Raw genomic sequence first — 52,712 nt, forward strand, 5'->3', positions numbered from 1 at the left:
GATGAGCCGCATCGAGGACGTCATGGACGGCGTCGGCCGCGCCCTGTCAGCGGGCAAGCTGGTCTACTGGATCTGCCCGCTGGTCGAGGAGTCCGAGGCCGAAGGCACCGAGCATCTGACCAATGCCACCGAGCGTTTCGAGAGTTTGCAACAGCGGTTCGGCGATCGCGTCGGCCTGGTCCACGGCCAGATGAAGGGCACGGAAAAGGATCGCGTGATGGCGCAGTTCGCTGCGCACGAGATCGGGCTCCTGGTCGCGACGACCGTGGTCGAGGTCGGCGTCGACGTGCCGGCCGCGAGCATCATGGTGATCGAGAACGCCGAGCGTTTTGGCCTCGCGCAACTGCATCAGCTGCGCGGCCGCATCGGCCGTGGCTCGGAGGCCTCGACCTGTCTGTTGCTCTACAAGGAACCGCTCGGCGAGATGTCGAAGGCGCGGCTTAAGGTGATCCGCGAAACATCGGACGGCTTCCGGATCGCAGAGGAGGATCTGAAGCTGCGCGGCGAAGGCGACGTGCTCGGCATCCGGCAAAGCGGTCTGCCCGGCTACCGCATCGCGCGCTCCGACGTGCATGCCCAGCTCATCACCCAGGCCCGCGACGAGGCGCTGCGGATCATGAAGGACAATCCGAAGCTGAAAGGCGAACGCGGCGAAGCGCTGCGTTGCCTGCTCTATCTCTACGAACGCGACGAGGCCGTGCCGCTGATCGGCGCGGGCTAGACTCGCTGCACCATCACGCAATGCCTCCCCATCGTCATTGCGAGCGAAGCGAAGCAGTGACAGGGAAAGAGCGCCTCCTACCCCTCGACCTTCGCCGGCGTCGCGACCGGCGGCAGCGAGGCCTGGTTGGAGACGCGTGCGGCATTGGCCATGCCGGCGAGTGCAGCGATCTTCTTCTGCGGGTCGGCGCCGGGCTGCACCACGCCGGCCGACATGATCAGCGTCGCCGCGTCCTCGGTGCTCATCTCGATCTCGATGATCTTGCTTTTCGGTACGTAGAAGAAGAAGCCGGTGGTGGGGTTCGGCGCGCATGGCAGGAACACCGAGATATGCTCCTCCTCGCCCGGCAGGCTGGCGGCGAGTTCGGCGCTCGGCGCCTGCGAGATCAGCACGATCGACCACATCCCCGGCGAGGGAAACTCGACCAGGCCGACGCGGCGGAAGCTCGACCCGTTGCCGGAGAACAGCGTCTCGAACACCTGTTTGAGGCCGCGATAGATCGCGCGCACCGCCGGGATCCGCCCGAGCAGGCGTTCGCCGAGATCGACCAGGGTCCGGCCGATCAGGTTTGCGGTGAGGAAGCCCAGCAGCGTCAGCGCGATCACCGCGACGACGAGCCCTGAACCCGGCAGTCCGAACGGCAGATAGGTTTCCGGCCGGTAGGCGATCGGCACGAACGGCCGCACCAGATTGTCGACCCAGTTCACGAACCACCAGGTCAGGTACAGGGTGATGGCGACCGGGCCGGCGACAACGAGGCCGGTCAGGAAATAGTTGCGAAACCGCGCCACCAGCCCGCGCGGGGCATCCGGATGCGGTTCACCCGATGTGATGGGAGGCACTTGGTCGGAGGTCATTGCGGTTCCAGGGTCGTCGAAGCGGCCGTAGCCCAATCAACCAGCTAAGCCATCTCAGCAGGTTTTTGAAGGGCCTAGATCGCCGCCTACCTTGCGACTATTCGACCGTGACCGATTTGGCCAGATTCCGCGGCTGGTCGACGTCGGTGCCCATCACGACAGCAGTGTGATAGGCCAGCAATTGCACCGGGATGGCGTAAACCATCGGCGCGAAGGTCGCCCCCATGTCGGGCATGACGATCGTCACCAGGGACTGGATCGTCGCCTCCGCCGCCCCCTTGGCGTCGGTCATCAGGATGATCTTGCCGCCGCGGGCCGCGACCTCCTGCATGTTGGAAACGGTCTTCTCGAACACCTTGTCGTAGGGCGCGATCACCACGACCGGCATGTGCTCGTCGATCAGCGCGATCGGCCCGTGCTTCAGCTCGCCGGCGGCGTAGCCCTCGGCATGGATGTAGGAGATTTCCTTCAGCTTCAGCGCGCCCTCGAGCGCCAGCGGGTAGCTGGTGCCGCGGCCGAGATAGAGCACGTCACGCGATTTGGAGATCTCGCGCGCCAGCTTCTCGATCTGAATCTCGGCCGTGAGCGCCTCCGACATCAGACGCGGGATCTCGACGAGCGAGTGTACCAGGCTGGCCTCGTCGGCATCGGACAGCTCGCCGCGTGCCTTGCCGGCCGCAATCGCGAGCGAGGCCAGCACCATCAGCTGGCAGGTGAAGGCCTTGGTCGAGGCGACGCCGATCTCGGGACCGGCCAGCGTCTGCAGCACGGTCTCGCTTTCGCGCGCGATCGTCGAAGTCGGCACGTTGACGACCGAGAGCGTATGCGCGCCCTGCGCCTTGGCGTAGCGCAAGGCCGCCAGCGTGTCGGCGGTCTCGCCGGACTGCGAGATGAAGATCGCCAGGTCGCCCTTGCGCAGCGGCGCCTCGCGGTAGCGGAATTCGGAGGCGACATCGAGCTCGATCGGCAGCCGCGCCAGCCGCTCCAGCCAGTATTTTGCGACGAAGCCGGCATAGCTCGCGGTGCCACAGGCGGTGATCGAGACCCGCTGGATATCCTTGAAGTCGAACGGCAGCTTCACCGGCATGGTGACGCGCTCGGTCGCCATGTCGACATAGCGCGCCAGCGTGTGCCCGACCACCTCCGGCTGCTCGTGGATCTCCTTGGCCATGAAATGGCGGTAGTTCGCCTTGTCGACCAGAGCGGTCGCGGTGGTGTGCTTGATCGCCTCGCGATGGACGATGGCGTTGTCCTTGTCGAAGATGGTCGCGCCCTTGCGCGTCAGCACCACCCAGTCGCCATCCTCGAGATAGCTGATCGTGTCGGTGAAGGGACCGAGCGCGATCGCGTCCGAGCCCAGGTACATCTCGCCCTCGCCATGGCCGACCGCGAGCGGCGGGCCGTTGCGCGCGCCGATCATCAGGTCTTCCTCGCCGGCGAAGATGAAGCCGAGCGCGAATGCGCCGCGCAGCCGCGACAGCGCGGCCCTCACCGCCTCGACCGGCGCGACACCGCCCTTGAGCAGGCTGTCGACCAGATGGACCACGACCTCGGTGTCGGTCTCGGTCGAAAACACCGTCCCCTTGGCCTCGAGCTCCTCGCGCAACTCGCGGAAATTCTCGATGATGCCGTTATGAACCACCGCGACGCGCTCGGTCGCATGCGGATGCGCGTTGTGCTCGGTCGGCTTGCCGTGGGTCGCCCAGCGGGTATGGCCGATGCCGGTGTGGCCGCCGAGCGGCTTGGCACCGAGCCTGGCCTCGAGATTCTTCAGCTTGCCTTCGGCGCGACGCCGCGCCAGCCCGCCGTTCTCGAGCGTGGCCACGCCGGCCGAATCATAGCCGCGATACTCCAGCCGTTTGAGCGAATCCACCAGTTGCTCCGCGACAGGAGCGCGTCCAAGAATGCCGACGATGCCGCACATGCGGTTCACTATCCCCAAATCGCCGAAAATTTTCCAAGGCGGCGACACGGTCCCTTAACGGGAATCGCCGGGCGCAAGATACTCAATAATTATTGCGGATTGCGACAATCTTAAACGGCAAGGTTGATGCAGGAGGCTGGTTAATCCCCCGTCTCCGCTTTCATAAACTGTTAGTGAATCCACGCACACCCGATCCCCGCCGCTCCAGCCGTCAAACTGACGTTAACGCCTTTCGCCGAATGTGCCGCTGCCGGAGGTACCCGATGCACGCAACGCATGATCCTGAGGCGCGCCGCCTCGACGTTCTGGCTGAGCTCGACGTCCTCGACACGCCGCGCGAGCTCGCCTTCGACCGCCTGACCGCGCTGTGCCGGAAGATCTTTCGCGTGCCGATGTCGACGCTGACGCTGATCGACGGTCACAGGCAATGGTTCAAGGCCTCGGAGGGCATGGAGGACCGCGAGACTGCGCGGGGTCCTGCGCTCTGCAACTATGCAATCGGGCAAGGCGATCCACTCGTCGTCCCGGACACGCAGCTCGATCCCCGCTTCGCCGACAACGCCTTCGTCCGCGGCAAGCCATTCATCCGTTTCTATGCCGGCGCACAGCTCAAGATCTCTGGTGCAACCATCGGGACGCTGTGCGCGATGGACACGCAGCCGCGCGAGTTCGACAGCGAGCAGATCGGCATGCTGACCGATCTCGCCGCGATCGCGGTCGACGAACTGAAGCTGCGCAATCTCAGCATGCAGGACAGCCTGACCGGCTGTTCGTCGCGGCGCGCCTTCCGCAGCGAGGGCGAGCGGCTGAGCGGGCTGGCGGCGCGGCATGCGAGCTCTCTCGCCTGCGCCGTGCTCGACGTCGATCATTTCAAGTCAGTCAACGATCGCTACGGGCACGCGGTCGGCGACATGGTGCTGGCGGCGGTCGCGGATGCCGCGCACAATTCGCTGCGTGCCTCCGACGTCTTCGGCCGGATCGGCGGCGAGGAGTTCGGCATCCTGTTGCCGCACACCGACCTCGGGCAGGCGATGGTCGTGCTGGAGAAAGTGCGCGCGGCGGTCGCGGCGACGCCGATCGAGACGCCGGCCGGCACGATCCGGGTCACCTGCAGCCTGGGCGGATCGGAACTCGGCCCCGGCCATTGCTTCGACGACATGCTGCGCAACGCCGACCTTGCGATGTACGGAGCCAAGCAGGCGGGCCGCAACCGGACGCTGGCCTGGATCGACCGGGCACCGGCGCTCGCACCGGCCGCGCGGCGTGTGTTCAAGGCCGGCAAGATCAGTTTCAACGCCGGCCAGTCGGCGATCGACTGCACGGTGCGCGGACTGTCGCGCGAAGGCGCGACGATCGAGGTGATCTCGACATCGGACGTTCCCGAGCGCTTCAAGCTGGCCGTTGGCGCGGACGCCCTGTCGCGCGCCTGCCGGATCACCTCGCGCGCCGACAACCGCATCGACGTCGCCTTCACCTGACGGTCAAGGCGTTGTCGAGTGCCGTAGCGCAACCGCGTCCTCAGGCGTGCGCCACGTGGCTCGCCAGCGGAGCTGCCAGCGAATCCTGTCCCTGGACCAGCGATCCGCTTGCCGCGGGCGGCACGCTGCCCCCGAAGACCGACGGCGTAAAGGTCGACGCCATGTAGTTGCGGAACAGGGCGGCAGAATTGGCACTGCCGGCGACGTCATTGCTCGCGCTGAGGGCCCCTGCGGTATCGCCGGCCGCGGTGCCCGCAATCGTCTGGTGCGAGACGGGCGGCGCCGCGCCCTCGAAATTGGGCGGCGGCTCGACGCCGCTGCCGCTCAGCAGCGTTCCCGACGCGCTATATACGGCAAAGCCGGTTTCCTGTGCGCTGGCATTGAAGCCGACCTCGGTATATTGCGTCTCCGTGCCGGTGCCGTCGTAGGCGAAGTAGATCTTGACCGACGCGCCGCCCGTCAGGTCGACATCGGTCTCGGTTTTCGTGCCGGTCGCGTTGGGGCCACCATAGTTGATGACCTCTTCCGACACACCACTCGGCAATCCCGTGAACGCCTGATACTGCGACGTACCGTTCTGGAAATTGATCAGCGTCCCGGTATGGGTCCCGGTGCCGTTGGCGGCGGTGAAATATTCAACCTCGTTGGTGACGCCGCTCGGCAGGTAGGCAAGAAACTCGACGATCGAGTTGCCGGCCTGAAGATCGAGAATGGCTTCGGTGTTGGTGCCGCTGCCGTCAGCACCGCTGAAGTCCAGGATCTCCTCGGTGACACCGGTTGGCAGGTTGGCCAACAGGATCGCCTGCGAGCCGCCGGACTGGTAGTCGGAAATGATCTCGGTGAGGGTGCCGCTGGCGCTGGTGCCGCTGAAGTCTTCGATCTGCTTCGTGACGCCGCTTGGCAAGCCCGAGAACAACTGGTCCTGCGAGGTCCCATTCTGGAAATCGATCAACGTTTCGGTGTGGGTACCCGTGGCGTTGGCGCCGGTGAAATATTCGATCTCGGCGGTCACGCCGGTCGGCAGATAGGCAAGAAACTCGACCAGCGAGCCGCCGGCCTGCAGATTCTCAACGATTTCGGTATTGGTGCCAGTGCCATCGGCACCGCTGAAGTCCAGGATCTCTCCGGTGACACCGGTCGGCAGGTTGGTCAACAGGCTCACCTGCGAGTCGCCGGACTGGTAGTCGGAAATGATCTCGGTGAGGGTGCCGCTGGCGTTGGTGCCGCTGAAGTCTTCGATCTGCTTCGTGACGCCGCTCGGCAAGCCCGTGAACAACTGGTCTTGCGAGGTCCCATTCTGGAAATCGATCAAGGTTTCGGTGTGAGTGCCGAGGCCGCCGGGGCCACCATAGGTGCCGGTGTAATAGTAGACCTCCTCGGTGACGCCGGCCGGCAGATACGCAAAAATCTCGACCAGTGCGCCGCCGGCCTGCAGATTTTGTATGATCTCGGTGTTGGTGCCGGTGGCGTTGGGGCCGGTGAACTCTTCTATTTCCTCGGTTACGCCGGCCGGCAAGCCGGTCCAGAGCACCAGATTCGAGCCGCCGGACGGCAAGTTCTGGATTCCGCCGATCTTGACGCCGATGGTCTCGCTGACGGACGTCGGAGTGGCGTTGGGATCGGTCGTTGTCACCGTGATGGTGTCAGTACCGACGTTCGCGCTTTTGTAGGTCAGCGTGCCGAGCGCGGCATTGATCTGGCTGAGCGTGCCCCTGATCGTCAGGCTTGTGGTGCCTGAGTTGAATACGGTCGCTCCTCCGGCTCCCGATGCCGATACACCGCCTCCGCTGGTGGTGCTCACGACCGTGGTGAAGGTGTCAATGCCGCTGCCCGCATCGACCACCGTCACCGCGTTTCCGCCGGTGAAGGCGAACGATTGGCCGGCCGACGCAATGATCGAGGTTGGACCCGTTTCGGTGACCACATCGGGGTTGCTCACCGGCTCCCAGCCCAGGGCCTCCATGACCTCGATGTCGGTTTGCGACAAGGTATTGGTTTCGCCCGCGTCGCCTACTCCGAAAACATCCAGCTGGGTAAAATCGGCCGTATCGCCGTTGTTCACCTGAACGTTGCCGCTGTACTCGTTGTTGTATGTAAGACCGGACAGCGTGCCGGCGGCGCCGCCGTCATACGAGAAGTAGGTCGTGACCCCGTCCCGGCCATCGGTGTAATCGCGCACACCCGAGGAATTGAACCGGAACAGATCCATCGTGCTCCAGAAGCTGTTCTGGTCGCCGAGGCCGCCGACGCGTCCCATCGTGCCTTCAGTGAGCTCGTGCACGATCGAGTTGATGACGTCCTGACCGCTCAGGTTGGGATCGCCCGAATAGTAATAGGAGTTCAGCGTGACGGTTACGGTACTGTTCGAGCTCGCCAGCCCGAGCATTTGCGCGTAACCCATCGGCAGGCTGAAGTCGCCGCCATTGACCGACGTGTTCGGATCGTTGGTGGGCAACGTCGAGTAGGCATCCTGGGCGTAGACGCTGGCATTGGCGTGGACGGCGAGCGCGGCTTTGAGCTGCGCATAGGTCACGTCCGTCGTGAAGAAAGAATTATTCGCCAGAAAGCCATTGTTGCCTTCATTCGACTCGTTGAAAGTTACGTTCAACGTGATCGGCGACGGTGCCGTCCAGAGTTTCTCGATCGTCTGCTCTGCACTTACAACGGCACTTATGAAATCGCTGGTATCGGTGTTGGCGTAGGTATTGCTGAACGAGATGTTGCTTCCCGCCGTGCTCACGATCTGAACACCGCCCTGGGCCGGTGCGCTCTGAGCCGGTTCGCTGTTGTGGACCGGTTGGCTCTGCACCGATTCGCTATGCGCAGCGGACGTCGCGACAGCCGCATTGCCGGACGCGCCGCCGGCGGCATTTGCGACACCGTTGACGGGGGTCACAATGTACGCGTTGCCATCAAACCCGAAGTCCTGAGAAAATCCGCCCTGGAGAGAGTTGCTGTCGGATGAGAAACTGTCCGAAGTCGACGATTTGCCGCCGCCGAATGACCTGCCCATGGATTCCTCTCCCCTTCACGGATGGAGCCGGATCGCTGGTATCGGGCGGACACACCCTAAAAACCCGACGAAATATCTTCCGGCATCGAAACTGATTGAGCCGCAATCACCTCAAACCGATAAACACAGCAATCCAATTCTGAAAATTACATCGAGAAAATGCAGCCAATCACCAGCACGCGTCAAGTGCAGAATATGCCTTTGCGGATGGCGCAGCACGCCCCGTCGTCGATTTGTCATTCAGGAACCCGCATGGCGAAACCGCATGATGCGGAACCCGTTGCTGGGAGTGTGCGCGAATGGTCCCGCGCTCGCGTGTCGCTCCCCCGGCCGCCAGGTCGCCCCGCGAGCGGCCATCGGCCGTCTGCCACGGCGATTGGGATCCTGACCTTGCTCCGATGCGTACATTACTCGACGAGCATGCGGACGCCCTTTGCCCCGTTGAGCAGGCGTCTCAGGTGGAAACCGGCGAGAGGGTCATCGGCATGCAAGCCGACAAGCGCGGCAAAAGCCGGTATTGCGGCCGCGTCCCCGGCCTCGAGCTTGGCGAAGGCTTCGGTGTATTGCGCCGTTGCCTCCGCCTTGAAGCTTTCAGCCGGCAGAGGTTCGTAAGCACGCAACGGCTCGCTGCGCCCGCGCAAGACGAGATCGCCGACGGGGCGGCCGAGGAAATTCACCGCGGCATCGGCAACCATCGCACTGACGCAGATGCGGGTTCCCAGGAATTTGTTTGCTGCTTCCAGCCGGGCCACCGTATTGGTGGTGTCGCCGTATGCGGTGTAGTCGAAGAAGCGGCTCCTGCCGAAATTGCCCACCAGCGCCGGACCGGCATGGACGCCGATCCGGGTGGCACCGAAATTCACGCCCTTTGTCCGCCACCGTGCCCGAAAGGCTTCGGCCCAGGCATCGATGTCTTGCGCGCAGACGATCGCGCGCGTCGCATAGTCCGGCTGGTCTCCGGGGGCGTTGAACAGAATCTGGATCGCATCGCCGATCACCTTGGCCACCGTGCCCTCATGCGCGAACACGATCTCGGTCATTCCACCCACATATTCGTTGAGCATGTCGCCCAGCACATCAGGCGCCACGGTCTCGACGACGGAGGTGAATCCGGTGACATCCGTAAAGATGGCGGCAACATCGCGCCAATGCGCCTCGGTGCCGTTGCCATCCGTACCGGCGGCCAGGCGCTTGGCGAGCGCGGGGGAGAAAAAGCGGGACAGCGAAGCGAGCGCACGCTCGGCCTCCGCCTGACGATGCCTGGTCTCGCGCAGCATCTCGATGTGGCGCAGCGTCTTCTCGATGGTCGCCTCGAGATCGGCGAAATCGATCGGCTTGGTAACGAAATCAAACGCGCCACGATTCATGGCGGTGCGGATGTTGCTCATGTCGCCATAGGCGGAAACGATGACGGTCGCCTTCTTGTCGTCGGCTTGCTGCAGCTTCGCGAGCAGCGTCAGGCCGTCCATCCGCGGCATGTTGATGTCGGAGACCACCAGATCGATGCTTGGACGCAGTTCGAGTGACTGCAGCGCTTCAAGTCCGTCACGCGCGAACATGAAATCGAAAACCCCCTCGCGAATCTGCCGCCTGAACGTCTGGAGGACCAGTGCCTCCACGTCGGGCTCGTCATCGACCACGAGGATGGTTGCGGTCATGCGGCCTGCTCGAGCCTTGTATCGATCTCCTGACGCAGCGCCGCGAAATCGATCGGCTTGGTCAATAGATCGGTCGCACCGCTCTCGAGCGCCCTTCGCCTGGTTTCCGCATCGCCGTAGGCCGTGATCATGATAACGGGAACGTCGGGCCGCGCCGCGCGCACGATCGGAAGCATCTCCAGCCCGCTCATGCCGGGCATGTTGATATCGGACAGGATCAGAACGAGCGTGCCGTCATCCCTGATCTCGATCGCGCGTCGCAGCGCCACCGGCGCCGACGGAGCAAACTCCATGAGAAAGCGGCCGACGCGCAGATCGCGCCGGAATTGCTGGCGAAACAACATTTCGACGTCGGGCTCGTCATCGACGACCAGAATATAGATGTTCAACTCTTGCCTCCGCTCAACTGTTGTGCGGACGCTGCCCTCGGCAGCATGATGATGAATTCGGTGAAGTCGCCCGGCACGGTCTCGACCGCCATTCTGCCGCCGTGCTGCTTCACGATGATGTCGTGGCAGATCGAAAGACCGAGCCCTGTGCCTTCGCCCGCCGGCTTGGTGGTGAAGAACGGATCGAAGATCTTCTCCCTCACCTCGGCTGGAATACCGGTGCCGTTATCGCGAATCCGGATTTCCACCGCGCTGCCGAGGTTTCTTGTCGTCGCGCTCAGCGTAGGTTCGAAGCCGTCCCCGGCTGCCTCCTTGCGTTTGGCGGCTGCATAGAATCCATTTGAGATCAAATTGAGGAATACCCGCGCGATCTCCTGCGGGTAAAGATTGATCGTCCCGGCAACGGGATCGAGGTCTCGCACAAGGGTGACGTTGAAGCCGGGCTTCTCTGCGCGCGCGCCATGATAAGCCAGGTTGAGGCTTTCCTCGACGATCGCGTTGATGTCGGCGGGACGGCGCTCGCCGGAGCCCTGACGCGAGTGCATGAGCATGTTCTTGACGATGGAATCGGCGCGCTTGCCGTGGTGCACGATCTTCTCGAGGTTGCCCTGCAGCATCTGCGTGAGTTCGTCGACGTCTTGCCTGGCCTGCTCGTCGAGCGCGGCGGAGCGCAGTGTTTCACTGAGTTCGTCGATCAATTCCGAGGAAAGCGAGGAGAAATTGTTGACGAAGTTGAGCGGGTTCTTGATTTCATGCGCGATTCCGGCCGTGAGCTGACCGAGGGAGGCAAGCTTCTCGGTCTGGATCAAGCGGTCCTGCGCGGTGCGCAGATCATCCAGTGACTGCGAAAGTTGCGTCGTGCGTTCGCGCAGTTCGTTCACCAGCCGGGCATTCTCGATGGCGATCACCGCCTGGTTGGCGAAGCTTGAAACAAGCTCGATCTGCTTCTGCGTAAACGGCTGCGGCCGGATGCGCGCCAGGAAGATCACACCTATCACGTCCGCTTCCCGCAACAGCGGGACGCCAAGCGCCGTCCGGTATCTTGCGACTGCCTGGGCATCCTGCCGGGTGTAGTTCTGGTCAGCCAGCACATCCGCGATATGGACGATCTGCCGGTCGATGACCGTGCGCCCCACCACGCTGCCGCGATCGATGCTGATCGGATGCGATTCGAAATACTCCAGCTGCTCGCGCGAATAGCCGTATCGGGTTGCGGCGCGATAGACGTCGCCGCTCGGCAGGTGAATGAGAGCGCCCTGTGCTTCACAGAGCCGTGTGGCGGATTCGACCAGCGTGTCGAGAACTGCCTGGAGGTTGAATGTCGAGCGGGTGATCAGCTTGAGAACCTCGGCCGTCGCGGTCTGCTGCTGCAGCGACTGTGTCAAATCGCGCCGCACAGCCCGCAGCTCAGCCGCCAGCCGGGTATTCTCCTGCTTCAGATCCGCCATAACGTCCTGCGAGAGCGCGGGCATCGCCAAAAAAACCACATCGATGGATGGCGGCACCGGGCCGCAATCTGCAGCAGATTCGTCGGGAGTATTCCACTTCGCCGATCGTCCGACTACTCATACTTTACCATCGGTTCCACGGCGACAGCCCCCCACACCATCGCAACGCCGGTTGAATGCTCCCGAACCGCGCGGACGCCGCCTCGCCCGGTCAGCGCCGAGCGAAGCACTGGCCCTCACGCCGCGTGGCTTGCCAGCGGAGCTGCCAGCGAGTCCTGTCCCTGGACCAGCGATCTGCCTGCCGCGGGCGGTACGCTGCCACCGAATACCGGTGGCGTAAAGGTCGACGCCATGTAGTTGCGGGAACAGCGGGATGCTTTGTGTCGGTTCGATCGGCATGATGCTCACAGAATAGGCGACGCTGGTGGTGCCATCGCTTGCCCTGAAGCTGCCTCCTCGCGACGTCGACGCGCGAGCCACGACGGAGCAACCGTCGGGCAAATCGGCAAAAATCCGTCAAGCCCCCGCCATGAAAATAATTCGGTTTATCAGTAGACCAAATCAGTATATAGATTTTCGCGTCTCACCCGCTCGAGGGGCGCTTCGCGATCGTCACGAACGTTGTGGTGGGATGCGGTGGACGCTGCGTGCGTGACTGACGAGAGCGCATGAAGCGGACGGCGAAATCGTGCAGGCCTGACGCCCTAGTGGCAGGTGTCCTGTCAGCAAGAGACCAAGGTCTCTTGCTGACGGCGGTGACAAAAGAGCCCAGTCTCGCCGGGGCGAGCACGTATAAGCCGTAACCCATCGCGCAGGGAAAGCCGGGTTGTTTCCGGTTACACCTGTGGTCCTACCCCCGTGCTTTCTACATTGCACGGGGCCCATGGGTGCGATCGGCACCCGGCTTTCCCTGCGCCCTCTCCCAGAGAAGAGGGTGAAACGAGATGCCAAGCTCGGGCAAATCATGTCGCGAGAACGCGAAGCTGCGTACTCATCCACCGCTGTCATCCCCCGCGAAGGCGGGCGATCCCGTACGCCGCGGCCTCTCGGCCCAAGCACAGTCGCCTCTGGAATACTGGATCATCGGCACGCGCGGGTGATGACACCGAACGAGAGGGCGCTGCAAAACCCCGTCACCGCCGCGACAGGGGCGCGGGTGGGGGCGGCTCGGTCGAACCGGCGGCGAGCGAGCGCTGCATCATCACGCTGTCGGCCCAGTGGCCATAGCGGTAGGCGACGCCGGGCAGGTGTCCGACGCGGGCGAAGCCGAAGCGCTCGTGCAGCGCCAGCGAGGACGCATTGTCGGAGTCGATGTAGCCGATCATCTGGCGGAAGCCTGCCGCGGCGCAGGTGTCGATCAGTTCCTGCAGCAGCTTCCCGCCGACGCCTTGTCCGACATACTGGTGATGGATGTAGATGGAATGCTTCACCGTATAGCGGTAGGCCGGGCGCTTGCGGAACATCACGACATAGGCATAGCCGACGACATCTCCGTTGCAGACCGCGACCAGATGCGGCAGGCGGGTGTTGCGCAAATTCTTGCGGCGGTCGCGCAGATCGTCCGGCTCCGGGGTGCCGCTCTCGTCGACGTGGTCCTCGACGCCACGGCGGATGTGGTGGCGGTAGATCGAGAGCATGGCGTCGACGTCACTGTCGCGCGAGGCGCGGACAGTGATCTTGTGGTTATTCTCCATTGCGTGGCGTCCGTTCGCTTATTCCGATACGACATAGGTGTAGAAGCGAACGCGGCCGGATGCATCAATTTCCTTGTAGATACCCTGAACCTCGACCTCGAAGCCGGGGAAAGCGTTGAAGCTCGCCTCGAACATCCGCAAGTAATCGATCATCGGCCGGCTGCGTTCGGACAGCCGCTCGCCGGGCACGATGGTGGCGATGCCGGGCGGATAGACCACGAACGGGGTCGCGGCGATGCGGCCGAAGATCTCGTCGATCGGCAGGTAATCGACGTCGTTGCGCACCAGGTAACGCGACGCCGCGCGCGGCGACATCGCGATTTCGGGCAGGTGCTCGGGCAGGAACTGCCTGGCCTGCAACGCGCTGACATTGGCATCGCGGAAGAAGCGGTGCATGTCGCCGCAGAGGTCGCGCAGCCGCACCCCGGCATAGCGGTTCGGGCGGCGGCGGTAGAATTCGGGGATGACGTCCTCGATCAATGCATTGTCGTCGTGCAGCTTCTTGAAGGCGACGAGCCCGGAGATCAGCGTACCGGCCTTGCTGGCCTCGACACCAGGCGTCAGCAGGAAGAGCAGGGAGTTGAGGTCGTTCTTCTCGGCAACGATGCGGTTCTCGCGCAGATATTGCGCGACGACCGGGGCGGGGATGCCGTGGTCGGCATAGGCGCCGGTGGCGTGATCGAAGCCCGGCGTCAGCAATGTGAGCTTGTTCGGATCGGTCATGGCGAAGCCCGCCGTCGCCTCCGGGAAGCCGTGCCAGGTCTCGCCCGGCTTGAGCTGCCAATAGGCCGGGTTGGTCGCGAGCTGGTCGGTCGAGATCGTCTCCCAGGCGACGTTGTGCACGCCGCCTTCGCGGGCCACGTCGGGGATCATCACGCGGTCTGGCACGAACGGCTCGAAGAACCAGCGCCGCTCGAGCCGGGTTTCGTTGTCCTCGAATTCGCGCTTCAGCGCGCGGATCTTCTTGCGCAGCTCGATGCCGAGCCGGATCGTGTCGTCCCACAGCACCTCGCCCGAGCGGCCCTTCATCATCTGTGCGCCCACGTCGAGCGAAGCGAACAGCGGGTAGAATGGCGAGGTCGAGGCGTGCTGCATGAAGCTTTCGTTGAAGCGGCGGTGCTCGACCCGGCGCTTCTGACCCCTGATGTGGCGGTCGCGGATGTGGATCTGCGAGGCCTGCGAGAAACTCGCGAGCTGCTTGTGGGTCGATTGCGTCGCGATGATGCCCGGCGCCTCGGAGCCGAGATCGGACAGCCCCATGGCAAAGCGTCCCGCATAGATCGGGTGAAATTTCATGAAGCCGGCCCAGGCTTCGTCGAACAGGATGTAGTCGCAGAGATGGCCGACGCGCTTGAGGATCATCTCGGCAGAGTGGATCGTGCCGTCATAGGTACACTGCTCGACGACGGCGACGCGGAACGGACGTTCCTTCTTCCAGGCGTTCTCGTCCTTGACCAGCGGATGCTTGCGGATGGCGTCACGCAAGGCACTCTCCTCGAGCAGGTCCCAGCGCATCGGGCCGATCAGGCCCCAGGCGTTGCGTACCGTCGGCACATAGACCGGGATGCCGCCGCCGATCAGCAATGCGCCGTGATGCGCGGCCTTGTGGTTGTTGCGGTCGAACAGCACGAGGTCGCCGTCGGTGACCAGCGAGCCGAGCGCGACCTTGTTGGAGGTCGAGGTGCCGTTGAGCACGAAATAGGTCTTCTCGGCGCCGAAGATCCGCGCCGCCTCCTTCTGCGCCTTCAGCGCCGGCCCCTCATGGGTGAGGAGGTCGCCGAGATCGAGCACGGAATTGTCGAGATCGTCGCGAAACACCGCTTCGCCGAGATGCTCGACGAACACCCGCCCGATCGGGCTGCGGCTGTAGAACACGCCGCCATTGTGGCCCGGGCAGGTCCAGAGCTGGTTGCCTTCCTCGGCATAGTCGACCAGCGCCCCGAAGAACGGCGTCTTCAGGTTCTCGGCATATTGCTTGAGCCGGCTGATCAGGTTCTTGGCGATGAAGGGCGGGGTTTCCTCGGACAGGAACACATAGCCGTCGATGAAATCCAGCACCTCGACCGGCAGGTCCTCGAAGCGCTTGCGGCGGATCAGGAGGATGATCGGGAAATCGAGACCCCGCCGGCGCATCAGGTTGATCAGGGCCGCGGTCTTGCCCTCGAGGCCCTTCTTGCCCCAGTCGACCACCATGCAGCCGATGGCCGCATCGGTCTGCACCGCGATCTCGGCATCCTCCAGCTTGCGGGCGCGGACCACCTCGAAGCCGGAGCGCTCGATTTCGCTGATGATCTGGTTGAAACGGATGCCCTCGAGGTCGTCGGCCTCGAAAACCGGCGCTGCGAACAGGAAGTTGAAGCGTTTGAAATAGTCCATGCGTGTCCCCGAAGTGTACCGGCTGACGTGTCGGCACAATTCATGACAGGCAGATGACAATGGCGAAACGGGGATGGTCCGGGATGCCCTTGGCGCGCCTATCCTCGGCATGTCGCCCGAGGCTGTGGATATTCAGGCAGCCCGTTCGGGGACGCCGGGATTTCCGGCGGATGACCCGCGCGTCCGCGGCAGCTGAACGAGCGAAGACGGGTGCACAAGCCGCCTTCGCCGTCACAGGACCGCTGACGCCGTTCAGTAGACCAGGCTGGTGCCGGGCGGCTTCTCCAGCGCGGCCTCGAGCGAACGATATTCGGCGCAATCGGTGCCGCAAATCTCGGCGATGCGCTGCAAATGATATTCTGCCTGATCGCGGTTGCCCTGTTCGATCTGCCACATGCCGTAATAATTCCACGTCAGCACGTGGTTCGGATCGGCCTTCAGCGCGCGCTCGTACCAGACCTGCGACTGCTTGTAGTCGCCGAGCCGGCGATAGGAGTAGCCGATCAGGTTGGCGACGTTCGGATGATCGTCGTGACCGAGCGCATGCAGCTGATCGATCGCCACGGCATAGTCGTTGCGATCATAGATCGTCGCATAGGCCGCGCGATAGCCGTCGCGGAAAGCCGGATCGTCGAACAGCGACTGCTTGCTCGGCTTCTTCACTCTTGTGCTTTTCCTCTCCTTCTGCTGCGGAGGGGGCTCCGAAGGGGCGCTGTAGTCCGTACCGCCGCCTCCACCTCCGCCGCCTCCACCTCCAGCCGCTGCGGCAGGCTGCGGGGAGGACAGGATGATCGGCAGCGCGAGGGTCGCCGCGAGCGTTGCAAGCTTCATGGGTGACGTGATCATGCAAACCTCCAGGTTCGAGAAGGGCACGCGCCGGCCCAAGGCAATAACTCCTTTTCGCGAGGGACATTCCACTCGAGGCGAAAAAAATGTTTGCGGCACACCGAAACTAACACGGGTGTCAGAATTGTGCGTCGCTGTGCGGGAGGTGAGGCGGGCTACAGCCTCGACTCTTCGGTGCTCAAGCTGTGACGGATGCGATTGGCCGGTTGCCTTGTTTGTGCTCGAGGTGCGACGAGCCGTCCCGATGGGTGGCCGACGGGCGATGCTCCTGGTTCTCGGCGCGCGTTTTCAATGCGATTGGCGGGGAGCTGCCAGGATCGGCCAACACGCCAGTCCGACGGGAAAGCATCGGCCCCTCGTCCTGATACTTGGGTCGACGGGCGCGGCGGCCGGCTACAACCATCTTAACGAATGGTTACCAGGCTCCAATTGCTCCTCGATATTGGCTTTACTTCGTACTCACGTCGCAGGCGCACAATCGGCCGGTGATCGGATGCCCGATGACGCGAGGTCGGAAATGAGGCGTTCGCGCATCATCGCTATTGCGATTCTGCTCGCTGCGTTCGGCGCTGCAATGCCGATTGCCGCAGTGCTTTACGTGTCCTGGAATCTCGCAGTCGGAGCCGAGCAGGAACGGTTATCCACATTCGCCAACCGCGCGATCACGCGAGCCAACAGATCGCTCGGCGAAATCAGCGGGGCACTCCGTGCAATGACCGCATTTCGCGGCGGGCCGTGTTCGACCGACCATATCGCCGAGATGCGTCGCCTCACCATGAACACGTCCACGGTCGAAGAGATCGGGTACTTTGAGAACGGTCGCCTCAAATGCACCTCGTGGGGTGTGACCGAAAGCGACATCCCCTATGCCCACGGGGACTACACCACCAACGATGGGATCGAGGTCACCATCCGGATGCAGCCGCTGGTCACCGGGTCGAAGGACTTGATGGCGCTCCAGTACAAATCCTACAACGCGCTGGTGGATCCGTTGCGATTTGTCGACGTGATCGTGGATCCCGGCATGCAGCTTGCCATCGCGAGCGACGATGGCAAGCTGATCGGCGAGCTGAACGGTCCGGACCCCGAGCTGTTGAGAGCCATCATTGCCCAGCCCCGCAATGGCATGAACGAGCTGGGGCTGTTTGCAGTATCAAGAGCAAATGGCTGGATGGCGATCGCCATCGAGCCGCGCGAGGGTATGCTGCCCAACCTGCGCCGCGAGCGGCTCATGCTGCTCCCGATCGGCGCATTCATCGGCCTGTTTATCGTGGGTGTCGTAATCTGGTTTTCCCGCAGGCGGCTCTCGCCGGTCGGCGAACTCGAGATTGCAATCCAGAATCGCGAGTTCCTGGTTCATTACCAGCCCATTGTAGAACTCAAGACGGGTCGCTGCATCGGTGGGGAGGCCCTTGTACGCTGGCGCCGCCCGGATGGGTCGCTGGTGCGGCCGGATCTGTTCATCCCGCTCGCGGAGGAGACGGGGCTGATCATGCAGATCACCGATCAGGTGATCGCCATCGTTGTGGCTGACCTCAAGAAGCACTCTTTGACCTTCCGCGCGCTGCATGTGGCGATCAACGTCAGCGCGGCTGACATAAAGACGGGGAGAATCCTGCCTGTGGTCACCCGGGAGCTCGAGCGGGCCGGTATCGAACCGCAGCAGATCTGGCTCGAAGCCACCGAACGCGGGTTCATGGACATCGAATCCGCGCGCGCGACCATTGCGCTCGCGCGACAGCTCGGTCATTCGGTAGCGATCGATGACTTCGGAACAGGCTATTCGAGCCTGCAGTATCTGCAGGGTCTGCCGCTCGATGCGCTCAAGATCGACAAGGCCTTCGTCGATTCCATCGGCAGAAACACAGCGACCAGCTCTGTGATCACGCACATCATCGACATGGCAAAGACGCTGAACCTTCAAATCATCGCCGAAGGTGTCGAGAACGAGGTCCAGGTGAGTTTCCTGCGTGCTCACCAGGTGGAATTTGCGCAAGGCTGGCTGTTCTCCAAGCCGCTGCCTGTGCTGGAGTTCGTTGATTTTCATCGCCGCAGCAACGGGGACAAGGCGGAGCCTGTCGAACCGAAAGCCGCCCGCAAGGCGAAAGGGTGATTGCCGGGCTTCGGCTTGATCGGGGGATGATGAACGCTATGCCGGCGCTCCAGCGACAGGCAACGATCGCGGGAGAGCGGCTATTTGTGCTCCAGGTGCCTCGCACCGTCCCAGTCCGCCGGGGGCGGGGTCTGTCTGAAGCCCTCGACCCGCGCCTTCAGCGCGATCGACGGACCATCGTCCGGCACCGCTGCGAGGGCCGCCGCGAGCGCTTGCTCCGCCTCGTCCCAGCGCCGCTCGCGATAGGCCGCAAGACCTTCCGCATAGTTCCGCCGCAGCTCGGTCTGCGCCTCGGTCAGCTCGTCCTTCTTTCCGAGGATATCGAACACGGTCTGCGGCTGGCTCTGGCCAACCACGACCAGCCGGTCGATCTCGCGCAGCTCGATCGTATCGGAGCAGCCGGCGGCAGTGGCTTCGGAGATCAGGCAACGGCTGCCGTAGAACTTGTTGGCGCCCTCGAGGCGGGAGGCGAGGTTCACGGTGTCGCCGAGCACCGTGTAGCTCATCATGAATTCGGAGCCGATGCTGCCGACCAGGGCTTCGCCGGTGGCGATGCCGATGCGGATGTCGCAGTCGGTCGGGATCGCGCGCACGCCGAGCAACTCGGGCAGTTCCTTGCGCAGCTGCGTGACACGCCCGATCATGTCGATCGCCGCAAGGCTGGCCAGATGGGTCTGCTCGGTCTCCTCGACGAAGGGCGCGCCCCAATAGGCCATGATGGCGTCGCCGATATACTTGTCGATGATGCCGCGATGGGCATGGATCGGCTCGGACATCGTCGACAAATAAAGGTTCATGATCTTGACCAGGCCGCGCGGCGTCACGCCCTCGCTCAGCGTGGTGAATCCCTTCATGTCGCAGAACACCACGGTCATGACGCGGCGTTGCCCTTCGGTCGCGGCGATCGCCGGCTGGTCGAGCAGCCCTTCGGCGATCCGCGGATTGATGTAGCGGCCGAAGGTCTCGCGGATGCGCTGGTTGTGGCGCAGCGTCTCGATCATGCGGTTGAACGCGGCCGAGAGCTGGCCGATCTCGTCCTGCGTGGTGATGGTGATGGATCCGTCGAGCCGGCCGGCCTCGACCTCGCGGGTGCCTTCCAGGAGCCGCATCACCGGTCCCGTGATGCCGCTGCCGACCAGCATGGCGAACACGAAGCCGAGCACCGCGGCAATTGCCGTGACTGCGGCCGAGATCATGATGGCGTGCTGCTGGGCGCTCATCACTGTCTTCGCGCTGGAGCTGACCTGGGCCAGCATGTCGGCCCGGATGCCTTCGATCCTGCTGTTGAAGTCGTCCCGAAGTCCCTCCGCACGAGCCATCGTCTTTCGCGCGCTGACGAAGTCCTTGGCGTCGAGTTCGTCGAGCAGCGTCTGATTTTCCGTATTCAGCCGCGGCAGCAGGTCGTTGAGCGCATTGTCGATCCGGTCGTCGATGCGTCCGAGAGCGGCATTGTCCGAAGGCGTGCTCGGATCGTTGATGATTGCGACGATCAGCTTGCGCGCGGCATCGGCCTCCTGGTTGATGATCGGATTGATCTCATCGAAGGTCTTGCGCGCCGCCGCGTAGGTCTCGTCTTCGACAGGCCCCTGCGTCTTCGCCATCATCATCCGTCGCATGGCGAGCGAACGTTCGAGCGAGCGGACGTTGACGCGGGCGAGATGGGCGTAGGCCGGAATATAGCGGCTGGTGAGCTCTCCGAGCAGGTGACCGACCTGGCCCGCCATAATCATGGACAGCAGCGAGGTGATCACCGCCAGGACGATCAGCCCCGCGGCGATGCCGACGATCTTCTGCCTGATGGATTTCCTGAACATTCCCTGCCAGTCCGGCCGCGATCGTGCGCGGCCATGGCGTCCCGGCATCGCGGCGGAACAGCTAATACGGTTCCATGGCCCGGTTCGCAAGCTCGCGCGCGATCCCTCCCGCGGCGGGAGGGCGCGGATTGCCGTTGCTCAGCCCTTCCGCGTGTGTCCCCAGGTCTCGTCCCAATCCGCTCCGCTCCCATCGATCACGCGGCCATCGGCTTCGAAGAACTTGTTCGGGACCTGGAAAATCGCAAGCATCAGGCCGCCTTCCGGGCACCAGGCGACGTGGCGGCTGCCGGCTTCGCGCCAGACGAATTCGCCGGCGGCGCAGGTCATGCCCTTTGCCGGACCCTCCTTGTCGACGAGCGCGCCCTCGAGCACGAAGGTCTGCTCGATATTGACGTGCTCATGGTCGGGCAGCACCGCACCCGGCGCAAAACGCATCAGGGCGGTCATCAGTCCGGTCTTGCGGTCGAGCAGCAGCGTTTTGGCTTCACAGCCGGGGAAGCGGGTTTTCTGCCACTCCATGTCCTGCGGGCGAACGATGTGGGAGTGCGTGTCGGCACTCTGCGGCGTCACTGCGTCCATGCGATGATGCTCCGTTCTCGTGAACAGGGCATCCTACCAATGTCGAGGGGAGCCGTCTGCGGCCTAGCGCAGGCCTTCGTAGACCGTCAGGCCGCGGACGATCGAGAGTTTTCGCACCGCACGCGCCACGAACCGCTCCGGCGGGTGCAGATAACGCCACGAGGTCACGGCGAGATCGCGCAGCGTGGAGGTGTTGTCCTCGAAGGGGGCGAGCAGCCCGGTGAGGCTGGCCGGCACGTGCACGCGGGCGGTGAAGGGGAGCAGCAGCAATTCGAGATGGGTCGGTTCGGCGGTCTCGGTGGTCGCCGTGATGCCGACGATCGCAGGCAACGTCTCCTCGGCGACGCAGGTGATGATGTCCTCGATCTCGCCCCGGCTGGTGCCGGCAAACAGCGCAGTGAAGCTGCGGTCCTTGAGGTCGCAACCGAGCAGGGCGCAGGTGCGGGTGCCGGCGACGCGGAAGGGATAGCCGGCCTCGCCGTCATAGGACAGCACGAAAATATCGGTCAGCAGCCCGCGCAACGCGGACGGTTCGAACTCGCTCCGATCGGGTGCGCGCGCATCGCCGCGTTTCGCGTCCCAATAGGCAAAAAACTCGCGGCTGGACTTGTGTTTCATCCGAAGAACCTTGCCCGGCGCCTGTCCTGTTGGAACAAATCTGTCCCGCTTTTGGACAGGCGCATTCCCTTCTCTGTTGTGCAGGGAAGGCTGTGCAGCGTCCATGCCGATGCCGCGTTTTCGGCGACTTGCGGGCACCTTTGTGGTGTTAACGTAAATTTAACTATGTGCTTGGTGCCGCCAGGGAACCTGCGTAGGATCTGCGCGTTCCCGTTCGTGCCGGTCGTCTTCGAGGGCCGGCCACTGACGTATACAGGTGGCGTCAAACAGTTTGGTCGTCGCGCGCGGAGCGGGTGGGGGTGCACTCCCGATCCCTCCGGAGCGCGGGAAGATCAGCCGAATAAGGGAGGGTGTTCTCAGCGCCCTCCCTTTATCTTTGCCTGGTGCCGCGGGCGGCGGGCGATTTTGGGATTGTGCACTTGCACAGTGCCGCGAAAGCCGCCTATCTGGGATTCATCGTGCATTCGAGGCCGTCGACCCCTTGGACTCCTATCCCGAATCCCCGCCCGCGCCGCCGCCGGAGGTGCCGCGCGAGCCCATCCTGACGTTGCCGCCGGCGCTCACCGCCTACATCGTGCTGATCGCGGTGATCCATCTCAGGGTGCTGCTGCCACCGGAGATGGAGAACTGGACGATCGACGTGTTCGGCTTCATCCCCAAGCGCTACGATACGACCCTGCTCGACGTCACTTTTCCGGGCGGTGCCGGCGCCAAGGTCTGGACCTTCGTCACGTATTCGCTGCTGCACGCCAACCTCACCCATATCGGCTTCAACGTGCTGTGGCTGCTGCCGTTCGGCAGCGCGCTGGCACGGCGGTTCGGCGCTATCAGGTTCTTCGTCTTCATGGCGGTGACCGCGGCCGCCGGCGCGCTCGCGCATCTGCTCACCCACGAGCACGCGATCGCGCCGATGATCGGCGCATCGGCCTCGGTCTCGGGCACGATGGCGGCGGCGATCCGCTTTGCCTTCGTCAAGGGCAGCTTCCTGTCCTTCAGCCGCGGCGACGCCGAGGCTGCGGCGAGGGTGCCGGCGCTGTCATTGTCTCGAGCGCTACGGGACGCCCGCGTGCTCGGCTTCCTGGCGGTCTGGTTCGGCGTCAACATCGTGTTCGGGGTCGGCTCGCTCGCGATCGGCGCCGAGGGCGCGAGCGTCGCCTGGCAGGCGCATATCGGCGGCTTCCTCGCCGGGCTGCTGCTGTTCTCGCTGTTCGATCCGATCCCGCGTCCGCGCAGTGATGCTGCAGATGCGTCTTCGGTGGACCAGTCCGGCCGCGTCTGATCGCCGCTTGCGGGGAGAGGTGAATTCCTCCATCATCTTCGCGACGCAAGAGCAAGCAGGCGTACAAAAACAGCGCCGCTGCCCACCGCGCCCCGGAACCGAAATCGGCGCGGAACTGTTGATTGAAGACTCAACGAACAGGCTCGATCCCCGGGTCAAGGGGACACGAACGGATTCAGGGAGGCGACAATGACGGTACGTTCCATTCTCGATGCAAAGGGCCATCAGATTGTCAGCGTCGAGCCTGGCGCGCAGCTCGCGGTCGCGGTGAAGCTGCTCGCCGAGCGCCGGATCGGCGCCGTGCTGGTGCTCAGTCAGGGCCGGATGGAAGGCATCTTGTCGGAGCGCGACATCGTGCGCGTGCTCGGCGAGCGCGGCGCTGGTGCGCTGGATGAGCCGGTCAGCGCTGTCATGACCAGGAAGGTCGTCAGCTGCCGCCAGTCCGACACCGTCAGCGCGATCATGGAGATGATGACGACGGGCAAGTTCCGTCATCTGCCGGTGGTCGAGGACGGCAAGGTGGTCGGCCTGATCTCGATCGGCGACATCGTCAAGAGCCGCGTGCAGGAATACGAGCGCGAGCAGGAAGCGCTGCGCGATTACATCAAGACCGCCTGAGCGCTACTTTCCGCCGCCCGTCGATTGCGGCGCCAGGATCTCGACTGCTTCCTGGATCGAATCGATGGCGCGCTCGGCCGCGCGCACGCCATGGGCGATCAGGTCGTCAGCGCGGTGAAAGTCGAACCAGCCGATCTGGCCGACCCGCGGCGAGATCAGCAGGTCGGGCGGATCGCCGGCGAGGCGCGCGCGCGTGATGCGGTCCTGCATGATGTTGAAGGCGTCCACCATCACGCTCGAGATGCCGGGCCGCGCCGCGCTGCCGAAGAATTCCCGCTTCACGGCGCGCTCGGCGAAGAAGCGGCTGAAGCGCCGCTTCGGCGGCTCGGGCTCGATCGCCGGTTCGGGACTTGCGGCCACCGTCTGCTGATCCGGCTCGGTCGTCGCGCCGTGATTGAAGATGGTGGTCGAGTGAGCGAACACGTCGCTCGACAGGTTGGCCGCGATCACGATCTCGGCGCCGAGCGCGCGCGCGGCCGACACCGGCACCGGGTTGACCATGGCGCCGTCGACCAGCCAGCGGTCCCCGATCAGGACCGGTGCGAAGATGCCGGGCAGGGCGTAGGAGGCGCGCATGGCGTCGACCACGCGGCCTTGGGTCAGCCAGATCTCGTGGCCGGTCCGGACCTCCGTGGCGACGGTCGCGAACTTGACCGCGAGGTCCTCGATCCGCGCGTGCCCGATCGCCGTCTCGAGCTCGGCGGTGATCTTGTTGCCGCCGATCAGGCCGGAGCCGTTGAGGCGGATGTCGAGATAGCCGAACACGCTGCGCGGCTGCAGACTGCGTGCCCATTGCTCCAGCGTGTCGAGATGGCCGGTGGCATAGGCGCCGCCGACCACACCGCCGATCGAGGTGCCGACCACGACGCTGGGGACGATGCCGTGCGCGAGCAGGGTCTTGATGATGCCGATATGGGCAAAGCCGCGTGCGGCCCCGCCCCCAAGGGCGAGCCCGATCACCGGACGGCGAACCGTTCCCAGTCCTATCTTGTCGGGTCCGTCGGAGCCCTTGTTCACACGGCCCATCCAGCTGTCCAACATGGCAACATCTCCTTCCGGCGAAACTAGGCCCCGCAGCGCGGCTCCGCCAGAATCGTCGTTATCCATGGTTTATATGCATGGTTTATGCCCAGCTGGATCGGCGTAGGCAGGAATTGTGACTTGAGCGCGACGCCTAGACCAACACGGGCCGGAACGGACCGTTCCAAACGGGGACGCTTCTGAGAGGAGGCGGACGAAGGCTTGAATTTGCCGCGTTTTCGTTGAAAAGCATGACGATGATTTCGCGGGGCAATGGCGTCAATCGATGCGGGCGGGGCAAGTGGCTCCTTCCGGCGGTGGCGCTTGTGGCTTCTGTGCTCGTCCTGGTCCCCGGCGTCGTATCGGCCCAGTTGTTCAGCGACCCGCCGCCCCCGATTCCGCCGGCTTCGGTGCCGGAGGTTCCCTCCGGCCCGGCACTCAATCTGGCGCCGCCGTCCGGGGCAGGATCCGGTCCGTCGCTGCCGGGGCCCTTGACCCAGCCGACCATCGTCCAGCCGTCGATTGCGACCGTTCCACCAGTGGTGCCACCGCCGGGCGCCTCCACGTCGGGCCAGGCGGTGCTGTCGCTGACCGCGCGTTACGGCAAGGACCTGCCCGTCATCAACAGCGGCCTGGTGTGGCGGGTGTTCTCCGAAAAGCCCGACGACAACGGCACCTTCAGGCTGGTGCGCGAGGACCGCGGCTCCACGCCCAACATCGTGCTGCCCCCGGGCAACTACGTCGTGCACGTCGCGCTCGGTCTCGTCAGCGCGGTGCGGGCGGTCAGCCTGAAATCGGAGACCGATCGCGAGTCCTTCGTGCTGCCGGCGGGCGGCCTGCGGATCGAGGGCCGGGTCGGCGCCAGCAAGATCCCGGCAAACCAGATTTCGTTCGCGATCTACAAGGGCAGCCAGTTCGACGGCTCCGATCGCGGGCCAATGGTGCCGAACGTCGCCGCCGGCGACGTCGCGCTGCTGCCCGAGGGGACCTACTACATCGTCTCCAATTATGGTGATGCCAATTCCGTGGTGCGCTCGGACATTCGGGTCACGGCCGGCAAGCTGACCGACGTCACCGTCACCCACCGCGCCGCCGTCATCACCCTCAAGCTGGTCAGCGAGAAGGGCGGCGAGGCGCTCGCCAACACGGCCTGGTCGGTGATCACGCCTGGCGGCGACGTGATCAAGGAATCGATCGGCGCGTTCCCGCGCGTCGTGCTTTCCGAGGGCGAATATCGCGCGATCGCCAAGAACGAGGGCAAGGTGTTCGAGCGTCCCTTCAACGTTGTCAACGGCGTCGACGGCGAGGTCGAGGTCATCGCGCGCTGACTTCGATCGCATTCATGCAACGGTCACAGTCTCTAAAGCGCACTAACCATCGCGCAACTTAAAGCCTGCGTGGACGCCGCCAGGGCGGCCCGTCCCCCTATTCTTTAGACGCCATTAAGCGCGGCCGATTTGGATGCCGCGGGGACAAGCGTTTGCGTTGAGTGGGGCGCGCCATGGTCGTGGCCAAAACGAAATCAGAGACAAAATCGGGAAGGGCGGCGGCCAAGTTCAGCACCAAGATGTTCGCCGACGTGCCCGTCCTGCAGCGCAAATGGCAGGCTGCGTTGCGACCCGGCGAAAAGCTGCCGCGTTACGAAGACGTGATGCTGGGCAGCCTCGGACGGTTGGCGGATCATATCGCGCTGATGCGCGAGGAAACCGGCACGCTGCGCGTTTCCCACACCGGCCGCTACATCCAGGCATGGCTGAACGACGAGCGCTGGGACAGTCCCCTGAATGCGCTGCCGCCGGATTGCGCCACCGCGCTCGGCGAAGCCACCGCGAGCGCGCTCGAGAACTGCCGTCCCTATCGCGCGTCGGCGCATTGCGTGCGCGACGGCCTGGTGCGGACCTACGACGTGCTCGCGCTGCCGACCTGTTCGCGCTGGGGCGGCACGCTGGTCGGCGTCTACGTCAACGAGCGCAACGCGCAGTACAATCTGCTGGACACGATCTTCTCGGCTACCGATGAGGGCGTGGTGTCGCTGGCCGCCATTCGCGACGCCCGCGGCCAGCCCTCCGACTTCCAGATCGTCCACCTCAATCAGGGCGCCGCGAAGCTGTTGATGGAGCCCGCGACCGGCCTGCTCTGGCGCCGGCTCAGCGTCGGCGGCAACCCGTTGTCCTCGACGGACGTCATCGGCCGGCTGCGCGCCTTCGTCGGACGCGGCGTCGGCGGACAGTTCGAGATCGACAGCGGCGATCGCTGCCTTCGGCTCGGGGTCACTGCGTTCGGCGACATGCTGTCACTGACGCTCTCCGACGTCACGGCGCTGAAGCAGCGCGAGCTCTCGTTCCGCCTGCTGTTCGAGAACAACCCGATGCCGATGTGGGTGTTCGATGCCGAGACGATGGAATTCCTCAGCGTCAACGACGCCGCCGTGCAGCACTATGGATACTCCCGCGACAAATTCCTCGACATGACGCTGCGCGAGATCTGGCCGAAGGATGAATGGGCCATCCATAGCGAGGCGTTGCGCGAGGTCGGCGACGTCTATCAATCAAGCCGCGACTGGCGCCACATCAAGGCCGACGGCAGCGAGATTCACGTTCTGACCTTCGGCCGCCGCGTGGTGTTCGACGGCCGCGAGGGCTACTTGGTGGCGGTGGTCGACATCACCGAGCGCCGCGCCGCCGAGGCGCGGATCGCCCACATGGCGCACCATGACGGGCTCACCAATCTGCCGAACCGCGACTTCCACCAGCAGCGCCTGACCGAGGCGCTCGAGCGCGGCCGGCGGGGCAACACGCGCGTCGCGGTGATGGGCATCGACCTCGACCTGTTCAAGAACGTCAACGATTCCTTCGGTCACCCGATGGGCGACCGGCTGCTCAAGCGGGTGGCGGAGCGGCTGCGATCGGTGGTCAGCGGCGACAATCTGGCGGCCCGCCTCGGCGGTGACGAGTTCGCGGTCGTGCTTGCCGCCGATGTCTCGCCGAACGAGGCAAGCGCCTTCGCCGGGCGGCTGATCGAGGTGCTGAGCGCGCCCTACGATATCGACGGTCTCGAAGTCGTGGTCGGTGCCAGCATCGGCATCGCGCTGTCGCCGAGCGACGGCACGACATCGGAAGAATTGATGCGCAACGCCGACATGGCGCTGTACCGCGCCAAGTCCGAGGGCGGCGGCGTGCATCATTTCTTCGAGCCCGCGATGGACCAGCAGGCGCAGAAGCGCCGCGACATGGAGCGGGACCTGCGCGCGGCCTTCACCAATGGCGAGTTCGAGCTGCATTACCAGCCGCTGGTCGATATTGCCGCGGATCGCACCTCTGGCTTCGAATCGCTGCTGCGCTGGCGGCATCCGCAAAAGGGCATGGTCTCGCCTGCCGAGTTCATCCCGGTTGCCGAGGACATCGGCCTGATCGTCGCGCTCGGCGAATGGGTGCTGCGCGAGGCCTGCTCGGAAGCGACGAAATGGCCGGGCGATGTCAAGGTCGCGGTCAACCTGTCGCCGGTCCAGTTCCGTAGCCGCAACCTGGTCCAGGCCGTGATCTCGGCGCTGGCGCATTCCGGCCTCTCGCCGCGCCGGCTCGAGCTCGAGATCACCGAGTCGGTGTTCCTGGCCGAGACCGAGGCCGACCTCGCGATCCTGCATCAGCTGCGCGAGCTCGGTGTCAGCATCTCGATGGATGATTTCGGCACCGGTTATTCGAGCCTGAGCTATCTGCGCAGCTTCCCGTTCGACAAGATCAAGATCGACCGCTCATTCGTGAAGGACCTGGCGCGGCGATCCGATTGCCTCGCGATCGTGCGCGCGATCTCGGGCCTCGGCCGCAGCCTCAATATCACGACGACGGCGGAGGGTGTCGAAACCGTCGATCAGCTCGACTGGCTGCGCGCCGAGGGCTGCAACGAGGTGCAGGGCTTCCTGTTCAGCGCCGCCAAGCCGGCAGGCGAGATTGCGGCATTGCTGACGGGTTTTGCGGAGCGTGCATCGAAGGCGGCGTAGCTGCACTACGCGTCATACTCGGCCGACCCGGGCAACCATGGTGCTTCGAAGAAGAAGCCTCAAAACCGCGTTACGATATCCGACAGCGCCGGGCGTGGGCGGTCCTCGCTCGGTCTGGTCGGCTTGCCGATATGGATCAGCCCCGCGAGCTTCTCGTCGCTCTTCAGTCCGAAACCGTCGAGCACGTCGCGATCGAACACGAACCAGCCGGTCAGCCAGCACGCGCCGTAGCCGAGCGCGGTCGCCGCGGTGACGATGTTCATCGCGCTGGCGCCCGCGGACAATTCCTGCTCCCACGGCGGCACCTTCGGATGCGGTTTGGTGAAGGAGACCACGCCGATCACCAGCGGCGCATCAGTCAGGCGCTTCTTCTCGATCTCGATGTCGGCTGCCGTCGCGCCGGGATTCTTTCGGGCAAACACCTGCGCGATCACATCGCCGGCGCGAGCGCGGGCGTCGCCCTCGAAAACGATGAAGCGCCAAGGCGCCAGCTTGCCGTGGTCGGGCACGCGCGCGCCGACGGTCAGGATGGTCTCGAGCTCGGCCGGCGAGGGGCCAGGGCCGGTCATCTCGCGCGGTTTGACCGAGCGTCGGGTCTTCAGCAGTTCAATGGCATCGGGCACAGATATATCCTTGAGGTGGAGCCATGCCCCGGAGATAGGGGCACGGCCGAGCCTGCGAAAGCCAGTTTAGACCGATTGTGAAGATCAGGCCGCCGATCGCGCCCGCTTCACGTCCGGCGGGGTGGCTTCTTCGACCAGCGCGGCGATCGCCTCGTCGGTCGGCATCACGGTCTGGCGCTCGCTGCCGAGCCGGCGGACCGAGACGGAATGCGTCTCCGCCTCCTTCTTGCCGACCACGAGCAGCGCCGGGATCTTGGCCAGCGAATGCTCGCGGACCTTGTAGTTGATCTTCTCGTTGCGCAGGTCGATCTCGACGCGCAATCCGGCACGCCGCGCCGCTGCCGCCACCACCTTGGCGTATTCATCGCCTTCGGACGTGATGGTCGTGACGACAAGCTGTGTGGGCGCGAGCCAGAGCGGGAAGTTTCCGGCATAGTGCTCGATCAGGATGCCGATGAATCGCTCCATCGAGCCGCAGATCGCGCGATGCACCATGACAGGCGCCTTCTTCGATCCGTCATGATCGATGTAGAACGCGCCGAACCGCTCCGGCAGGTTGAAGTCGACCTGGGTCGTGCCGCACTGCCAGTCGCGGCCGATGGCGTCGCGCAGCACATATTCGAACTTCGGCCCGTAGAACGCGCCTTCGCCCGGATTGATCTCGGTCTTGATGCGATTGCTGCCGTTGGCCTTGATCTCCGACAGCACGGTCGCCATCACGCGCTCGGCGTGATCCCACATCTCGTCGGTGCCGACGCGCTTCTCGGGACGGGTCGAGAGCTTGACCGTGAGCTCGCCGTCGAAGCCGAAATCGGCATAGGTCGACAGGATCAGGTCGTTGATCTTCAGGCACTCGTCGGCGAGCTGCTGCTCCGTGCAGAACACGTGGGCATCGTCCTGGGTGAAGCCGCGCACGCGCATCAGGCCGTGCATCGCGCCCGACGGCTCGTAGCGGTGCACGACGCCGAACTCGGCGAGCCGCAACGGAAGATCGCGATAGCTCTTCAAACCGTGCTTGAAGATCTGCACGTGCCCGGGACAGTTCATCGGCTTCAGCGCGAACCAGCGCTTGTCCTCCGCCTCGTCGCCGGCGGATTGCGCGGCGAACATGTTCTCGCGATACCAGTCCCAGTGGCCGGAGGTCTCCCACAAGACCTTGTCGAGGATCTGCGGGGCGTTGACCTCGCTGTAGTCGCCGGTCAGCCGCCGCCGCATATAGGCGATCAGCTGTTGGAAGATGGTCCAGCCCTTGGGGTGCCAGAACACCACGCCCGGGCCTTCCTCCTGGAAGTGGAACAGGTCGAGTTCGCGGCCGAGCTTGCGGTGGTCGCGCTTCTCGGCTTCCTCGATCTGCTTCAGATAGGCGTCGAGATCCTCCTGCTTTGCGAAGGCCGTGCCGTAGATGCGCGTCAGCATCGGGTTGTTGCTGTCGCCGCGCCAATAGGCGCCCGCCACCTTCATCAGCCTGAAGGCGTTGCCGATCTTGCCGGTCGAGGTCATGTGCGGACCGCGGCACAGGTCGAACCAGTCGCCCTGGAAATAGATCTTGATCGGCTCGTTGCCGGGGATGGCGTCGACCAGTTCGACCTTGAAGGCTTCGCCCTTGTCGCGGAACACCTGCTTGGTCTTTTCGCGGTCCCAGACCTCTTTCGTGAAGGGCTTGTCGCGCGCGATGATCTCGCGCATCCGCTTCTCGATCGCGGCGAAATCCTCCGGGGTGAACGGCTCGTTGCGGAAGAAGTCGTAGTAGAAGCCGTTCTCGATCACGGGACCGATGGTCACCTGGGTGCCCGGCCAGAGCGACTGCACGGCCTCGGCCAGCACGTGGGCGGCGTCATGCCGGATCAGCTCCAGCGCGCGCGCGTCGTCGCGGGCGACGAAATCGATCTTCGCATCGGCCTCGATCGGATCGTTGAGATCGGTGAGCGAGCCGTCCAGCGCCATCGCCACCGTGCGCTTGGCGAGCGAGGGCGAGATGCCCTTGGCGATGTCCAGACCGGTGGTGCCTTTGGGGAATTCGCGCTTGGCCCCGTCGGGAAAGGTGATCGCGATCTTTTGCAGGGGTTCGGCGGGCTTGAGGTTGGAAAGGCTGTAGTGGAATCCGGATTCGGATTTGGGCGTGTCGTTCATTGACGTCTCCTGTGGCTCACTCCTGCGAACGAGCGCAGGTAAGCGGAAGCAGCGGTATAGCAGGGGATTCGAGCAGAACAAGCGGGCAATATTGGGAAACCGGCACCGAAGCCGATCGCTGTCGTCGACGTTGTCTTGCCGGCGCGACCACAACATCCGACCGCCGCAAGGAGCGCAAATCGAACGACGGCCATGCATTTAGATGCAGTTGCATTGATCTCGGAATTTCTGCTAGAACGCCGCCGTGAAACGCTTCGCTCCGACCGCATTGATGCTTGGAAATGTCGTGACCGGCTGTTCGGTGCTGGCGCCGGCCGGGATGCTGGCGGAACTGTCCCAGAGTCTCGGCGTCACGATCGGCACTGCAGGTCTCCTGATCACCTTCGGCGCGATCGTGCTGTGCGCCGGTTCGCCGGTGACGGCGTGGCTGACCAGCCGGATCGAGCGGCGCGTGCTGCTGACCGCGACGCTGCTGGTGCTGGCGCTGACCAATGCGGCATCCGCCTTCGCGCCCGATTACGACAGCCTGTTGGTCATCCGTCTCGTGATGCTCGCGGTCGGTGTGCTCTATACGCCGCAGGCAGCGGGCACTGCGGCGCTGATCGTGCCTGCGGAAAAGCGCGGCAGCACCATTGCCTACGTCTTCCTGGGCTGGTCGCTCGCCGCCGCGATCGGGCTGCCGCTGATCACCTTCATCGCGAGCCGCTACGGTTTCCGCACGGTCTATGGTGCGATCGCATTGACCGGCTTCGTCAGCTTCGTGCTGCTGTGGTGGCGGCTGCCGGGCGGACTGCTCGGTGCGCCGGTCGACCTCAAGACCTGGCTCGATGTCGGCCGCAATCCGATGATCCTGCTGTTGCTGTTGATCACGACGCTGCAGATGTCCGGGCAGTTCGTGGTGTTCACCTTCATGGGGCCGTTGCTGACGAGGCTCACCGGGGCAAGCCCCGATGCGATCAGCCTCGTGTTCGCGCTCTACGGCATCTTCGGTTTCATCGGTATCGCGGTCGCGACCCGCATCGTCGATTCCTGGGGCGCCTGGAAGACCTCGGTGCTGTTCGCCGGGCTGATGCTCACGGGCGTCGCCGGTTGGGCATTGAGCGCCGGCGCCTATGCGCTGATGGCCGGCTCGGTCGCGGTGTGGGGCCTCGGCTTCGCCTCGACCAATTCGATGCAGCAGGTGCGCCTGGTCGGCGCGGCGCCGGCACTGGCATCGGCCACCGTCTCGCTCAACACCTCGGTGCTCTATATCGGCCAGGCGGTCGGCTCGGCGATCGGTGGCCTGTTGTTCGCGCGCGAATGGCTGCACGGCGCGGGCTATGTCGCGGCCGCCTTCATCGCGCTGGCGCTTGCGCTGGTGATCGCGACGCAGCCGCGCCGGACCATGCACGCGGCAGCGGCCGAATAGATCAGTCGGCGATCCGCGTCAGCACCGCCTTGAAGTGCACGCCCGGCAGCTGCAGGGCCTCGCCCTCGAAGTCGACCATGTTGCCGCTCTCGCTGCCCTTCAGCATCAGCGTGATCATGTCGGTGCCGAACAGCGGCCGGAAGGCCGGGTCCGGATTATGCCGCTGGGTCGAGACCTTCGCGTGAAGCCCGTCGCCCCGGTCGGAATAGTTGCCGACGAACGCAAACGCCGAGTTGCCGCCGCGCAGCTTGCCGTTGATCGCGTAAACCACGCCGGTCCCGGTGCCGTGAACGGTGTGAAATTCGAGCTTGTAAAGACCTTCCTGCAATGCCCCATCCCCAATAAGAGTCCAGTCCTAATGTGTGCACCCTAGAGGGCATACGTTGCGCCAACAACGCTGCGCGGCAACAATCACGCGACCATCAACATCACAATTTTTTACGGGATCCGGGAATCTTCGGGGCAATGCGCCGCTTAGCGGCTCGCTTGCGCCGGAACACTCGCCAGGCGCAGCGCCGGCGTCGCCGCCATCTTGGTCAGCACTTCCTTGATGGGAAATTCGGTCCAGGCCTGGGTCACGTAGCTGCGATGGGTGATGCCGTCGCGCGTCTGCACGAATACGACGCTGCCCGGACGCAGCGGCCCATCCATGCTTTCGCTGACGGCGATCCCCTTGTTGCGGAGCATCGACATCAGCTCGCGGTCATGCGGCCTGGTGTAATGGGTGTAGGAGCTGACGAAGAAACCGCTGCGGTTGTTCTCGATCCAGGATGCGAACTTGTCGAGCTCGCCGTAGACGGCATCGAGCAGCAGGACGCCGCGAACCCGGCTGGTGGCGCCGCCGACATCGAGGCTCCATGCGGTCGGCAGGAAGCCGCCGCTGTAGCCGACGAGCACCACCGGCATGCTGGCGAAGGCCTGCGCGGATTTCGGGTCGCCATAGAGACGGGCGAGGTGGCCTGCGGATTCGTCGAGGAAGCGCTTCAAGCCGCCCGGCTGCCAGAACTTGCCGGCGCTGGAGTCGGCCGCATCGACAGCCATTTGCGGCGCCAGCAGCACGGCGTTGACCCCGGAATCGGTGATCTGCTGCGGCACCAGCTGACGGTCGCGCACGTCGCGCTCCAGCGTCGCGCCGTTGCCGTGGAAGAACACCACGATCACGCCCGGCTTGTTGATGTCGAACGATTCGGGGACGTGCATCAGCACGCGGCTGTCATTGTAGGTTTCGTTCTGCCAGTAGACGCGGCCGCCATAGCTGCGGTGGCCGCGGTGGTCGCCGCTGCCGACGTTGAGGAAGGGCGCGTCGGTGCGCGGGTTGTTGCCGAAATAGGGGAAGGCGGATGATTTCAAGCTGACCAGCGTGGTCAGCTCCTCGCGCTCGGTCGGTTGCGGGAGCGTCAGGGTTGGTGAGATCGACGCCACGCGGACCGGCGAGGGCGCGGGTTTCTGCGGTGCCGGGGCGGCGGCCGCTGTGCGCTGGTACGGGACGAGGCTTTCCTTCTCGGTCGGGAAGCGGTCCTTGAATTGCGGCGCCGGGAAGCGATCCTCGAACGTGTCGCCCGCCGGCTGAGTGTTGGCCGCCAGCATGTCGGCGTTCGGCGCCTTGCCGCATTGGGCCAGTGGGATGGCGAGCAGGATGCAGGCGGCTGTGATCCAGCGGGACTGGGCCCGCGCGTGAACGTGCGAGCAGGGTGCCATCACCCTGCTCACACGTTCATGACTGGCCAGTTTCGGTTTTCCCCCGACCATCCCCACCCGTTGCCTCGAACTCGCCGGCAAACGACTTATTTGAGCTTGGCAGTATTTAGGTGTCGTTAAGTGTCCGGAGCGTTTCCCCACATCCGGAGGGCATCAGCAGACCACCCAATCGTGTCTTGATTGTGGGAGGGCAATCCGTTTTCGAAACGTCAGTAGTGGCCAGGGCATGAATTTGGTATTATGATACTCCCTTAGATCCCTGTTTAAACCATTGTTAAGGCTGCTTGAATTGGGCGCAATCAGCCTGCACCATGGCGGCGCTCAGGCGTACGGCGGTTTTGAAGGTACGGTCGAGATGGCGGCATCACCCATGGGAAGCGCGGCATTGCGCGGCCCGCTTCCCGGCACCGGCTCGACTGTTTCGGTCCTGACGGCAACTGCAATCGTCGTGGCCGACATGGTCGGCGTCGGCGTGTTCACGAGCCTCGGCTTCCAGGTCAAGGACATCCCGTCGGGCTTCTCGATCCTCCTGCTTTGGGCCGTTGGCGGGATCGTCGCATTGTGCGGCGTGTTCTCCTATGGCGAACTCGGCGCCATGTTTCCGCGCTCGAGCGGCGAATACAATTTCCTCGGCCGGGCTTATCATCCGGCCTTCGGCTTTCTGGCCGGGTGGGTGTCGGCCACTGTCGGCTTCGCCGCGCCGGTTGCGCTCGCGGCGATGGCGTTCGGCGAATACGGCCGCGCGATCCTGCCTGACGCACCGCCGCTTGCGCTCGCCGTCGGCGTGGTGTGGCTGGTGTCGATCGTGCAGCTCACGGGCGTCAGGCACTCCTCGACGTTCCAGCTGCTTGCGACCATCCTGAAGGTGGTGCTGATCGTGGCTTTCCTGGTGGCGGGGTTTGCGATCGCAACCCCGCAGCCGGTGTCGTTTGCGCCGTCATCGGCCGCCCTGGGGCAGGTGCTCAGTGCGCCATTCGCGATCAGCCTGGTGTTCGTGATGTACTCGTTCTCCGGCTGGAACGCCGCGACCTACATCATCGGCGAGATGCGCTTGCCCGAGCGCAACCTGCCGCGGGCGATGCTGTCGGGCACGCTGATCGTGCTGGTGCTCTACCTCGCGCTCAACGCGGTGTTCCTGCACTCGGCGCCGATCGACAAGCTTGCCGGCCAGCTCGATGTCGCCCGCATCTCCGGCAGCTATATCTTCGGCGAGGTCGGCGGCCGCGTCGTCGGCGCGATGATCTGCGTCGGGCTGATCTCCTCGATCAGCGCAATGATGTGGATCGGACCGCGCGTGATGATGACGATGGGGGAGGACATCCCGGCGCTGCAGCTGTTCGCGCGCCGCTCGACCAGCGGCGCGCCGGCCTACGCCATCCTGTTCCAGCTTACGGTCGCGAGCCTGCTGCTGTTCACGCGCAGTTTCGAAGCGGTGCTCGACTTCATCCAGTTCGCCCTGCTGTTCTGCTCGTTCTTCACGGTCGCGGGAGTGATCAAGCTGCGCATCACGCATCCCGAGCTGCCGAGGCCCTATCGCGCCTGGGGATACCCGGTCACCCCCGCGGTTTTCCTGCTCGTGACCGGTTTCATGATGTACTATCTTTTGACGCAACGCCCGCTGCAGTCGGCGCTTGGCACTTTGATCATGATATCAGGCCTTTTGATCTATGCGATCTTCCGCAAGCGGCCCGATCATCCCGCGACCGAAACGCCCGGGTAGCAAATGAGAATATCATTGTCGGTCACGACGTTGACGCTGGCGGCGGCGCTGCTGGTCGCGGCCATCATGCCGGTGCGCGCCGCAGAGGTGACGGTCAACGACACCGCGCGCTTTCTCGCCGGCATGCAGCCGTCGGCGGATTCGCCCTTGCTGCCATTGACCAAGGATCCGAGCTGGCAACGTCACGCCAGATTCTTCGACGGCGCTTTCGCGCAGCTCGAGCAGCGGCAATTGTCGAGGATCCGCGCCTGGTCCGACACCAATCTCGCCGCGCCCAAGCCGACCATGTTCTACATGTTCTCGGGTCCGGATTTCCTCTACGCCAACGCGTTCTACCCCAAGGCCACGACCTACGTGCTGAGCGCGCTGGAGCCGCCGGGCGCCGTGCCCGATCTCAGCAGGCTGCCGCGCGGCGCCGTCAACAACGCGCTCTACAGCGTCGAGCGCTCGCTCGGGTCGATCCTGAGCTTCTCGTTCTTCATCACCAAGCAGATGAAGGTCGACCTGCACGCCGGTGAGGTCAGCGGCACCTTGCCGATCCTCTATGTCTTCCTCGCGCGCTCGGGCATGACGGTCCGCGACGTCAAGCCGGTCACGATCGACGGGAGCGGCACGCTCGCCGTCGGTGCCGATGGAGCCGCGCGCAACGCGGTGCATGGCACCAGGATCACCTTCGCGGGCTCCGACGGGGTCGAGAAGACGCTGTATTACTTCTCGACCGATCTCTCCAATTCCGGCGTCAAGTCGAGCGGCTTCCTGAAGTTCTGCGCGACGCTCGCCCCCGGCAACAGCCTTATCAAGAGCGCCTCCTATCTCCTGCACGCCGGAAATTTCTCGACGGTGCGCAACTTCATCCTCGCCAGGAGCGCGACCATCATCCAGGACGATTCAGGAATTCCGCTGGGCGACTACGGAGCGAAGAAGTGGCGGTTCTTCCCGTTCGGCCACTATCTCGGTCCGATCGACAAATTCCCGGGTCGCTATCAGCAGTCCTATGCCGAATTGTTCCGCCGCGCGCAGCCGATCGATTTCGGCATCGGCTATCGCTGGCGTACCCGGGAAACCAACCTGCTGCTTTCGGTACGGTTGCCCGACGACGGAACGGGCACCGCAGAGGCGACAACGCCGGCCGCAGAGCCGGAGACCGCACCCGCGATGCCGCCAAAACCGCGGCCACGCAGGCCCCGTCCGCCACCTCTGCCGCCGCCACCGCCCGGCTATTACTGGTTCTGGCGCTAACGGACCGCGCTCAGTACCTCACCACCTCACGGTCTGGCTCGGCACGATGAATGCCGTGGTGTTGGGCTTGCTGGGGCGATATTCGAAGTAACCGTAGGCGGCAACGATCACGACGAGCAGGCCCAGAATGGCGAGCAGATCGATCTGCCGGGGATCATGACCGTTGTGGCTGATTTTCCAGCGCATTGTTGTTTCCTCCCCAGAGGGGGACAATGAAACAATGCGGCAGGTCGGCCACAGTTCCGCGAGTCGGCAATGCTCGCGCGCGGCGCAGCGAGGTTTAACCTGCATTGACGCCGCGCCAGCGGCCATAGCGCCAGGGCAGGTACCAGCGCGCGCCGGGCGGCGACACCATCGGCACGTTGTCGATCCCGGAAGTGCCCCAGGGCTGGCAACGCAGCAGCCGGGCCAGCGTCATCCATCCGCCGGCCCACAGCCCGAAGCGCTCGATCGCCTCATCGCCATAAACCGAGCAGGTCGGCAAATGGCGGCAGTTGTATCCGACCAGCGGCGACAGCGTGTGCCGATAGATCCAGATCAGACCGCGGCCGAAATTGCGCGGCAAGCGGCGCGTGAGGCTGGCACACTCCATGCATTGATGAGAGCGTGACGTTGAATGGTCTGTCGGGTGCATACGAACTGCAATGTACGTAGTCTTGCGGGGGTTCCAAGCCAGGGAACTCAATCTTTGCAGATATTTACGCCACAGTTCGCATTTATCGCACTGCGCCAATGGCGCATATGCAGGGGTGCTATGGACGGTCCGGGTCGGCAGGGTTACCGTTTCGACGACGCTGCAATGACAGAATCATTGCGCGTCGACATGGGGCCGTTGCCGCCGCTCGTATCAGAGGCTCGGGGGAAGGAACCACTTTGAAGCTCGTGAGGTCGCTTTCATTGCGCGGCTGGGCGTTTCTTGGCGCCTTCGGTCTTTGCTTCGCATCTCCCGGCACCGTTGCGACGCTGGGCAACTCGGCGCAGGCAAGCGCCAGCCTTGAAGAACGCAAGCTGCCGATGAAGTTCAGCTGGATTGCGTGCCAGCCGAACTGCAGGGGCTGGGTGTCCGCGGTCGGCGTCATCACCGCCGACAGTCCGAAGGAGTTCGACGATTTCGCACGCGGGCGCCAGCTCAAGGGTGCCACCATCGTGCTCGACTCCAGCGGCGGCTCGGTCAACGACGCGATCGCGCTCGGCCGCCGCTTCCGCAGCCTCGGCGCGCTGACGACCGTCGGCACCAGCATTGTCAGCCAGACCGCGCAGGGCCAGCGCGCCAGCGTCATGCCGGAAGCCTATTGCGAGTCGATGTGCGTGTTCCTGCTGCTGTCGGGCCAGGCACGCTATGTCCCGCAGGTGGCCCATGTCCGCGTCCACCAGATCTGGATGGGCGATCGCGCCGATGATGCCAAGGCGGCCAGTTACAACGCGCAGGATCTCATGATCGTCGAGCGCGATATCGGCCGTCTCGCCAAATACACCTTCGACATGGGCGGCACGGGCGACCTGCTGTCGCTGGCGCTCAGCGTGCCGCCATGGGAAGAGCTGCACGAATTGTCGTCGGCCGAATTGCGGCTGACCAATCTCGTCACCACCGATTCCGCTACCGACGTGCTGCCGCGGCAGGATGAGATTCCCGTCGCCGAGGCCAAGCCAAAGTCGAAGGATCGCTTCCTGAGCAGCGCGATCGAGGGCGAAGCGCAAATGCAGACCGCGAAGGCGACCAAGACGGCGGAGGCGCTGGCTCCAACCGGCGGCACGGCGACGCCGGCGGCAGTTCAACCGGCACAATAAGCAGCCGCATTTTCTGTGTCTTGAGACGACCTTACGCCGGCAACTTCGCCTTGGCCTCGATCTGCCCGATCGCATCGACCACCGCGTCGAAGGTCAGCAGGGTCGAGGCATGGCGTGCCTTGTAGTCGCGCACCGGCTCGAGCAGTGCGATGTCCGCCCATTTGCCGCCCTGCGGCGGCTGGCCGTTCTCCTTGAGCATCTTGCGCACGGTCTCACGCAATGTGCGCAGCTCATCGGCCGTCGATCCGACCACGTGGCTTGCCATGATCGAGGAGGAGGCCTGGCCGAGCGCGCAGGCCTTCACGTCATGGGCGAAGTCGGTCACGACGGGGCCATCCATCTTGAGGTCGACCTTCACCGTCGAACCGCACAGTTTCGAATGGGCCGTGGCACTGGCGTCCGGCTCGGCCAGTCTGCCGAGACGCGGAATATTGCCGGCCAACTCGATGATCCGCTTGTTGTAAATGTCGTTCAGCATGAGGGCAGGGGCCTGGTTCCGGCGACGCCGGGCGCTCTTGGCGGCTGGGTTTCATCGTCCTATATATGAACGGCGCTGGCGGAAATACAGCCCGACCATGCTGCCGCTGCGGCCCGATTTCGGCGCTGCGGTGTTGGGACAAAGGGACTCAGGCGCCCGGCGGTTCGAAAATCCGCCCCGTCTGCCCGGTGACACCTCCGGCCCAGCGGCTAATGCCAGGGACGGTCGAACGGAGAAGACATGGACGCCTTGATCAAATCGATTCGCCCCGGCAAGCCATCCGACGCGAAGCCCGCCGAATTGGACCCGTCCGAGTTCATGGCTGCGGCCGTCCGCGCCGACCAGCTGCGGCCGTCGCGCGCCGAGGCCGAGGAGGCGGTGAAGACGCTGCTCAGCTATATCGGCGAGGACACCGGCCGCGAGGGTCTGCTCGACACGCCGCGGCGCGTCGTCGAGGCCTATGACGAGCTCTATCAGGGCTATCACCAGTGCCCGGCCGAGGTGCTGAACCGCACGTTCGGCGAGACCGCCGGCTACGACGACTTCGTGCTCGTCCGCGACATCGAGTTCACCTCGCAGTGCGAGCATCACATGATGCCGTTCTACGGCAAGGCGCATATCGCCTACACTCCGGTGGAGCGGGTCGTCGGCCTGTCCAAGCTGGCGCGGCTGACCGACATCTTCGCCCGCCGGCTGCAGACGCAGGAGCATCTCACCGCGCAGGTCGCGGCTGCGATCGACGAGATCCTCAAACCCCGCGGCGTTGCCGTCCTGATCGAGGCCGAGCATACCTGCATGTCGGTACGCGGTGTCGCCAAGCACGGCGCTTCGACGTTCACCAGCCGCTTCACCGGCATGTTCCGCGACAATCCGGCGGAGCAGCAGCGCTTCCTGTCCCTGGTGCGAGGACCGAACCGGTAACCTCGCGTGTTCTCGAGCGAGGCTTTCCGTGTCCACATCGACCCACGATCACGAGCGCGAGGAGGGGCTGGCGTTCCAGCCCAGATTTGACGCGTCGGGCCTTGTGACCTGCGTCGCGACCGATGCCGCGTCCGGCGACGTGCTGATGGTCGCGCACATGAACGACGAGGCCCTTCGCAAGACGATCGCGACGGGCGAGGCCTGGTATTTCAGCCGCTCGCGCAATGCGTTGTGGCGAAAAGGTGAAACCTCAGGTCAGACCCAGCGCGTGGTCGAGATGCGCACCGATTGTGATCAGGACGCGGTGTGGATTCGCGTCGAGCAGATCGGCGCGGCCTGCCACACCGGGCGGCGCTCGTGCTTCTATCGCGCCGTGCGGGGGGAGGGTGGCGAGATCAGCCTGTCCCTTGTCGATGCCGAGCGGCTGTTCGATCCGGCACAGATCTATCGCAAATAGACGTTTGATCTGGATCAATTGAGACGCGCCGGAATGCGTGTCTGGTACCCCATGCTGCACCGCGTGCAAGCAATTGCACATCGAGGCGCTGGGGGATGATCGGTGACGCTTCGTCTGGTATCGCTTTTCGCGTTTCTTGTCTGGGTTGCGTTGCCGTTCGGGGCGGCGCAATCGCAAACGGAGCGGGCGCCCGATACGATGGCTGCCCGTGTTCTCGCCTGCGCATCCTGTCACGGCGCCGACGGCGAAGGCACCAGTGACGTATATTTCCCGCGCCTTGCCGGCAAGCCAGCGGGATATCTCTACAACCAGTTGATCGCGTTCAGGGACGGGCGGCGGAAATATCCGCCGATGAATTATCTTCTGGACTTCCAGACCGACGATTACCTGAAGAAGATCGCGGAGCATTTTGCCTCGCTCCGACCGGCGTTCCCGCCGCCGTCCCCTCCAACCGACAGCAAGGAGATTCTGGCGCGTGGCGAGTCGATCGTGAAGAACGGGGACCCGCAGCACGGCATTCCGCCCTGCTCGGCTTGCCACGGTCCTACATTGGGCGGCATGGAGCCGGGCATTCCGGGACTGCTCGGCCTGCGTGCAGCCTATATCAGCGGCCAGCTCGGCGGATGGCGCTACGGCACCCGGACCGCCATCGCGCCCGATTGCATGCAGATCGTTGCGAGCCTGCTGACCGAGGACGATGTGAAGGCGGTTGCGGCCTATCTGTCGTCACGTCCAGCGCCGGCCGACCCGTCCTTCGCGCCGCATGGAAGCCTCGCGATGCCGCTTGAATGCGGCAGCGAACCGCACTGAAGGGATCGTGCCGATGTCGCGAACCTCAACGGGACTGCTTGCCGGGCTTGCGCTGGCGCTGTCGGCGGTCACTGCGCTCGCGCAGCAGAAGGCGGCCGATCCAGCCGTGATCGCCAAGGGCGAGTATCTGGCCCGCGCCGGGGACTGCATCGCCTGCCACACCGCGCGCGAGGGCAAGACCTTCGCGGGCGGTCTGGCGATGAAGACGCCATTCGGCACGCTCTACACGTCCAACATCACGCCCGATCCGCAGACCGGCATCGGCATGTGGACCTCCGATCAGTTCTACCAGATGATGCATAACGGCCGCTTCCCGGACGGCGGACTGGTCTATCCGGCGATGCCGTTTGCCTCCTACACCAAGGTGACGCGCGAGGACAGCGATGCGATCTACGCTTACCTGCGCACGGTGCCGCCGGTGAAGCAGCTCAACCAGCCGCATGATCTCACTTTCCCGTTCAACAACCGCTCGCTGATCCTCGGATGGCGCACCCTGTTCTTCAAGGAAGGCGAGTTCCGGCCGGACCCAAGCAAGTCGGCTGAGTGGAACAGGGGCGCGTATCTGGTCGAAGGCCTCGGCCATTGCGGCATGTGTCACACCGCGATCAACGCGCTCGGCGGCAGTTCGCAGTCGCAGGCCTTCGAGGGCGGCTTGATCCCGATGCAGAACTGGTACGCACCGTCGCTGACTTCGAACAAGGAGGCGGGGCTCGGCGATTGGACGATCGAGGAGATTGTCGACTACCTACGCAAAGGCGTCGCCGCCAAGGGCGCAGTCTACGGGCCGATGGCTGAAGTCGTCTACAACAGCCTGCAATATCTCAATGACGAGGATGTCCGCGCGATGGCGATCTACCTGAAGGGCCTCGCGCAAGGCACGTCGCCCGAGAAGCCGGCGGCGTCGTTGCCGTCAGCGGAAAGCAGCCTGCTGCTCTCGTTGGGCAAGCAGCTCTACGACCGGGAATGCGCGAGCTGCCATGGCGCCAGCGGGCAGGGCATGCCACCGGACTATCCGCCGCTCGCCGGAAATCAGTCGATCCAGATGGTCTCCGCGGTCAACGCGATCCGCATGGTGCTCAATGGCGGCTACCCGCCGGGCACAGCAGGCAATCCCATGCCTTACGGCATGCCGCCGTTCGCCCATCGTCTCTCGGATGACGAAGTCGCGGCGGTTGTGACCTTCATCAGGACGTCGTGGGGCAACCGCGGCGAGCCGGTGTCGGCGCGCCAGGCCAATGAACTGCGTGCGGCAACGCTGAACTAGGGAGGCGATGATGATCAATTCACCCTCGCCGCAATCGCCGACCAACGGATCGGAAGACCAGGCGGTCGAAACCATTGTCCGCGCCGGTCCCGGCGGCGCGGTCGCGGTCGCGGGCATCGCGACAGCGATCGTGATCGGGCTCTGGTTCGCATTCTACCTGTTCGTGTTCCTGCCGCGGAGCGCGGGCTGATGACGACCGACACCGAACACAGCCTTGGCGAAGCCGTCGCGCAGCGGATCGAACGACGCTGGGCGACGCTTTCGATCGTTATCGTCGGCCTGTTGGTCGGCATGGCCGCGTATATCGGCATCCATCAGGCGACGATGCCGCAGGGCCGCGTCGAGACCGCCGATCCGAGGACGCTGCATATCTCGGGCGAGTTTATCGAGAGCAATCTCGGCAGCGCGGTGGAAGCCGACGGCTCCGTCACGGTGCGAGCGATCGGCCAGCAGTATTCCTTTACGCCGCAATGTGTCGTGGTCCCGGCGGAGACGCCGATCACCTTCCGGGCCACCAGCGCCGACGTCGTGCACGGCTTCCTGATCGAGGGCACCAACATCAATACAATGCTGGTGCCGGGCTATGTCTCGGAGCTTCCGGTGCGCTTCAAGGCGTCCGGCGAGCACGTGATGCCGTGCCAGGAATTCTGCGGCATCGGCCATCAGGGGATGTGGGGCAAGGTCAAGGTGGTCGACAAGGCCGCGTTCCTCAACATGGCGGCGGCAAAGCGGAGGCTGACCTGTGTTGACTAACAAGCGGCTGATCCTCGCGCACTTCTGGCTCGCCTTCATCGTGTTTGCCGTGGCGCTGGTGCTCGGCGCCTGGCAGATGTTCGTGCGCAGTCCGCTGAATGCCTGGCATATCAATCCGGAGCTCTACTACCGTTCGGTCACGGCGCATGGCTCGGCTATGGGATACGTCTTTCCAACCCTGATCGCTATGGGGTTCGGCTACGCGATTACGGAGGCTTCGCTGGAGAAGCCGCTGGTTGGCCGGAGCTGGGCCTGGGCCGGCTTCCTGCTGGTCGCCGCCGGAGCGGTTGTCGCGATGGTTCCGGTGTCGCTCGGATTGGCTTCGGTGCTTTACACCTTCTATCCGCCGATGATCGGCAATCCCTTCTACTACATCGGCGTCGTCATGGTCGTGGTCGGCTCATGGATATGGGTCGCGCTGATGTCGATCAACTTTGTGGCCTGGAAGCGTGAAAATCCGGGCAAGCCGGTGCCGCTCGCCATGTTCGCCAACGTGGCCGGCTCGCTGCTCTGGGGATGGACCGCAGTCGGCGCTGCGCTGGAAATCCTGTTCCAGATCCTGCCGGTGGCGCTGGGGCTCAGGTCCAGCATCGACGCCGGGCTGGCGCGGGTGTTCTTCTCCTGGACCCTGCATGCGATCGTCTATTTCTGGCTCATGCCGACATACATCGCCTATTACACCATCTTCCCGCGCGCGATCGGCGGCCGGCTCTATAGCGATGCGATGGCGCGGATCTCCTTCATCCTGTTCGTGGTCGTTGCGATGCCGATCGGGGTTCATCATCTGTTTGCCGATCCGCAGGTCGGTGCCGGCTTCAAGTTCATGCACTCGGTCTTCACCGGCCTTGTCGCGCTGCCGACGTTGCTCACGGTGTTCACGATCTGCGCGTCCGCCGAGATCGCAAGCCGTCTGCGCGGCGGGCGCGGGGCGTTCGGCTGGATCAAGGCGCTACCATGGTCCAATCCGATCATGCTGGCGACCGCGCTCTCGCTGGTCATGCTCGGATTTGGCGGTGCCGGCGGGTTGATCAACATGAGCTACCAGCTCGACACCACGGTGCACAATACGCAGTGGATCACCGGCCATTTCCACCTGATCTTCGGCGGCGCCATCGTGATCATGTATTTCGCGATCGCCTATGATCTGTGGCCGCATCTGACCGGCCGTGCACTGGAAAGCTTCGGGCTGATGCGCACACAGCTCTGGCTGTGGTTCATCGGCATGATTGTCACCACGTTCCCGTGGCACTATGTCGGCGTCCTCGGCATGCCGCGCCGGATGGCCTTCTATGATTATGCCAATCCTGCAATCTCTCCGGAGGCCTTCTCGGTCGCGATGTCGGCAGTCGGTGGCCTGATCCTGCTGATCTCAGGCGCGCTGTTCCTGTTGGTGCTGGTTCGCGGACAATTGGGCGCGAGAGGCGAGGCGGACGCCTATCGTTTCGCTGTGCCGCTGCACATGCCGGTGCGGATTCCCGCCGCGCTCAATTCGTTCGGCCTGTGGCTTGCGCTGATGGTCGGCCTCACGGTGGTGAACTACGGCTTCCCGATCGCGCAGCTGATCGCGCTCAACGAGACCAGCGTACCGGCGGTCTATGTCGGAGTTGGCCGATGACGGATCAATCGCTGTTTTCGCTCCGCAATCCCTGGTTCAGCGCTGGCGTCGGCATCACCGGAGCAATCGTAGTGCTGTCGGCGGTCGCAGGCCTGATCTGGCTGCCCTTGATGCAACCCGACCTGAAGCTCGTCGGCATCTGGGACGCGATCTGCAGCGCGGCCGGCGTGCCACGTGCGGCCGGGCCGGGTGCATCCATCAAGCCGGATTTCAAGACATCGAATGTCGAGATGACGTCGGAAATGCTGACCCAGGCCGATCAAGTCTCGATCGGGCGAGGCGCGACGCTCGCGCAACGTTGCGCCATCTGTCATGGACCACAGGGAGTAAGCGACGCCAACTCGCCAAACCTCGCCGGGCAGTTCGCCGCGGTGACCTACAAGGAGCTGAACGACTTCAAGGCCGGCGCCCGGGTCAACGTGGTGATGAGCCCGTTCGCGGCCGCGATGACCGACCAGGACATGAAGGACGTCGCCGCCTATTACGCCTATCTGCCGCGGGTGCCCTCGAAGAGTCTCGACACGGCGCTGCCGGCCCCGGCCATCGTCGCGACGGGCGCGCCGATGCGAAACATCCCGCCCTGCGGCTCGTGCCATGGCGACATCGACAACAAGGCCGGCAGCCCCTGGCTCGGCGGCCAGTCGGAGGTGTACATCAAGGCGCAGTTGCAGGCCTTCGCTTCGGGCGGTCGGCGCAACGATATCAGCCAGCAGATGCGCAACATCGCCCGCCAGATGACGTCGGACGAGATCGACCAGGCTGCGCGCTACTACGCGGCACAGCCCTGAGGCGGTGCGCCTTAAGAAACCGTTAACCATAAATGCGGCAGTGTGGCCGGACGTGGGTGCCGATTGCCGGCGCCCGGCAAGGCACCGGACAGATGTCGGTCGACACAATCAATGCCTCGGCGACGGCAGGTGTCGATCCCTCACGCCTGAAGATCGCGAACTCGATCAAGCAGGCGGCCTCCAGCACCGGCACCAGCTTCGAATATCTGCTCACGACAGCGAAGATGGAGTCCAATTTCAACCCGCAGGCCGGCGCCACGACCTCGTCCGCACACGGGCTCTATCAGTTCATCGACCAGACCTGGCTCGGCACCGTCAAGGAGGCCGGCGGCCAGCTTGGCTACGGCAATTATGCCGACGCGATCACCAAGAATTCCGACGGCAGCTATTCGGTCAGCGATCCCGCCGCGCGCAGCGCGATCATGAAGATGCGCGATGATCCGAATGCGGCGTCGTCGATGGCGGCTGCGCTGACCCAGTCCAACAGCTTCAAGCTCACCGGTCAGATCGGCCGTCGCCCGACCGACGCCGAGCTCTACATGGCCCACTTCATGGGCGTCGGCGGCGCCGCCAGGTTGATCTCGAGCGCCGAGGACAGTCCAAGCGCCAATGCTGCGGCGATGTTTCCGAAGGCGGCCGCCGCCAATCAGTCGATCTTCTATGACAGGTCCGGCAGCGCCCGCACTGTCTCGCAGGTCTATTCAAACCTGACCACGCGCTATGCGGCAGCCGCGAGTTCGAAGGACACGCAGACCGCGTTCGCGGCGGCGGGCGGCGACACCATGGCTCCCTATGCCGTCGCCAACGCGACGCCGACACCCGCGCTGACCATGGACACCGCATCCTATCTCTCGACGTTCCCGGATGCGCGATCGGTCTCGCCGGCTGCCGCGACCTCGCAAACCAGCGCATCGGCGCAGCAGGCGCCGTTCCGCTCCCTGTTCCAGGTCGGCGATCGCGCGCAGCCGATCTCGCCGACGGTGCAGGAACTATGGGGCAGTTCCTCATCGACGAATGCGGCAGTGGTGCCGTCGGGCCGCGCGGTCGGCCGGCTCGATTTGTTCAGCGATCCCTCGGGCACCTATAGCAGCGGCTAGCGGCGTTGCCGGCCGGGGCCATGTTAACGATACGTCAATATTCCCAAACGTTTATGGTGAACCCTTTGTTAAGCGTCATGGTTTATTTTTCCTTCCAGTGGCATCGGGCCCCGATGCCGTTTCGTTGCGTAAGCCGGAAGGACCATGATCGTTCGGCAGTTCATTAGTTGGATTAGGACCGCTCCGGCAGGCGAGCGGGCAGAGGCGACGCGGGCACTGGCGCGGGCCTGGCTCATTTCGGACCTCAGCGCGGACGATCGCACCGCTGCCGAGGGCGCACTGCTGATGCTGCTCGACGACCCGTCGCCGCTGGTCCGCCAGGCAATGGCCGAGGTGTTCGCGCGCAGCGCGGAGGCGCCGGCTGCGATCGTTCAGGCGCTCTCGGCCGACCAGCCTTCGATCGCGCTGCCGGTGCTGGAGCATTCCCCGCTTCTGATCGATGCCGACCTCGTCGACATCGTCGCGACCGGTTCCGACGAGATGCAGTGCGCGATCGCGCGCCGCATCAACCTGCCGGCCTCCGTCGCCGCCGCGATCGCCGAGGTCGGAACGGCAGCGGCCGCGCTCGAACTGATCGAGAATCCCTATGCCGGGCTCGCGCCATTCTCCTGGGACCGCATCGTCGAGCGGCACGGCCATCTCGCGGCCATCAGGGAATCGATGCTGCAGCTGGAAGATCTGCCGTCCGCGACGCGGATGGCGCTGGTGGAGAAGCTCTCCGACACGCTGGCGCAGTTCGTCGTGGCGCGGAACTGGCTCGGCGCCGACCGGGCGGAGCGCGTCGCCAATGATGCGCGCGAGCGCTCGACCGTGAACATCGCGGCACGATCCGGCGGCGAGGACATGCGGAAGCTGATCACCCATTTGCGCGCCACCGGGCAGCTGACCGCCGGGCTGATCCTGCGCGCGCTGCTGTCCGGCAATCTCGACCTGTTCGCCACGGCGCTGAGCGAACTGTCCGGACTGCCTTACGCGCGCGTCTCCGCGCTTCTCAACGATCGCGGCGGTGCCGGCCTGCAGGCGCTGCTGCGGCGCGCGGGCCTGCCCGAGACCACCTACGCTGCGTTCCGTGTCGCGCTCGAGGCTACCCACGAGATCGGCTATGTCGACACCGGCGACGGCGCAGCGCGGCTGCACCGGCGCATGGTGGAGCGGGTGCTGACCCATTGCGAGACCGACCGTTCGGCGGCCGAACCCCTGCTGATCCTGCTGCGCCGCTTCGCGACCGAATCGGCGCGCGAGGATGCGCGGATGTTCTGCAAAGAGCTGGCCGCGGAAGACGCGGTGATGCCGCTGCCTTACGACGACCTGATCGCGGCCTAGGTCGCATTCCAGCGACAGACGGAAGCGGCTGCCGCAACCGCGGCGGCCGCTTTATTCGTTCGGCACGATGCTCGGCGCCATGACGGCCTCGAGATGCTCGGGCCGTTCGCGATTGGCGTGGATCAGGAATTCGTCGGTGATGCCGCGCAATTGCTTGCTCAGCGCGCCGGCAACGACCGCGCTGTCGAGCTTGGTGCGGCCGCGCACGATGGCCTGCACGGCGTTGATGTGGTGGGCGATCAGTTCCGTCGGCACCGCGTCGAGGTCGGGTGCATGCTCGATGATACGGCACAGGCTGTCGGCCGCGGCCGCCGCCGAGGGATAGCCGAAGGTCGCGGCATCGCCCTTGATGTCGTGGGCGGCGCGAAACAGCTCCTCGCGCGTCTCGTTGTTGAAGCCGCCTTGCTTGACCGCTTCGTAGGCGGCGGAGAGGCGGTCGGCCTCGACCGTCATCCACGCCTTGAACTCGCCCGACAGCCCGGCAAGCGCCTTCTCGGCGCGCCCGACCGGATCGTCGAGGTCGCTCTCGGGCACCCGCAGCAGCGCGCTGCGCAGCGGATTGGGCTGCGTGATCACGTGATGCGTGCCGAAGCTCTTGACCTCGATCGTCCCGGGTTTGTCTTTCGCCATGGCGATGTCCTAGATGCTCGAACGAGCCTTCTCGAGCAGCGACGGCTGCTGCATCACTTCCACCTCGCCGCTGCCGCGGCGCTCGGGGCCGATATAGGTGTTGGTGGTGTTGCGGCGGCGGTCGGGGCCGAAATAGGTCTTGGTCTTGATGAACGGGCGCGGATTGGCGACCACGTTGAGGATGCGCTGGTAGAGGCCCTTGGCCGAGATCGGCTTGGCCAGAAACTCGGTGACGCCGGCGTCGCGCGCCACCGTCACCCGGCGCTTCTCGGAATGCCCGGTCAGCATGATGATCGGCGCGTAGGGATTGCCCTTGGATTCCGGCTGCCGGATCATCTGCGCCAGCTCGAGCCCGTCGAAGATCGGCATCGACCAGTCGGTGATGACGATGTCGGGCACGTAATGGGTGTACATTTCGAGCGCGGTGGCGCCGTCCTCGGACTCGTAGACCTCGCGCGCGCCGAACGAATGCAGCAGCGTGCGCAGGATGCGGCGCATGTGCGGATTGTCGTCGCAAATCAGAAATCGCAGCTTGTTGAAGTCGATGCGATACATGGTCCGGTCCCGAAAGGGCATACCGGCGAGGGGCGGCATTACCCGAAATTAACCATATGCCGCCCGGGGTTAATGTTTGGTTGCCGGAAGGGGCCGCAGCGATCAATGGCCGAACTGCTCGCGCAGGATCCGCTCTTCCAGCGAGTGGCCGGGGTCGAACAGCATCCGCATCGCGATGGTCTTGTCGGACAGCACCTCGACGCGGCGGACGTCGCGGACCTCGTCATGGTCGGCAACCGCCGCCACCGGGCGCTTTTCCTCCTCGAGCACCTCGATCACGACGAAGGCTGAATTCGGCAGCAGCGCGCCGCGCCAGCGCCGCGGCCGGAACGCGCTGATCGGCGTCAGCGCCAGCAGCGCCGCGTTGATCGGCAGGATCGGCCCCTGGGCGGAGAGGTTGTAGGCGGTCGATCCGGCCGGCGTCGCCACCAGGATGCCGTCGGCCATCAGCTCGGCCATCCGCTCATGCTCGTCGATCAGGATACGCAGCTTCGCCACCTGGTAGGTCTGCCGGAACAGCGCGACCTCGTTGATGGCATGATGCAGGTGCACGGTGCCGTTGATGTCGGTGGCGCGCATCAGGAGCGGATTGATCAGCGACTCCCGCGCCGCCGCAAGGCGCGTGCGCAGATCGTGCGTCGAATATTCGTTCATCAGGAAGCCGACGGTGCCGCGGTGCATGCCGTAGATCGGCTTTCCCGTGCGCATGTTGGCGTGCAGCGTCTGCAGCATCAGTCCGTCACCGCCGAGCGCGACCACGACGTCGGCGTTGGCGGCCGCGTGATTGCCGTACAATGTGGTGAGCTGCTCGAGCGCTGCCTGCGCTTCCGCGCTGGCGCTGGCGACGAAGGAGATCTTGTCATACCGCTTGGAGCTGGACATCGCTCACGAACTCGTTTGGCACGGAATACGCCGCGCTCGTCTATACATCCGAAGCGGCCTTGTCGAGATGGTCCCGGATGGTCCCACGTCTTGCCGGCGTCGCCAAGCTATCGCAATTTGCGGTTCGAATGCGCAGCAGTGGCGCAGGGAGTGAACGACATGGCTAACAGTTTTGCGACACGGCTCGCCGCGGCGCTGCTCGTGGCGTGCCTTGCGACCGCGGCGCGGGCCGAGGACGAGGCCCCGCAGCCGTCGCCGTCGCCGAGCATGCAGGCCCAGGGCAGTCCCCAAGGCAGTCCCCAAGGCAGTCCCCAAGGGGCTCAACAAGGCGCTCAACAAGCCGGCCAGAAGGGGCGGGCAGGGCGCGGCGAGGCCGCCCCCGGCGCCAGTGCCACCCCATCCGCCGCCGAGCAGCATCGCCTGCCGCCGGACCAGACCACCAAGCAAACGGTTGCGTTGCCCGGCCGCACGCTCGCCTTCACCGCGACCGCAGGCTCGATCCGGGTGTTCGACGAAAAGGGCGAGCCGCTCGCCGACATCGCCTATACGTCCTACGCTCTCGACGGCGCCGAGAAGGCGAACCGTCCGGTGACCTTCCTGTTCAACGGCGGCCCCGGATCGTCGTCGGCCTGGCTGCAATTCGGCAATGTCGGGCCGTGGCGGCTTCCGTTCGAAGGCGCGGTGTCCTCGGCGTCGCCCGACCTGACGCCGAACACGGACACCTGGCTCGACTTCACCGATCTCGTCTTCATCGATCCCGTCGGAACCGGATACAGCCGCTTCGTCACGACGGCCGAGGACGCCCGCAAGCGCTTCTTCACGGTCGATGGCGACGCCAATTCGATCGCGCTGGTGATCCGCCGCTGGCTGGAGAAGTACGACCGGCTGCCGTCGCCGAAATACGTCGTCGGCGAAAGCTATGGCGGCATTCGCGGGCCCAAGGTCGTGCGCGACCTGCAGATGCAGCAGGGCGTCGGCCCGCGCGGCCTGGTCCTGATCTCGCCGGTGCTCGACTTCCGCGACTATGCCGGTTCCAGCATCCTGCAATATGTCGCGAGCCTGCCGACCATGACCGCGGTGGCGCGGCAGGCCAAGGGGCCGGTGACGCGCGAGGATCTCGCCGACGTCGAACATTATGCGCGCACCGACTTCCTGCTCGACCTGATCAGGGGCCAGGCCGATGCCGAGGCCACTGCGCGGCTGGCGGACAAGGTCGCGAGCCTCACCGGTATCGATCCGGCGGTGAGCCGCCGGCTCGCCGGCCGTTTCGACATCGGTGAATTCCGCCGCGAGTTCGATCGCAAGAACGGCAAGGTGACGGGGCGCTATGATGCGTCGGTCGAAGGTTTCGATCCCTATCCCGATTCCAGCTACTTCCACTTCAACGATCCCTCCGGCGATTCCCTGATGGCGCCGCTGACGAGTGCGGCCGTCGATCTCACCACGCGCAAGCTGAACTGGCGGCCGGACGGCTCCTATCAATTGCTCAGCGAGAGCGTGAACAAGGCCTGGGATTTCGGCCACGGCATCAATCCGGCGGAGTCGGTGACGCAGCTTCGCCAGGCGCTGGCGCTCGATCCCAAATTGAAGCTGCTGATCGGCCACGGCCTGTTCGACCTGGCAACGCCGTATCTCGCGACCAGGATCGCGCTCGACCAGCTGCCGGCCTTCGCGGGCTCCGACCGCACCAGACTCGTGGTCTATCCGGGCGGCCACATGTTCTATTCCCGCGACGGCTCGCGCCAGGCCTTCCGCAAGGAGGTCGAGGCGCTGATGAAGTGAGGCTCCGGCGGAGATGACGTGAGCAGGTGAGCCGCACACGCCTGGACCGGTACGACACCGAGTTTGCGGTGCGCGCCGGTCACCTAAGCGTTCGTATTCTCGCGACATGATTTGTCCGAGCTTTGCTTCTCGTTTCGCCCTCTCCTTGAACGGAGGGCGCAGGGAAAGCCGGGTGCCGATCGCACCCATGGGCCCCGTGCAATGTAGAAAGCACGGGGGTAGGACCACAGGTGTAACCGGAAACAACCCGGCTTTCCCTGCGCGATGGGTTACGGCTTATACGTGCTCGCCCCGGCGAGACTGGGCTTT

General features: G+C 64.6%; 44 protein-coding genes and 1 pseudogene (1 of these 45 running past the window's edge). 22 read left to right on the forward strand and 23 right to left on the reverse strand.

Going from position 1 to position 52,712, the window contains the following annotated elements; genetic code table 11:
* On the forward strand, positions 1-721 hold the end of the coding sequence (recG, locus tag JQ586_RS15395) for an ATP-dependent DNA helicase RecG (RefSeq protein ID WP_212395424.1). The gene continues 1,388 nt to the left of window position 1, outside the view; the window shows 721 of its 2,109 coding nt (coding positions 1,389-2,109); its start codon lies beyond the left edge, outside the window; the stop codon is at positions 719-721.
* A 77-nt stretch (positions 722-798) separates the two neighbouring features.
* On the opposite strand, the gene JQ586_RS15400 is transcribed toward recG, so the two are convergent.
* Both JQ586_RS15400 and glmS read right to left on the reverse strand, forming a co-directional pair.
* Positions 799-1,578 carry a DUF502 domain-containing protein gene (locus JQ586_RS15400; RefSeq protein ID WP_212395425.1) on the reverse strand — a complete coding sequence of 260 codons (780 nt, stop codon included), beginning with the start codon at positions 1,576-1,578 and terminating at the stop codon, positions 799-801.
* Positions 1,579-1,675: 97 nt separating this feature from the next.
* A complete protein-coding gene (glmS, locus tag JQ586_RS15405) occupies positions 1,676-3,502 on the reverse strand; it encodes a glutamine--fructose-6-phosphate transaminase (isomerizing) (RefSeq protein WP_212395426.1) in 1,827 nt (608 codons plus the stop codon).
* 263 nt (positions 3,503-3,765) lie between these two features.
* Between glmS and JQ586_RS15410 the strand changes: the two genes are divergently transcribed.
* On the forward strand, positions 3,766-4,980 hold the full coding sequence (locus JQ586_RS15410; RefSeq protein WP_212395427.1) for a sensor domain-containing diguanylate cyclase: 1,215 nt from the start codon (positions 3,766-3,768) through the stop codon (positions 4,978-4,980).
* A 40-nt stretch (positions 4,981-5,020) separates the two neighbouring features.
* Here JQ586_RS15410 and JQ586_RS15415 read toward each other — a convergent pair whose 3' ends face one another.
* The 7 genes and pseudogenes from JQ586_RS15415 to JQ586_RS15445 all read right to left on the reverse strand — a co-directional run bounded on the left by JQ586_RS15415 (position 5,021) and on the right by JQ586_RS15445 (position 16,404).
* A complete protein-coding gene (locus JQ586_RS15415; protein WP_212395428.1) occupies positions 5,021-7,876 on the reverse strand; it encodes a hypothetical protein in 2,856 nt (951 codons plus the stop codon).
* A 524-nt stretch (positions 7,877-8,400) separates the two neighbouring features.
* Positions 8,401-9,651: an adenylate/guanylate cyclase domain-containing protein gene (locus JQ586_RS15420; RefSeq protein WP_212395429.1), complete on the reverse strand. Its 1,251-nt coding sequence runs from the start codon at positions 9,649-9,651 to the stop codon at positions 8,401-8,403.
* Entirely contained in the window at positions 9,648-10,040 is a 393-nt protein-coding gene (locus tag JQ586_RS15425) for a response regulator (protein WP_212395430.1), read from the reverse strand. The genes JQ586_RS15420 and JQ586_RS15425 overlap by 4 nt, the downstream gene beginning before the upstream one ends.
* Positions 10,037-11,494 (reverse strand): annotated as a pseudogene (locus JQ586_RS15430) (sensor histidine kinase); the annotation flags it as partial. The pseudogene JQ586_RS15430 and the gene JQ586_RS15425, both read right to left, overlap by 4 nt.
* A gap of 1,127 nt (positions 11,495-12,621) precedes the next feature.
* Positions 12,622-13,182 carry a GNAT family N-acetyltransferase gene (locus JQ586_RS15435; RefSeq protein WP_212395432.1) on the reverse strand — a complete coding sequence of 187 codons (561 nt, stop codon included), beginning with the start codon at positions 13,180-13,182 and terminating at the stop codon, positions 12,622-12,624.
* Between the two features lie 18 nt (positions 13,183-13,200).
* Positions 13,201-15,558: an Orn/Lys/Arg decarboxylase N-terminal domain-containing protein gene (locus JQ586_RS15440; protein ID WP_212395433.1), complete on the reverse strand. Its 2,358-nt coding sequence runs from the start codon at positions 15,556-15,558 to the stop codon at positions 13,201-13,203.
* A gap of 252 nt (positions 15,559-15,810) precedes the next feature.
* Positions 15,811-16,404, reverse strand: a complete 594-nt coding sequence (locus JQ586_RS15445) for a lipopolysaccharide assembly protein LapB (protein ID WP_212395434.1) — start codon at positions 16,402-16,404, stop codon at positions 15,811-15,813.
* Between the two features lie 517 nt (positions 16,405-16,921).
* On the opposite strand from JQ586_RS15445, the gene JQ586_RS15450 reads away from it, so the two are divergent.
* On the forward strand, positions 16,922-18,517 hold the full coding sequence (locus JQ586_RS15450; RefSeq protein WP_212395435.1) for an EAL domain-containing protein: 1,596 nt from the start codon (positions 16,922-16,924) through the stop codon (positions 18,515-18,517).
* An 80-nt stretch (positions 18,518-18,597) separates the two neighbouring features.
* Here JQ586_RS15450 and JQ586_RS15455 read toward each other — a convergent pair whose 3' ends face one another.
* The 3 genes from JQ586_RS15455 to JQ586_RS15465 form a co-directional block, all read right to left on the reverse strand.
* Positions 18,598-20,331 (reverse strand): adenylate/guanylate cyclase domain-containing protein, encoded by a 1,734-nt coding sequence (locus JQ586_RS15455; RefSeq protein ID WP_212395478.1) that lies wholly within the window; start codon positions 20,329-20,331, stop codon positions 18,598-18,600.
* Between the two features lie 138 nt (positions 20,332-20,469).
* Complete coding sequence (locus JQ586_RS15460) at positions 20,470-20,910, reverse strand: cupin domain-containing protein (protein ID WP_212395436.1); 441 nt, start codon at positions 20,908-20,910, stop codon at positions 20,470-20,472.
* A 63-nt stretch (positions 20,911-20,973) separates the two neighbouring features.
* The gene (locus JQ586_RS15465) at positions 20,974-21,528 is read right to left on the reverse strand and encodes a PAS domain-containing protein (protein WP_212395437.1); all 555 of its coding nucleotides are present in this window, start codon (positions 21,526-21,528) and stop codon (positions 20,974-20,976) included.
* A gap of 481 nt (positions 21,529-22,009) precedes the next feature.
* Here JQ586_RS15465 and JQ586_RS15470 point away from each other — a divergent pair, with 481 nt between their 5' ends.
* Positions 22,010-22,807, forward strand: a complete 798-nt coding sequence (locus tag JQ586_RS15470; protein WP_212395438.1) for a rhomboid family intramembrane serine protease — start codon at positions 22,010-22,012, stop codon at positions 22,805-22,807.
* A 189-nt stretch (positions 22,808-22,996) separates the two neighbouring features.
* Positions 22,997-23,425 carry a CBS domain-containing protein gene (locus tag JQ586_RS15475; protein ID WP_212395439.1) on the forward strand — a complete coding sequence of 143 codons (429 nt, stop codon included), beginning with the start codon at positions 22,997-22,999 and terminating at the stop codon, positions 23,423-23,425.
* A 3-nt stretch (positions 23,426-23,428) separates the two neighbouring features.
* Here JQ586_RS15475 and JQ586_RS15480 read toward each other — a convergent pair whose 3' ends face one another.
* Positions 23,429-24,466: a patatin-like phospholipase family protein gene (locus JQ586_RS15480; protein WP_212395440.1), complete on the reverse strand. Its 1,038-nt coding sequence runs from the start codon at positions 24,464-24,466 to the stop codon at positions 23,429-23,431.
* A 236-nt stretch (positions 24,467-24,702) separates the two neighbouring features.
* Between JQ586_RS15480 and JQ586_RS15485 the strand changes: the two genes are divergently transcribed.
* Together JQ586_RS15485 and JQ586_RS15490 are read left to right on the forward strand one after the other, a co-directional pair.
* Positions 24,703-25,773, forward strand: a complete 1,071-nt coding sequence (locus JQ586_RS15485) for a hypothetical protein (protein ID WP_409410991.1) — start codon at positions 24,703-24,705, stop codon at positions 25,771-25,773.
* A 173-nt stretch (positions 25,774-25,946) separates the two neighbouring features.
* Positions 25,947-28,442: a bifunctional diguanylate cyclase/phosphodiesterase gene (locus tag JQ586_RS15490; RefSeq protein ID WP_212395442.1), complete on the forward strand. Its 2,496-nt coding sequence runs from the start codon at positions 25,947-25,949 to the stop codon at positions 28,440-28,442.
* Between the two features lie 59 nt (positions 28,443-28,501).
* Here the strand turns inward: JQ586_RS15490 and JQ586_RS15495 are convergent, their stop codons facing one another.
* Entirely contained in the window at positions 28,502-29,065 is a 564-nt protein-coding gene (locus tag JQ586_RS15495) for a nitroreductase (RefSeq protein WP_212395443.1), read from the reverse strand.
* 84 nt (positions 29,066-29,149) lie between these two features.
* Complete coding sequence (gene thrS, locus JQ586_RS15500) at positions 29,150-31,195, reverse strand: threonine--tRNA ligase (protein WP_212395444.1); 2,046 nt, start codon at positions 31,193-31,195, stop codon at positions 29,150-29,152.
* A gap of 271 nt (positions 31,196-31,466) precedes the next feature.
* Between thrS and JQ586_RS15505 the strand changes: the two genes are divergently transcribed.
* A complete protein-coding gene (locus tag JQ586_RS15505) occupies positions 31,467-32,603 on the forward strand; it encodes an MFS transporter (protein ID WP_212395479.1) in 1,137 nt (378 codons plus the stop codon).
* 1 nt (position 32,604) lies between these two features.
* On the opposite strand, the gene JQ586_RS15510 is transcribed toward JQ586_RS15505, so the two are convergent.
* On the reverse strand, positions 32,605-32,931 hold the full coding sequence (locus JQ586_RS15510) for a GrlR family regulatory protein (RefSeq protein WP_212395445.1): 327 nt from the start codon (positions 32,929-32,931) through the stop codon (positions 32,605-32,607).
* Between the two features lie 146 nt (positions 32,932-33,077).
* Positions 33,078-34,301, reverse strand: a complete 1,224-nt coding sequence (locus JQ586_RS15515; protein ID WP_212395446.1) for an alpha/beta hydrolase — start codon at positions 34,299-34,301, stop codon at positions 33,078-33,080.
* A 355-nt stretch (positions 34,302-34,656) separates the two neighbouring features.
* Between JQ586_RS15515 and JQ586_RS15520 the strand changes: the two genes are divergently transcribed.
* Together JQ586_RS15520 and JQ586_RS15525 are read left to right on the forward strand one after the other, a co-directional pair.
* Complete coding sequence (locus tag JQ586_RS15520) at positions 34,657-36,021, forward strand: APC family permease (protein WP_212395480.1); 1,365 nt, start codon at positions 34,657-34,659, stop codon at positions 36,019-36,021.
* A 3-nt stretch (positions 36,022-36,024) separates the two neighbouring features.
* Positions 36,025-37,260: a hypothetical protein gene (locus tag JQ586_RS15525; protein WP_212395447.1), complete on the forward strand. Its 1,236-nt coding sequence runs from the start codon at positions 36,025-36,027 to the stop codon at positions 37,258-37,260.
* An 18-nt stretch (positions 37,261-37,278) separates the two neighbouring features.
* Here the strand turns inward: JQ586_RS15525 and JQ586_RS15530 are convergent, their stop codons facing one another.
* Both JQ586_RS15530 and yidD read right to left on the reverse strand, forming a co-directional pair.
* Complete coding sequence (locus JQ586_RS15530; RefSeq protein WP_212395448.1) at positions 37,279-37,446, reverse strand: hypothetical protein; 168 nt, start codon at positions 37,444-37,446, stop codon at positions 37,279-37,281.
* A 94-nt stretch (positions 37,447-37,540) separates the two neighbouring features.
* Positions 37,541-37,852 carry a membrane protein insertion efficiency factor YidD gene (gene yidD, locus JQ586_RS15535; RefSeq protein WP_212395449.1) on the reverse strand — a complete coding sequence of 104 codons (312 nt, stop codon included), beginning with the start codon at positions 37,850-37,852 and terminating at the stop codon, positions 37,541-37,543.
* Positions 37,853-38,133: 281 nt separating this feature from the next.
* On the opposite strand from yidD, the gene JQ586_RS15540 reads away from it, so the two are divergent.
* Positions 38,134-39,048, forward strand: coding sequence for a hypothetical protein (locus JQ586_RS15540; protein WP_212395450.1), 915 nt, complete (start codon positions 38,134-38,136; stop codon positions 39,046-39,048).
* Positions 39,049-39,079: 31 nt separating this feature from the next.
* On the opposite strand, the gene JQ586_RS15545 is transcribed toward JQ586_RS15540, so the two are convergent.
* A complete protein-coding gene (locus JQ586_RS15545) occupies positions 39,080-39,526 on the reverse strand; it encodes an iron-sulfur cluster assembly scaffold protein (RefSeq protein ID WP_212395451.1) in 447 nt (148 codons plus the stop codon).
* A 240-nt stretch (positions 39,527-39,766) separates the two neighbouring features.
* On the opposite strand from JQ586_RS15545, the gene folE reads away from it, so the two are divergent.
* The 10 genes from folE (at position 39,767) to JQ586_RS15595 (ending at position 48,554) form a co-directional block, all read left to right on the forward strand.
* Positions 39,767-40,447, forward strand: a complete 681-nt coding sequence (gene folE, locus JQ586_RS15550; protein WP_212395452.1) for a GTP cyclohydrolase I FolE — start codon at positions 39,767-39,769, stop codon at positions 40,445-40,447.
* Positions 40,448-40,475: 28 nt separating this feature from the next.
* Complete coding sequence (gene hisI, locus JQ586_RS15555; protein WP_212395453.1) at positions 40,476-40,904, forward strand: phosphoribosyl-AMP cyclohydrolase; 429 nt, start codon at positions 40,476-40,478, stop codon at positions 40,902-40,904.
* Positions 40,905-41,102: 198 nt separating this feature from the next.
* Positions 41,103-41,714, forward strand: coding sequence for a c-type cytochrome (locus tag JQ586_RS15560; RefSeq protein WP_212395454.1), 612 nt, complete (start codon positions 41,103-41,105; stop codon positions 41,712-41,714).
* A 13-nt stretch (positions 41,715-41,727) separates the two neighbouring features.
* The gene (locus JQ586_RS15565; protein ID WP_212395455.1) at positions 41,728-42,978 is read left to right on the forward strand and encodes a cytochrome c; all 1,251 of its coding nucleotides are present in this window, start codon (positions 41,728-41,730) and stop codon (positions 42,976-42,978) included.
* A gap of 10 nt (positions 42,979-42,988) precedes the next feature.
* On the forward strand, positions 42,989-43,168 hold the full coding sequence (locus JQ586_RS15570; protein ID WP_212395456.1) for a hypothetical protein: 180 nt from the start codon (positions 42,989-42,991) through the stop codon (positions 43,166-43,168).
* The gene (locus tag JQ586_RS15575) at positions 43,168-43,731 is read left to right on the forward strand and encodes a cytochrome C oxidase subunit II (RefSeq protein WP_212395457.1); all 564 of its coding nucleotides are present in this window, start codon (positions 43,168-43,170) and stop codon (positions 43,729-43,731) included. Before JQ586_RS15570 ends, JQ586_RS15575 begins: the two co-directional genes overlap by 1 nt.
* Positions 43,721-45,346: a b(o/a)3-type cytochrome-c oxidase subunit 1 gene (locus tag JQ586_RS15580; RefSeq protein WP_212395458.1), complete on the forward strand. Its 1,626-nt coding sequence runs from the start codon at positions 43,721-43,723 to the stop codon at positions 45,344-45,346. The genes JQ586_RS15575 and JQ586_RS15580 overlap by 11 nt, the downstream gene beginning before the upstream one ends.
* Positions 45,343-46,134 carry a c-type cytochrome gene (locus tag JQ586_RS15585; RefSeq protein ID WP_212395459.1) on the forward strand — a complete coding sequence of 264 codons (792 nt, stop codon included), beginning with the start codon at positions 45,343-45,345 and terminating at the stop codon, positions 46,132-46,134. Before JQ586_RS15580 ends, JQ586_RS15585 begins: the two co-directional genes overlap by 4 nt.
* A 92-nt stretch (positions 46,135-46,226) precedes the next feature.
* Positions 46,227-47,231 carry a transglycosylase SLT domain-containing protein gene (locus JQ586_RS15590; RefSeq protein WP_212395460.1) on the forward strand — a complete coding sequence of 335 codons (1,005 nt, stop codon included), beginning with the start codon at positions 46,227-46,229 and terminating at the stop codon, positions 47,229-47,231.
* A 144-nt stretch (positions 47,232-47,375) separates the two neighbouring features.
* Positions 47,376-48,554: a DUF2336 domain-containing protein gene (locus JQ586_RS15595; protein WP_212395461.1), complete on the forward strand. Its 1,179-nt coding sequence runs from the start codon at positions 47,376-47,378 to the stop codon at positions 48,552-48,554.
* A gap of 51 nt (positions 48,555-48,605) precedes the next feature.
* Here JQ586_RS15595 and JQ586_RS15600 read toward each other — a convergent pair whose 3' ends face one another.
* From JQ586_RS15600 to JQ586_RS15610, 3 genes are all read right to left on the reverse strand, one after another.
* Positions 48,606-49,184 (reverse strand): Hpt domain-containing protein, encoded by a 579-nt coding sequence (locus JQ586_RS15600; RefSeq protein WP_212395462.1) that lies wholly within the window; start codon positions 49,182-49,184, stop codon positions 48,606-48,608.
* Positions 49,185-49,193: 9 nt separating this feature from the next.
* Positions 49,194-49,739, reverse strand: a complete 546-nt coding sequence (locus JQ586_RS15605; RefSeq protein WP_212395463.1) for a response regulator — start codon at positions 49,737-49,739, stop codon at positions 49,194-49,196.
* A 102-nt stretch (positions 49,740-49,841) separates the two neighbouring features.
* Positions 49,842-50,621: an NAD kinase gene (locus tag JQ586_RS15610; protein ID WP_212395464.1), complete on the reverse strand. Its 780-nt coding sequence runs from the start codon at positions 50,619-50,621 to the stop codon at positions 49,842-49,844.
* A gap of 159 nt (positions 50,622-50,780) precedes the next feature.
* On the opposite strand from JQ586_RS15610, the gene JQ586_RS15615 reads away from it, so the two are divergent.
* Complete coding sequence (locus tag JQ586_RS15615) at positions 50,781-52,403, forward strand: S10 family peptidase (protein ID WP_212395465.1); 1,623 nt, start codon at positions 50,781-50,783, stop codon at positions 52,401-52,403.
* The last annotated feature ends 309 nt before the right edge of the window (positions 52,404-52,712 follow it).

The sequence above is a fragment of the Bradyrhizobium jicamae genome (assembly GCF_018130215.1).
Taxonomy (GTDB): Bacteria; Pseudomonadota; Alphaproteobacteria; order Rhizobiales; family Xanthobacteraceae; genus Bradyrhizobium; species Bradyrhizobium jicamae_A.

Bases quoted from the DNA above. Each gene is read 5' to 3' on its own strand.
- JQ586_RS15400 (WP_212395425.1), bottom strand. From the start codon at position 1,578: ATGACCTCCGACCAAGTGCCTCCCATCACATCGGGTGAACCGCATCCG.
- glmS (WP_212395426.1), bottom strand. From the start codon at position 3,502: ATGTGCGGCATCGTCGGCATTCTTGGACGCGCTCCTGTCGCGGAGCAA.
- JQ586_RS15410 (WP_212395427.1), top strand. From the start codon at position 3,766: ATGCACGCAACGCATGATCCTGAGGCGCGCCGCCTCGACGTTCTGGCT.
- JQ586_RS15420 (WP_212395429.1), bottom strand. From the start codon at position 9,651: ATGACCGCAACCATCCTCGTGGTCGATGACGAGCCCGACGTGGAGGCA.
- JQ586_RS15435 (WP_212395432.1), bottom strand. From the start codon at position 13,182: ATGGAGAATAACCACAAGATCACTGTCCGCGCCTCGCGCGACAGTGAC.
- JQ586_RS15440 (WP_212395433.1), bottom strand. From the start codon at position 15,558: ATGGACTATTTCAAACGCTTCAACTTCCTGTTCGCAGCGCCGGTTTTC.
- JQ586_RS15445 (WP_212395434.1), bottom strand. From the start codon at position 16,404: ATGATCACGTCACCCATGAAGCTTGCAACGCTCGCGGCGACCCTCGCG.
- JQ586_RS15450 (WP_212395435.1), top strand. From the start codon at position 16,922: ATGAGGCGTTCGCGCATCATCGCTATTGCGATTCTGCTCGCTGCGTTC.
- JQ586_RS15455 (WP_212395478.1), bottom strand. From the start codon at position 20,331: ATGTTCAGGAAATCCATCAGGCAGAAGATCGTCGGCATCGCCGCGGGG.
- JQ586_RS15460 (WP_212395436.1), bottom strand. From the start codon at position 20,910: ATGGACGCAGTGACGCCGCAGAGTGCCGACACGCACTCCCACATCGTT.
- JQ586_RS15465 (WP_212395437.1), bottom strand. From the start codon at position 21,528: ATGAAACACAAGTCCAGCCGCGAGTTTTTTGCCTATTGGGACGCGAAA.
- JQ586_RS15475 (WP_212395439.1), top strand. From the start codon at position 22,997: ATGACGGTACGTTCCATTCTCGATGCAAAGGGCCATCAGATTGTCAGC.
- JQ586_RS15480 (WP_212395440.1), bottom strand. From the start codon at position 24,466: ATGTTGGACAGCTGGATGGGCCGTGTGAACAAGGGCTCCGACGGACCC.
- JQ586_RS15485 (WP_409410991.1), top strand. From the start codon at position 24,703: ATGATTTCGCGGGGCAATGGCGTCAATCGATGCGGGCGGGGCAAGTGG.
- JQ586_RS15490 (WP_212395442.1), top strand. From the start codon at position 25,947: ATGGTCGTGGCCAAAACGAAATCAGAGACAAAATCGGGAAGGGCGGCG.
- thrS (WP_212395444.1), bottom strand. From the start codon at position 31,195: ATGAACGACACGCCCAAATCCGAATCCGGATTCCACTACAGCCTTTCC.
- JQ586_RS15505 (WP_212395479.1), top strand. From the start codon at position 31,467: ATGCTTGGAAATGTCGTGACCGGCTGTTCGGTGCTGGCGCCGGCCGGG.
- JQ586_RS15515 (WP_212395446.1), bottom strand. From the start codon at position 34,301: ATGGCACCCTGCTCGCACGTTCACGCGCGGGCCCAGTCCCGCTGGATC.
- JQ586_RS15520 (WP_212395480.1), top strand. From the start codon at position 34,657: ATGGCGGCATCACCCATGGGAAGCGCGGCATTGCGCGGCCCGCTTCCC.
- JQ586_RS15525 (WP_212395447.1), top strand. From the start codon at position 36,025: ATGAGAATATCATTGTCGGTCACGACGTTGACGCTGGCGGCGGCGCTG.
- JQ586_RS15530 (WP_212395448.1), bottom strand. From the start codon at position 37,446: ATGCGCTGGAAAATCAGCCACAACGGTCATGATCCCCGGCAGATCGAT.
- yidD (WP_212395449.1), bottom strand. From the start codon at position 37,852: ATGGAGTGTGCCAGCCTCACGCGCCGCTTGCCGCGCAATTTCGGCCGC.
- JQ586_RS15545 (WP_212395451.1), bottom strand. From the start codon at position 39,526: ATGCTGAACGACATTTACAACAAGCGGATCATCGAGTTGGCCGGCAAT.
- folE (WP_212395452.1), top strand. From the start codon at position 39,767: ATGGACGCCTTGATCAAATCGATTCGCCCCGGCAAGCCATCCGACGCG.
- JQ586_RS15560 (WP_212395454.1), top strand. From the start codon at position 41,103: ATGGCTGCCCGTGTTCTCGCCTGCGCATCCTGTCACGGCGCCGACGGC.
- JQ586_RS15565 (WP_212395455.1), top strand. From the start codon at position 41,728: ATGTCGCGAACCTCAACGGGACTGCTTGCCGGGCTTGCGCTGGCGCTG.
- JQ586_RS15570 (WP_212395456.1), top strand. From the start codon at position 42,989: ATGATCAATTCACCCTCGCCGCAATCGCCGACCAACGGATCGGAAGAC.
- JQ586_RS15575 (WP_212395457.1), top strand. From the start codon at position 43,168: ATGACGACCGACACCGAACACAGCCTTGGCGAAGCCGTCGCGCAGCGG.
- JQ586_RS15585 (WP_212395459.1), top strand. From the start codon at position 45,343: ATGACGGATCAATCGCTGTTTTCGCTCCGCAATCCCTGGTTCAGCGCT.
- JQ586_RS15590 (WP_212395460.1), top strand. From the start codon at position 46,227: ATGTCGGTCGACACAATCAATGCCTCGGCGACGGCAGGTGTCGATCCC.
- JQ586_RS15595 (WP_212395461.1), top strand. From the start codon at position 47,376: ATGATCGTTCGGCAGTTCATTAGTTGGATTAGGACCGCTCCGGCAGGC.
- JQ586_RS15600 (WP_212395462.1), bottom strand. From the start codon at position 49,184: ATGGCGAAAGACAAACCCGGGACGATCGAGGTCAAGAGCTTCGGCACG.
- JQ586_RS15605 (WP_212395463.1), bottom strand. From the start codon at position 49,739: ATGTATCGCATCGACTTCAACAAGCTGCGATTTCTGATTTGCGACGAC.
- JQ586_RS15610 (WP_212395464.1), bottom strand. From the start codon at position 50,621: ATGTCCAGCTCCAAGCGGTATGACAAGATCTCCTTCGTCGCCAGCGCC.
- JQ586_RS15615 (WP_212395465.1), top strand. From the start codon at position 50,781: ATGGCTAACAGTTTTGCGACACGGCTCGCCGCGGCGCTGCTCGTGGCG.